The sequence below is a fragment of the Neorhizobium sp. T7_12 genome (assembly GCF_002968535.1).
Taxonomy (GTDB): Bacteria; Pseudomonadota; Alphaproteobacteria; order Rhizobiales; family Rhizobiaceae; genus Neorhizobium; species Neorhizobium tomejilense.
Window position 1 is genome coordinate 1121195 of sequence record NZ_PVBK01000001.1, and the last position, 56243, is coordinate 1177437.

Annotated in this window: 55 protein-coding genes (2 of these 55 running past the window's edge); 28 read left to right on the forward strand and 27 right to left on the reverse strand. The window is 61.3% G+C overall.

Annotated features, from left to right (window positions below; translation table 11 throughout):
• From C5J26_RS05520 to C5J26_RS05545, 6 genes are all read left to right on the forward strand, one after another.
• Window positions 1-136, forward strand: the final stretch of a protein-coding gene (locus tag C5J26_RS05520; RefSeq protein ID WP_105400819.1) for an NAD(P)-dependent oxidoreductase. It extends 758 nt beyond the left edge of the window; only the last 136 of its 894 coding nucleotides appear in the window; its start codon lies off the left edge, out of view; it ends in the stop codon at window positions 134-136.
• Between the two features lie 99 nt (window positions 137-235).
• Window positions 236-1030 (forward strand): thymidylate synthase, encoded by a 795-nt coding sequence (locus C5J26_RS05525; RefSeq protein ID WP_105400820.1) that lies wholly within the window; start codon window positions 236-238, stop codon window positions 1028-1030.
• Window positions 1027-1557, forward strand: coding sequence for a dihydrofolate reductase (locus C5J26_RS05530; protein WP_105400821.1), 531 nt, complete (start codon window positions 1027-1029; stop codon window positions 1555-1557). Before C5J26_RS05525 ends, C5J26_RS05530 begins: the two co-directional genes overlap by 4 nt.
• Window positions 1558-1698: 141 nt before the next feature.
• Window positions 1699-2796 carry an FtsH protease activity modulator HflK gene (gene hflK, locus C5J26_RS05535; protein ID WP_105400980.1) on the forward strand — a complete coding sequence of 366 codons (1098 nt, stop codon included), beginning with the start codon at window positions 1699-1701 and terminating at the stop codon, window positions 2794-2796.
• Entirely contained in the window at window positions 2793-3743 is a 951-nt protein-coding gene (hflC, locus tag C5J26_RS05540) for a protease modulator HflC (protein ID WP_105400822.1), read from the forward strand. The genes hflK and hflC overlap by 4 nt, the downstream gene beginning before the upstream one ends.
• Window positions 3744-3965: 222 nt before the next feature.
• Window positions 3966-5609, forward strand: coding sequence for a Do family serine endopeptidase (locus C5J26_RS05545; protein ID WP_105400823.1), 1644 nt, complete (start codon window positions 3966-3968; stop codon window positions 5607-5609).
• A gap of 16 nt (window positions 5610-5625) precedes the next feature.
• Here the strand turns inward: C5J26_RS05545 and C5J26_RS05550 are convergent, their stop codons facing one another.
• The 4 genes from C5J26_RS05550 to serB form a co-directional block, all read right to left on the reverse strand.
• Entirely contained in the window at window positions 5626-6207 is a 582-nt protein-coding gene (locus C5J26_RS05550; RefSeq protein ID WP_105400981.1) for a GNAT family N-acetyltransferase, read from the reverse strand.
• Between the two features lie 24 nt (window positions 6208-6231).
• A complete protein-coding gene (locus C5J26_RS05555) occupies window positions 6232-6543 on the reverse strand; it encodes a helix-turn-helix domain-containing protein (protein ID WP_105400824.1) in 312 nt (103 codons plus the stop codon).
• Window positions 6540-6851, reverse strand: a complete 312-nt coding sequence (locus C5J26_RS05560; protein ID WP_245441086.1) for a type II toxin-antitoxin system RelE/ParE family toxin — start codon at window positions 6849-6851, stop codon at window positions 6540-6542. The genes C5J26_RS05555 and C5J26_RS05560 overlap by 4 nt, the downstream gene beginning before the upstream one ends.
• Window positions 6852-6943: 92 nt before the next feature.
• Window positions 6944-7834 carry a phosphoserine phosphatase SerB gene (gene serB, locus C5J26_RS05565; RefSeq protein ID WP_105400826.1) on the reverse strand — a complete coding sequence of 297 codons (891 nt, stop codon included), beginning with the start codon at window positions 7832-7834 and terminating at the stop codon, window positions 6944-6946.
• On the opposite strand from serB, the gene miaA reads away from it, so the two are divergent.
• Window positions 7835-8725, forward strand: a complete 891-nt coding sequence (gene miaA / locus C5J26_RS05570) for a tRNA (adenosine(37)-N6)-dimethylallyltransferase MiaA (RefSeq protein ID WP_105400982.1) — start codon at window positions 7835-7837, stop codon at window positions 8723-8725.
• 7 nt (window positions 8726-8732) lie between these two features.
• Here the strand turns inward: miaA and C5J26_RS05575 are convergent, their stop codons facing one another.
• The gene (locus C5J26_RS05575; protein WP_105400827.1) at window positions 8733-10850 is read right to left on the reverse strand and encodes an ATP-binding protein; all 2118 of its coding nucleotides are present in this window, start codon (window positions 10848-10850) and stop codon (window positions 8733-8735) included.
• Window positions 10851-11285: 435 nt separating this feature from the next.
• Between C5J26_RS05575 and C5J26_RS05580 the strand changes: the two genes are divergently transcribed.
• Both C5J26_RS05580 and ilvN read left to right on the forward strand, forming a co-directional pair.
• Window positions 11286-13073, forward strand: a complete 1788-nt coding sequence (locus tag C5J26_RS05580; protein WP_105400983.1) for an acetolactate synthase 3 large subunit — start codon at window positions 11286-11288, stop codon at window positions 13071-13073.
• A 50-nt stretch (window positions 13074-13123) separates the two neighbouring features.
• On the forward strand, window positions 13124-13696 hold the full coding sequence (gene ilvN, locus C5J26_RS05585; protein WP_024164177.1) for an acetolactate synthase small subunit: 573 nt from the start codon (window positions 13124-13126) through the stop codon (window positions 13694-13696).
• Between the two features lie 73 nt (window positions 13697-13769).
• On the opposite strand, the gene C5J26_RS05590 is transcribed toward ilvN, so the two are convergent.
• Complete coding sequence (locus C5J26_RS05590) at window positions 13770-14612, reverse strand: aldo/keto reductase (protein WP_105400828.1); 843 nt, start codon at window positions 14610-14612, stop codon at window positions 13770-13772.
• 174 nt (window positions 14613-14786) lie between these two features.
• Here C5J26_RS05590 and C5J26_RS05595 point away from each other — a divergent pair, with 174 nt between their 5' ends.
• Genes C5J26_RS05595 through C5J26_RS05610 form a run of 4 tightly spaced genes read left to right on the forward strand, consistent with a single transcriptional unit; the run spans window position 14787 to window position 17065 of the window.
• On the forward strand, window positions 14787-15380 hold the full coding sequence (locus tag C5J26_RS05595) for a LysE family translocator (RefSeq protein WP_046633637.1): 594 nt from the start codon (window positions 14787-14789) through the stop codon (window positions 15378-15380).
• A gap of 11 nt (window positions 15381-15391) precedes the next feature.
• Window positions 15392-16051: a nitrile hydratase subunit alpha gene (nthA, locus tag C5J26_RS05600; RefSeq protein WP_105400829.1), complete on the forward strand. Its 660-nt coding sequence runs from the start codon at window positions 15392-15394 to the stop codon at window positions 16049-16051.
• Window positions 16048-16707, forward strand: a complete 660-nt coding sequence (nthB, locus tag C5J26_RS05605; protein WP_105400830.1) for a nitrile hydratase subunit beta — start codon at window positions 16048-16050, stop codon at window positions 16705-16707. The genes nthA and nthB overlap by 4 nt, the downstream gene beginning before the upstream one ends.
• Window positions 16694-17065, forward strand: coding sequence for a nitrile hydratase accessory protein (locus C5J26_RS05610; RefSeq protein ID WP_105400831.1), 372 nt, complete (start codon window positions 16694-16696; stop codon window positions 17063-17065). The genes nthB and C5J26_RS05610 overlap by 14 nt, the downstream gene beginning before the upstream one ends.
• A gap of 3 nt (window positions 17066-17068) precedes the next feature.
• On the opposite strand, the gene C5J26_RS05615 is transcribed toward C5J26_RS05610, so the two are convergent.
• From C5J26_RS05615 to C5J26_RS05625, 3 genes are read right to left on the reverse strand one after another with little or no spacing between them, the layout of a single operon-like run.
• Window positions 17069-17854, reverse strand: a complete 786-nt coding sequence (locus tag C5J26_RS05615; RefSeq protein WP_105400832.1) for an anti-sigma factor — start codon at window positions 17852-17854, stop codon at window positions 17069-17071.
• Entirely contained in the window at window positions 17851-18411 is a 561-nt protein-coding gene (locus tag C5J26_RS05620; RefSeq protein ID WP_105400833.1) for an RNA polymerase sigma factor, read from the reverse strand. Before C5J26_RS05620 ends, C5J26_RS05615 begins: the two co-directional genes overlap by 4 nt.
• Entirely contained in the window at window positions 18395-18772 is a 378-nt protein-coding gene (locus C5J26_RS05625) for a hypothetical protein (protein WP_105400834.1), read from the reverse strand. The genes C5J26_RS05620 and C5J26_RS05625 overlap by 17 nt, the downstream gene beginning before the upstream one ends.
• A 149-nt stretch (window positions 18773-18921) precedes the next feature.
• Here C5J26_RS05625 and C5J26_RS05630 point away from each other — a divergent pair, with 149 nt between their 5' ends.
• The 4 genes from C5J26_RS05630 (at window position 18922) to C5J26_RS05645 (ending at window position 22629) form a co-directional block, all read left to right on the forward strand.
• Window positions 18922-19287, forward strand: coding sequence for a helix-turn-helix transcriptional regulator (locus C5J26_RS05630; protein WP_105400835.1), 366 nt, complete (start codon window positions 18922-18924; stop codon window positions 19285-19287).
• A complete protein-coding gene (locus C5J26_RS05635; RefSeq protein WP_105400836.1) occupies window positions 19284-19760 on the forward strand; it encodes an SRPBCC family protein in 477 nt (158 codons plus the stop codon). Before C5J26_RS05630 ends, C5J26_RS05635 begins: the two co-directional genes overlap by 4 nt.
• A gap of 156 nt (window positions 19761-19916) precedes the next feature.
• Window positions 19917-21341, forward strand: a complete 1425-nt coding sequence (locus C5J26_RS05640) for a hypothetical protein (RefSeq protein WP_105400837.1) — start codon at window positions 19917-19919, stop codon at window positions 21339-21341.
• Between the two features lie 163 nt (window positions 21342-21504).
• Window positions 21505-22629: an ATP-dependent RecD-like DNA helicase gene (locus tag C5J26_RS05645; RefSeq protein ID WP_046633654.1), complete on the forward strand. Its 1125-nt coding sequence runs from the start codon at window positions 21505-21507 to the stop codon at window positions 22627-22629.
• A gap of 9 nt (window positions 22630-22638) precedes the next feature.
• Here C5J26_RS05645 and C5J26_RS05650 read toward each other — a convergent pair whose 3' ends face one another.
• Entirely contained in the window at window positions 22639-23328 is a 690-nt protein-coding gene (locus tag C5J26_RS05650) for a MerR family transcriptional regulator (protein ID WP_105400838.1), read from the reverse strand.
• Window positions 23329-23668: 340 nt separating this feature from the next.
• Between C5J26_RS05650 and C5J26_RS05655 the strand changes: the two genes are divergently transcribed.
• Window positions 23669-24421 carry a pyridoxine 5'-phosphate synthase gene (locus tag C5J26_RS05655; protein WP_105400839.1) on the forward strand — a complete coding sequence of 251 codons (753 nt, stop codon included), beginning with the start codon at window positions 23669-23671 and terminating at the stop codon, window positions 24419-24421.
• Here the strand turns inward: C5J26_RS05655 and C5J26_RS05660 are convergent.
• The 3 genes from C5J26_RS05660 to C5J26_RS05670 all read right to left on the reverse strand — a co-directional run bounded on the left by C5J26_RS05660 (window position 24418) and on the right by C5J26_RS05670 (window position 27107).
• The gene (locus C5J26_RS05660) at window positions 24418-25368 is read right to left on the reverse strand and encodes a helix-turn-helix domain-containing GNAT family N-acetyltransferase (protein ID WP_105400984.1); all 951 of its coding nucleotides are present in this window, start codon (window positions 25366-25368) and stop codon (window positions 24418-24420) included. The two genes, C5J26_RS05655 and C5J26_RS05660, sit on opposite strands and share 4 nt — an antisense overlap.
• A 59-nt stretch (window positions 25369-25427) precedes the next feature.
• Window positions 25428-26144 (reverse strand): aspartate/glutamate racemase family protein, encoded by a 717-nt coding sequence (locus tag C5J26_RS05665; RefSeq protein WP_105400840.1) that lies wholly within the window; start codon window positions 26142-26144, stop codon window positions 25428-25430.
• Between the two features lie 78 nt (window positions 26145-26222).
• Window positions 26223-27107 (reverse strand): SDR family oxidoreductase, encoded by an 885-nt coding sequence (locus tag C5J26_RS05670; RefSeq protein WP_105400841.1) that lies wholly within the window; start codon window positions 27105-27107, stop codon window positions 26223-26225.
• A gap of 146 nt (window positions 27108-27253) precedes the next feature.
• On the opposite strand from C5J26_RS05670, the gene C5J26_RS05675 reads away from it, so the two are divergent.
• The 4 genes from C5J26_RS05675 (at window position 27254) to C5J26_RS05690 (ending at window position 32003) form a co-directional block, all read left to right on the forward strand.
• Window positions 27254-27664: a helix-turn-helix domain-containing protein gene (locus C5J26_RS05675; RefSeq protein ID WP_046633662.1), complete on the forward strand. Its 411-nt coding sequence runs from the start codon at window positions 27254-27256 to the stop codon at window positions 27662-27664.
• A 243-nt stretch (window positions 27665-27907) separates the two neighbouring features.
• Window positions 27908-29269 (forward strand): bifunctional UDP-N-acetylglucosamine diphosphorylase/glucosamine-1-phosphate N-acetyltransferase GlmU, encoded by a 1362-nt coding sequence (gene glmU, locus C5J26_RS05680; RefSeq protein ID WP_105400842.1) that lies wholly within the window; start codon window positions 27908-27910, stop codon window positions 29267-29269.
• A 120-nt stretch (window positions 29270-29389) separates the two neighbouring features.
• Entirely contained in the window at window positions 29390-31216 is a 1827-nt protein-coding gene (gene glmS, locus C5J26_RS05685) for a glutamine--fructose-6-phosphate transaminase (isomerizing) (protein ID WP_105400843.1), read from the forward strand.
• Window positions 31217-31307: 91 nt separating this feature from the next.
• Window positions 31308-32003 (forward strand): DUF502 domain-containing protein, encoded by a 696-nt coding sequence (locus C5J26_RS05690; protein ID WP_046633667.1) that lies wholly within the window; start codon window positions 31308-31310, stop codon window positions 32001-32003.
• Here C5J26_RS05690 and recG read toward each other — a convergent pair.
• Window positions 32000-34105 carry an ATP-dependent DNA helicase RecG gene (gene recG / locus C5J26_RS05695; protein WP_105400985.1) on the reverse strand — a complete coding sequence of 702 codons (2106 nt, stop codon included), beginning with the start codon at window positions 34103-34105 and terminating at the stop codon, window positions 32000-32002. The genes C5J26_RS05690 and recG overlap by 4 nt on opposite strands.
• Window positions 34106-34195: 90 nt before the next feature.
• On the opposite strand from recG, the gene C5J26_RS05700 reads away from it, so the two are divergent.
• Window positions 34196-34525 carry a succinate dehydrogenase assembly factor 2 gene (locus tag C5J26_RS05700; protein ID WP_105400844.1) on the forward strand — a complete coding sequence of 110 codons (330 nt, stop codon included), beginning with the start codon at window positions 34196-34198 and terminating at the stop codon, window positions 34523-34525.
• Between the two features lie 11 nt (window positions 34526-34536).
• Window positions 34537-38043: a transcription-repair coupling factor gene (gene mfd, locus C5J26_RS05705; protein ID WP_105400986.1), complete on the forward strand. Its 3507-nt coding sequence runs from the start codon at window positions 34537-34539 to the stop codon at window positions 38041-38043.
• On the opposite strand, the gene C5J26_RS05710 is transcribed toward mfd, so the two are convergent.
• Genes C5J26_RS05710 through C5J26_RS05720 form a run of 3 tightly spaced genes read right to left on the reverse strand, consistent with a single transcriptional unit; the run spans window position 38044 to window position 41512 of the window.
• The gene (locus tag C5J26_RS05710) at window positions 38044-38982 is read right to left on the reverse strand and encodes a DMT family transporter (RefSeq protein ID WP_105400845.1); all 939 of its coding nucleotides are present in this window, start codon (window positions 38980-38982) and stop codon (window positions 38044-38046) included.
• A gap of 15 nt (window positions 38983-38997) precedes the next feature.
• Window positions 38998-39669, reverse strand: a complete 672-nt coding sequence (locus C5J26_RS05715) for a DsbA family oxidoreductase (RefSeq protein WP_105400846.1) — start codon at window positions 39667-39669, stop codon at window positions 38998-39000.
• 37 nt (window positions 39670-39706) lie between these two features.
• A complete protein-coding gene (locus C5J26_RS05720; RefSeq protein ID WP_105400987.1) occupies window positions 39707-41512 on the reverse strand; it encodes an extracellular solute-binding protein in 1806 nt (601 codons plus the stop codon).
• Between the two features lie 285 nt (window positions 41513-41797).
• Between C5J26_RS05720 and C5J26_RS05725 the strand changes: the two genes are divergently transcribed.
• Entirely contained in the window at window positions 41798-42445 is a 648-nt protein-coding gene (locus C5J26_RS05725) for an invasion associated locus B family protein (protein WP_037087005.1), read from the forward strand.
• Between the two features lie 114 nt (window positions 42446-42559).
• Here C5J26_RS05725 and hspQ read toward each other — a convergent pair whose 3' ends face one another.
• The 4 genes from hspQ to C5J26_RS05745 all read right to left on the reverse strand — a co-directional run bounded on the left by hspQ (window position 42560) and on the right by C5J26_RS05745 (window position 45836).
• A complete protein-coding gene (hspQ, locus tag C5J26_RS05730) occupies window positions 42560-42889 on the reverse strand; it encodes a heat shock protein HspQ (RefSeq protein WP_046667651.1) in 330 nt (109 codons plus the stop codon).
• A 94-nt stretch (window positions 42890-42983) separates the two neighbouring features.
• Entirely contained in the window at window positions 42984-43907 is a 924-nt protein-coding gene (locus tag C5J26_RS05735) for a DMT family transporter (protein ID WP_105400847.1), read from the reverse strand.
• Between the two features lie 112 nt (window positions 43908-44019).
• The gene (gene glnA / locus C5J26_RS05740) at window positions 44020-45429 is read right to left on the reverse strand and encodes a type I glutamate--ammonia ligase (protein WP_037087011.1); all 1410 of its coding nucleotides are present in this window, start codon (window positions 45427-45429) and stop codon (window positions 44020-44022) included.
• 68 nt (window positions 45430-45497) lie between these two features.
• The gene (locus tag C5J26_RS05745; RefSeq protein ID WP_007753933.1) at window positions 45498-45836 is read right to left on the reverse strand and encodes a P-II family nitrogen regulator; all 339 of its coding nucleotides are present in this window, start codon (window positions 45834-45836) and stop codon (window positions 45498-45500) included.
• 343 nt (window positions 45837-46179) lie between these two features.
• On the opposite strand from C5J26_RS05745, the gene C5J26_RS05750 reads away from it, so the two are divergent.
• A complete protein-coding gene (locus C5J26_RS05750) occupies window positions 46180-47661 on the forward strand; it encodes an NAD(P)H-hydrate dehydratase (RefSeq protein WP_105400848.1) in 1482 nt (493 codons plus the stop codon).
• Here C5J26_RS05750 and C5J26_RS05755 read toward each other — a convergent pair.
• From C5J26_RS05755 to uvrA, 4 genes are all read right to left on the reverse strand, one after another.
• Window positions 47658-48470, reverse strand: a complete 813-nt coding sequence (locus tag C5J26_RS05755) for a DUF72 domain-containing protein (protein WP_105400849.1) — start codon at window positions 48468-48470, stop codon at window positions 47658-47660. The genes C5J26_RS05750 and C5J26_RS05755 overlap by 4 nt on opposite strands.
• 21 nt (window positions 48471-48491) lie before the next feature.
• On the reverse strand, window positions 48492-48944 hold the full coding sequence (locus C5J26_RS05760) for a TIR domain-containing protein (RefSeq protein WP_206051156.1): 453 nt from the start codon (window positions 48942-48944) through the stop codon (window positions 48492-48494).
• Window positions 48945-49086: 142 nt separating this feature from the next.
• Window positions 49087-49608 (reverse strand): hypothetical protein, encoded by a 522-nt coding sequence (locus C5J26_RS05765; protein ID WP_105400851.1) that lies wholly within the window; start codon window positions 49606-49608, stop codon window positions 49087-49089.
• A 4-nt stretch (window positions 49609-49612) separates the two neighbouring features.
• Complete coding sequence (gene uvrA / locus C5J26_RS05770; protein ID WP_105400988.1) at window positions 49613-52534, reverse strand: excinuclease ABC subunit UvrA; 2922 nt, start codon at window positions 52532-52534, stop codon at window positions 49613-49615.
• A 247-nt stretch (window positions 52535-52781) separates the two neighbouring features.
• Here uvrA and C5J26_RS05775 point away from each other — a divergent pair, with 247 nt between their 5' ends.
• On the forward strand, window positions 52782-53345 hold the full coding sequence (locus C5J26_RS05775; RefSeq protein WP_105400989.1) for a single-stranded DNA-binding protein: 564 nt from the start codon (window positions 52782-52784) through the stop codon (window positions 53343-53345).
• A gap of 49 nt (window positions 53346-53394) precedes the next feature.
• Here C5J26_RS05775 and C5J26_RS05780 read toward each other — a convergent pair whose 3' ends face one another.
• Both C5J26_RS05780 and C5J26_RS05785 read right to left on the reverse strand, forming a co-directional pair.
• The gene (locus tag C5J26_RS05780; protein WP_105400990.1) at window positions 53395-54543 is read right to left on the reverse strand and encodes an HPP family protein; all 1149 of its coding nucleotides are present in this window, start codon (window positions 54541-54543) and stop codon (window positions 53395-53397) included.
• A gap of 105 nt (window positions 54544-54648) precedes the next feature.
• Window positions 54649-55278 (reverse strand): MarC family protein, encoded by a 630-nt coding sequence (locus C5J26_RS05785; RefSeq protein ID WP_038542993.1) that lies wholly within the window; start codon window positions 55276-55278, stop codon window positions 54649-54651.
• 227 nt (window positions 55279-55505) lie between these two features.
• On the opposite strand from C5J26_RS05785, the gene gyrA reads away from it, so the two are divergent.
• On the forward strand, window positions 55506-56243 hold the beginning of the coding sequence (gene gyrA, locus C5J26_RS05790; RefSeq protein ID WP_105400852.1) for a DNA gyrase subunit A. Its footprint extends 2079 nt past the window's final position; only the first 738 of its 2817 coding nucleotides appear in the window; the start codon lies at window positions 55506-55508; its stop codon lies off the right edge, out of view.

The following is a 56243-nucleotide window of genomic DNA, read 5'->3' on the forward strand; positions in this document are numbered from 1 at the left end:
CCTCGAGCGCTGGGCGCCCGGCACGCCCATCGTCGGTGAGATCGGTGAATTCGAGGCTCCGATCAGCAACCGCAAGATCAGGGAGGTCCTGGGTTTCGCCGAGAGCCACGATTGGCGTAAATACGTCACCAGGTGATTGGCGCCGCTAAAACGGGGGAAAGCCATCAAACGAGATTGGTCGGACCGAGCTATGCTACTATATGATTCCATGACGATGGAATCGGCGGCCTGACCCATGAAACAATATCTCGATCTTCTCCGGCATGTGATGGAAACCGGCACCGACCGGGGCGACCGGACCGGCAAGGGCACCCGCTCGGTATTCGGCTATCAGATGCGCTTCGACCTCGCGGAAGGTTTTCCGGTCCTGACGACCAAGAAGCTGCATCTGAGATCGATCATCCACGAGCTCCTGTGGTTCCTGAAGGGCGATACGAACGTCGGCTATCTGAAGGAAAACGGCGTCTCCATCTGGGATGAATGGGCCGACGAGAAGGGCGAGCTTGGCCCCGTCTACGGCTATCAGTGGCGCTCCTGGCCCGCCCCCGACGGCAGCCACGTCGACCAGATTTCCCAATTGATCGAGGGCCTGAAGGTCAACCCCAATTCGCGCCGGCATATCGTGTCGGCCTGGAACGTCGGCCAGCTCGACGACATGGCGCTGCCAGCCTGCCATTGCCTGTTCCAGTTCTACGTCGCCGACGGCAAGCTTTCCTGCCAGCTCTACCAGCGCTCCGCCGACGTCTTTCTCGGCGTGCCGTTCAACATTGCGTCCTACGCGCTGCTGACGATGATGGTTGCCCAGGTGACGGGGCTAAAGCCCGGCGACTTCGTCCACACGCTCGGCGATACGCATATCTACTCGGATCACTTCGAGCAGGCGAAGCTGCAGCTGACCCGTACCCCGAAAACGCTGCCCACCATGCGCATCAATCCTGCGGTAAAGGACATCTTCTCCTTCCGCTTCGAGGATTTCGCCCTGGAAGGATATGAGGCCGATCCGCATATCAAGGCGGCGGTGGCGGTGTGAGCAAGCCCCGTCTCGTCATCATCGCCGCCGTCTCGCGGAACGGCGTCATCGGCCGCGATGGCGACATGCCCTGGAGACTTTCGACCGATCTGAAGCGCTTCAAGGCGCTGACCTTGGGCAAACCGGTGATCGTCGGGCGCAAGACCTTCGACAGTTTCGGCGGCAGACCTCTCCCGGGCCGGCCGCATGTGGTCGTCACGCGCAACCCGGATTTCCACTACGAGGGCGTCGATGTGGCCGCATCCCTCGACGAGGCACTCAAGATTGCCGGCCGCAGGGCCGAGGAGGCCGGAGCCGACGAGATCTTCGTGCTGGGCGGCGGCGAGATTTACGCCCAGGCGATCAGGATAGCAGACATGCTGCGCGTTACCCATGTCGAAACCGACATTTCGGACGGCGATACGGTCTTTCCTGCCATCGATGCGGCGGTGTTCGAGAAGATCGATGAGGTTGCCGTTCCGGTGGGCGAGAAGGACAGTTATCCGACCCGTTTCGCCACTTATGCCCGCCGAACCGCGACAAACTGAAACATTTCGTGACCGTTGAACGGGAAGTTATTGAACCTGCGTTGAAAGCAGGTCGGCGCATCCCTATAACGGGGCAATAGCCAGACGGCTGCCGCACGGCAGGGTCGCGGTTTGGGAGCGAATACGAACAAAGAGGTTTTGATGCCCTGGAGCAATCAGAATGGTGGCGGCGGCGGTCCTTGGGGCGGCGGTGGCGGTAATAATCAAGGGCCCTGGGGACAGGGACCGAACCGCCCACGCGGCGGCGGGGGCAGCGGCGGTCCGCCCGACCTCGAAGACATCATAAGGCGCAGCCAGGACCGGCTGCGCAGCGTAATGCCCGGCGGCTTCAACGGCGGCGCCTTCGCGATCGTTCTCATCGTGATTATTGCCTTCCTCGCCTTCCAGTCCGTCTATACGGTCCAGCCGGACGAGCGCGGGGTCGAACTGCGTTTCGGCCGCCCGAAGGACGAAATCTCCATGCCGGGCCTGCATTTCCATTTCTGGCCGTTCGAATCCGTCGAGATCGTCAAGGTCACCGAACAGCAGCAGAATATCGGCGCGGCTCGGGGCTCAAGCTCCAATGCCGGCTGGATGCTGACCGGCGACCAGAACATCGTCAATGTTCAGTTCTCGGTTCTATTCACCGTGACCGATCCGAAGGCCTATCTCTTCAATCTTGAAGGCCCGGCTTCGACGCTGCAGCAGGTTTCCGAAAGTGCCATGCGCGAAGTCGTCGGCCGCCGTCCGGCGCAGGACATCTTCCGCGACAACCGCGAAGGCATCTCGACGGAAGTGCGCAGCATCATCCAGGGCACGATGGATACCTACGGCTCCGGCCTTTCCATCAATGCCGTACCGATCGAGGATGCGGCGCCGCCGCGTGAAGTGGCCGACGCCTTCGAAGAAGTGCAGCGTGCGGAACAGGACGAGGATCGTTTCGTCGAAGAGGCGAACCAGTACGCCAACCAGAAGCTCGGCCAGGCCCGCGGCCAGGCAGCCCAGGTCCGCGAAGAGGCATCCGCCTACAAGGACAAGGTCGTCAACGAAGCGCAGGGCGAGGCGCAGCGCTTCGTCTCCATCTACAACGAATATGCCAACGCGCCTGAAGTGACGCGCCGGCGCATCTTCCTCGAAACCATGGAAACGGTGCTGAAGAACTCCCGCAAGATCATTCTGGACAACAAGGACGGCGTGGTTCCCTATCTGCCGCTCAACGAGATGATCAAGCCGCAGACGAACCAGGGAGGCACACGATGAACTCCAATCGACTCCCCGCATTCCTGATCGGCCTCGCCGTTCTTCTCATCCTCATCTATTCGTCGGTCTTCGTGGTCAACGAACGCGAACAGGCGATCGTCGTCCGCTTCGGCGAAATCCAGGACGTCAAGCGCGAGCCGGGCATCTATTTCAAGCTGCCCTTCGCATTCATGGACGCCGATCGCGTCCAGTATGTCGAGGACCGGGCATTGCGCTTCGATCTCGACAATATCCGCGTCCAGGTGCGCGGCGGTGCCTTCTATGAAGTCGACGCTTTTGTCGTCTACTCGATCACCGGCCCGCGCCTTTTCCGGGAAACGGTGTCGGGCGACCGCGAATCGGCCGAATCGCGCCTTCGCACCCGCCTCGATGCGGCCTTGCGCCGGGTCTACGGTCTGCGCAATTTCGACGCGGCGCTTTCCAATGAGCGTTCTTCGATGATGCAGGAGGTTCGCGCCGACCTGAGTGCTGCGGCGGAAACCCTCGGGCTCGCGATCCGCGACGTTCGTATCCGCCGCACCGACCTCACCCAGGAAGTGTCGCAGCAGACCTTCCAGCGCATGAAGGCGGAACGTCTTGCCGAAGCTGAACTGATCCGCGCTCGTGGTAACGAACAGGGCCAGCGCCGGCGGGCGATCGCCGACCGCCAGGTCGTCGAATTCGTCTCCGAAGCACAGAGGGATTCGGAAATCATGCGCGGTCAGGGCGATGCCGAACGCAACAAGATCTTCGGCGAGGCCTTCCAGCGCGATCCGGCCTTCTTCGAGTTCTACCGCACCATGCGGGCCTATGTGGCTGCACTTGCCGACAACGGCACGACCTTGGTGCTGTCGCCGGATTCGGAGTTTTTCCGGTTCTTCAACTCGTCCGCAGGTCAGGCACTTGCGCCGATCCAGCCTCCGGCTCGACCGGCACCGCCTGCCGCGCCCGCAGCGCCGGCGAACTGATCTGGCAAGTTTGGGGCGGCGCAAAGCCGCCCCTTTCATGACAAGACCATCCACAGGCGTGACGGGTAGAGGGCGCAGTCCTCACGAAAAGGTAATTTCCACAGTCGTCATTCCGCCTTATGCTCTGCCGAAACTCCGCCCGATTCAAAGGTTCCTATAGCCTGCCCGGGTGGAGACCGCTCTTCCGGGGTGATGCGGACAACCCAACAGCGAGGACGCCAGATGGCCCATTCGGTTCGATCGACCTTCAAGCGCACCGTCACGCTTGCGGCAACTTTTGCCCTGCTGGCGGCACCCTTGCAGGCGATTGCCCAGACCCCGGTCCCTGCCGCCCCGGGGCAGAACGCCAATCCGCCGGCCGGTTCTCCGGGCGTCATGCTGCCGGCTCCGCCGACACCGTCTCCGACCATCAATCCGCCCCCGGCTCCGGGGCCGATGGCAGGCGGCGGCCCGGGCTCGATCGCCGATCTCGCCGAGGGCCTGCTCGATGCCGTCGTCAACATCTCCACCTCCCAGAGCGTCAAGGACCAGGGGGCCGGCCCGCAGCCCCAGATCCAGGAAGGCTCACCGTTCCAGGAGTTTTTCGAGGACTTCTTCGATGGCCAGGGCAACCAGAACGGCAACCAGAAGGTTTCTTCGCTCGGCTCCGGCTTCGTGATCGATCCCTCCGGCTACGTGGTCACCAACAACCACGTCATCGAAGGCGCCGACGACATTGAGGTGATTTTCCCGAACGGCTCGAAGCTCAAGGCCAAGCTGGTCGGCACCGACACCAAGACCGACCTGTCGGTCCTGAAGGTCGAGCCCAAGGCGCCGCTCAAGGCCGTGCGCTTCGGCGATTCCCGCCGCATGCGGATCGGCGACTGGGTGATGGCGATCGGCAACCCCTTCGGCCTCGGCGGATCCGTGACACTGGGCATCATTTCGGCCCGCGGCCGCAACATCAATGCCGGTCCCTATGACAACTTCATCCAGACGGATGCGGCGATCAACAAGGGCAATTCCGGTGGGCCGCTGTTCAACATGCGCGGCGAGGTGATCGGCATCAATACCGCGATCATTTCACCGTCCGGCGGTTCGATCGGCATCGGTTTCGCCGTACCGACGGAGCTCGCCGAAAATGTCGTGCACCAGCTGACCGAATTCGGCGAGACGCGTCGCGGCTGGCTCGGCGTGCGCATCCAGCCGGTCACCGACGACGTGGCGGCAAGCCTCGGCCTCGACCGGGCGCGCGGCGCGCTGGTATCCGGCGTGGTCAACGGCGGGCCGATCAAGAACGGCGAGATCAAGGCGGGCGACGTGGTCCTCACCTTCGACGGCCAGTCCGTCAACGAGATGCGCGACCTGCCGCGCATCGTTGCGGAAAGCCCGGTCAACAAGGAAGTCGACGTGGTGATCCTGCGCGACGGCAAGCAGCAGACCGTCAAGGTGACGCTCGGCCGCCTGGAGGATAGCGCCGATCCGGAGGAGGAAGACGACCAGCCGGCCCTGCCGGAAGGCCAGGGCGAGAACAAGACGCCGGACAACAAAGCGCCCGGAGACCAGAAGGGCGAACTCAGCCAGGATCCGGCCGCAGCCTTCGGCATGACGCTTGCCGTGCTCGACGAGGACCGTCGCAAGAGTTTCAGCATTGTCGAAAGCGTCGAGGGGGTCCTGATCACTGCCGTCGCGCCGAATTCGCCGGCAGCCCAGAAGGGGTTGAAGGTCGGCGAGGTCGTGGTCGAGGTGGCGCAGGATTTCGTCGAAAGCCCGGCCGACGTCGTCAAGCGGATCTCGGTCCTGAAGTCCGAGGGCCGGCGCAACGCGCATGTGATGGTCTCGGATCCTTCCGGAAACCTGCGCTTCGTAGCGCTGCCGCTGGAGTAAGCCCAGGGCGAGGCGGTCAGCGGGCGCGCCCCGCGGCCGCCCTCTGGCGCTGCCACTCATCGCGGGTGATCGCATAGACTACATGCGGTTTCAGATGCGGATGCGTATCCGGCACCCGCGGATGGTCGAAATCCATGCCGGTGATGCGATGCAGGCCGAGCCGCTTCATGACCGCGGTCGATCGCTTGTTTTCGCCGACTGCGAAGGAAACGACCGCATCGAGGTGCTTTTCGTCGAAGGCGAAGTCGAGCAGCGCGCGAGCTGCCTCCGTGACATAACCGTTGCCCCAGAATCGGGTCGCCAGCCGCCAGCCGATTTCCACCGTCTCGACCGGAAAGATATCCGGCATGTTGGCGAGCGACAGGCCGCAGAAACCCATGGGCTCCTGGGTTTCCTTCAGTTCCAGCGCGTAAAAGCCGAGCCCGGTTTCGGTGATGGCATCGTTAAGTTTTGCGAGAAAGGTGTCGGCCTCCTCGTGGGTACGGCGGAACGGGAAAAATTCCATCACCTTCGGATCGGAATTGATCTCGCGAAAGAGGTCGCGATCGCTGTCGATCCAGCTTCTAAGGCGCAGGCGTTCGGTTTCGAGGATGATGATGGGACGATGCACGGTCAACCTGCTCTATGATGCTCTGGAAGAGGATTTCGGCTTCTGGAAGCTGATGCGGAGTTTTGTGCCAGTTGCATCGGCGAACCTTTGCAGGGTGCGGGTCGAGGGCATGGAACGACCACTCTCCAGCCGGGCGATGGCGGCCTGAGTCGTCCCCATGGCCTTGGCGACGTCTTCCTGCGTCATGGAGGCCTGGGCGCGTGCCTTGATCAGGGCCTCTGCCAGGGCAAACTCCTCTTCGAGGGCATCATAGGCCGCGACGAATTCGGGGTCCTCGAACCATTCCTTGGCTGCCTCGCTTACAAGCAGGCTCTTCTTGTTCATCTCACATCCTTTGCCCGTCTCAGCGCAATCTCGATTTCGCGTCTGGGCGTTTTCTGGGTCTTCTTCTGGAAGACGTGCAAGACCACGATCCGCTGGCCTGAAGCCGTTACATAAGCTGCCCGGGCTATTCCGTCGCGGCCGCGCATTCGCATTTCCCAGATCGGTCCCTCAAGGTGCTTCACATAGGGCTCGTGCACCTTGGCGGGTCCTTCCAGCTCGATCAGCTTTACGATGCGGAGGAAACTGGCAATAATATCGGTAGGAAACGCCTCCAGCTCGATCCTGACGCGATCGTTCAGAAATTCCATTTTCCAATGCATTGAATATACCATTTTTGCAATGATTTTTCAATGCATATGATGCGATGCGAGTTGCACTTCGTCAATCGCGTAGGTTGTGTTCAGGAAAGGATAAAATCCGTCTTGCGATAACCCTGGATATAGAGGAGGGCGGTCAGATCGCCGTTGTCGATGCGCATCCTGGCCTGGGCGGCAACGGTGGGCTTGGCGTGCAGCGCGACGCCGGAACCGGCGATGTCGAGCATGCCGAGATCGTTGGCGCCGTCGCCGACGGCGATCGTGTCTTCCGGGGAGATGCCGAGCTTTTCCGCGATGGCAAGGAGCGCGTCCACCTTGGCCTGTTTGCCGAGGATGGGTTCGGCGACCTCGCCGGTGAGGAAGCCATCGTTTTCGAGGAGGATGTTGGCGCGGTTCTCGTCGAAGCCGAGGGTCGCGGCGATGCGGCTGGTGAAGACGGTAAAGCCACCCGACACGAGCGCGGCGTAATGGCCTTTGGCCTTCATGGTGGCGATCAGTTCCGGCCCACCTGACGTCAGCGTAATGCGCTTGGCGATGACGTCGTCGACGACCGTGATCGGCAGGCCTTTCAGAAGCGCGACGCGCTCGCGAAGCGCGGGTTCGAAGGCGATCTCGCCGTTCATGGCGCGGGCCGTGATCGTCGCGACCTTGTCCTTCAGCCCCACGACATCGGCAAGCTCGTCGATGCATTCCTGGCCGATCATGGTCGAATCCATGTCGGCGATCAGGAATTTCTTGCGCCGCGTGTCCGCATCCTGAATGACGAGATCGATCGGGACGCTGCTGATGACAACCCTCAGATCGGCCTCGGCCGCCTCGATATCGCAGCCGTCGCGCAAGGCGATATCGCAGGCGATACCATCCGCCAGCCAGTAGAGGCCGGAGGCTTTCACTGCCTCCGCCGCTTGTTCTCCGAGTTGTTGCGTGAGAACGGGGTTTGACGGATGGGCAATGAGCGTGGCAACGAAAGCCATATGAGCGACCTTATCGACAATTTTGATGCGATCCTGATAACCGGGCCGACGGCCAGCGGCAAGTCGGCGCTTGCATTGCGCCTGGCGCGCGAGAAAAACGGCGTGGTGATCAATGCCGACAGCATGCAGGTCTACGACACGCTGCGGGTCCTGACGGCGCGACCGGCCGAGGACGAGATGGAGGGTGTGCCGCACCTGCTCTACGGGCATGTGCCGGCGACGAGGGCCTATTCCACCGGTGAGTGGCTGCGCGACGTGGCAGCGCTTTTGCCGGAACTGAAGCGCGAGGGTAGGCTGCCTATCTTTGTCGGCGGTACGGGGCTTTATTTCAAGGCGCTGACCGGCGGCCTGTCCGATATGCCGGAAATCTCGCAGGATATTCGCTGTGAGGTGCGCCTGCGTCTCAAGGAGGAAGGACCGGAGGCGCTGCATGCGGAGCTTTCGGCACGCGATGCGACGGTAGCGGCGAGCCTCGAGCCGAAGGACGGGCAGCGGATCGTGAGAGCGCTGGAGATTCTGGCGGAGACCGGTCGCTCGATCGCCGAGTTTCAGGGCAGGCAGGGGCCGATGGTGATCGATCCCTCGAGGGCGAAGAAGCTTGTCGTTTTGCCGGACAGAAAGCTCCTGCACGAACGGATCGATCGCCGTTTCGAGACGATGCTGGAGACCGGGGCGGTGGATGAGGTGAGGGCGCTGCTGGCGCTCGATCCTGCACCCGACCTGCCCGTCATGAAGGCGATCGGCGTTGTGCAGGTCGCCGAGATGCTGAAAGGCCGCATGAGCCGGGAAGAGGTTATCGAACGCGGCGCGGCATTGACCCGCCAATATGCCAAACGGCAGATGACCTGGTTTCGCAACCAGATGGACGAGCGTTGGGAGCGTCTGGCCTGAGGCCGGCTCAGTCCTTATCGTAAAGGCTGCTCAGCGGTTTCTTCAGCAGGCTTTCGCGCAGCGATCCTTCGCGCCGGAGCAGCGGGTTCGGGCGTGGGGCGCCTTCGGGCGCCGGCGGGCGCTGGAATGTCGGAGGCGTGGGCTGGTAGGGCGGTGGCTCAGGCGGACGGTCGCGGCGCAGTTCTGCGAAACGGTCGGGGCGGGGCGCCGAGGGTTGTTCGGGTACCGCCGCGCGCGGCAGCATTTCCGGCCGGTAGGGTTCCAGTTGCGGGTTGCCTGCCATGGGCGGTGTCGGGTTGATCGTCACATGGCCGGTCGAGCGGATCTCCCGGTTCCAGCGATCGAGTTCGGCATCACCTGCCGGCGGGAAATCATCGTCCGTGTCCTCCTCGGCCCCGGAAGCGCCTTCCGCGAAAGGCGCCGTCGCCGTCGAGTAGCTTTGCTGGAAGGCGGAAATATCGGGGCCGCTGACGGCGCGCATACGGGCGATCACGGTGCGCAGATCGACCGTATCTGGCGTATCCTCCGTGCCTTTGTCGGCGACGCCATTGGCCTTGGGCAGGTATTTTTCCTCGACGCGGGCAAACCGCATGCGCATCGGCACGGAAATCGCCTCGCCGAAGGCGATCGCCTCGCCATTGCCGATCGACGACAGAAAGCTGGTCGTCGAGATCGACGAATTCGGGATTGCCGACTTGATGATTTCCTGGTCGCGGTCGTTGGACAGTCGCATCGCGAACACGGTCGAACACTGCGACAGGATCGTCTGGTCGAGTTCGCCGGGGCGCTGGGTGATGACGCCGAGCGAGACGCCGTATTTGCGGCCCTCCTTGGCGATCCGCGAGATGGCCTGCCTTGTCGGGAAGAAACCGAGTTCCCGGTCGGCCGGCACGTAACGGTGCGCTTCTTCGCAGACGACGAGCATGTGGATGGCGCCATTGCTCCAGAGCGCCAGTTCAAACGCCATGCGGCAGAGGACCGAGGCGATGGAATTGACGACTTCAGAGGGAATGCCGGCGAGCTGGAAGGTCGAGATCGGCCGGTCCCCGCCGGGAATGCGGAAGATATAGGCGATCGTCTCCATGATCGTGTCGTTGATCGTATTGTTGGAGAACATGAAATGGTAGCGCGGGTCGTTGATCGCCGACAGGATGCGCATCTTGAGCGACCGCAGGAAGGGCTTTTCGCCGCGGCCTTCCAGGCGGCCGATACGTTCGTCGATCAGCGCCAGCAGGTCCGCCATGCGGTAGGGGACCGGCGTATCGGCGGTGACCGAGCTTTTTTCCGTCGAGCGGCGCATCAGCGAGGTTTCGTTGCCGCGGAAGGCGCGTTTCGCCTCCGGGATCAGGTCGCGCAGGATGTCGAGTTCTTCCGCCACGGCCGGGCGGCCGCGGAAAACCACTTCTGAAAATTCTTCAAGCCGCATCAGCCAGAAGGGCAGGTCGAGCGTCTCGGTATCGATGACGACCGCGTGCTCGGGAAAGGCAGCGGCAAATTCGTTGTGCGGATCGAGAATGAGGACGCGCAGCTTCGGATCGGTCTCGATCGCCTTGTGGAGGAGCAGGGAAACGGCGGTCGATTTGCCGACGCCGGTCGAGCCGACGATGGCGAAGTGTTTCGACAGCATCGACGGGATATGGATCGTCGCGTCGATGGTTTCGTCCTGGGTCAGCTTGCCGACCACGCAGGTCTCGTTTTTGCCGGTATCATAAATGCGGGAGAGATCGGCGGCACGAATGCGGTGCGCGACGGCGCCGAGATAGGGATAACAGGAAATGCCGCCGGTGAATTCGTCGCGGCCATTGAGCCCCTTGCGCACCTCGCCGAGCAGTTCGGCCTCGATGTGAAAGCCGGTGTTGCCGTTTTCGCTCCATTCCTTGCCGCCGGTCTGCATTGCGTAGGCAAGCGCCACGACACGGTTTTCGCCGACGCTGATTGAGATCAGCCGGCCAACAGACCACAGTTCGGTAAGATCGGTCTCGCCATGTTCGGCAACGGCGGAAATGGTGGCGTGCGAGCCGGTGCAGGCGACGACACGTCCAAGCATGCGGTTGCCGGGCTTCTGGACGTCGCGACGATCCTGCTCTCCTGCAGACGCGGAACGGTGCAGATCGTTGTTCAACAAACTCAGGCCCCTATCATTGGGGGGTGGCGGAACGGGTCACGGTTCGTCCGTCGGGTCGCTACCCTCCAAACAGGAGGACTATATTGTGCCGGCCTTAACAACTCGTGTAGGAAAGCGCGCGGCCGAATGCGCGGAAACGGAGCAGCAAAATCAGGCCGATGAGGATTTTTGGTGCAGGCCCACGTTGACGAACGACATTTATCTGGCTAACACTTCGCGCCATGAAGATCTCGATCGCTCTTATTGTGGTGGGAACGCGCATGGGCAGGACGGTGTAACCGTCCGGCGACAGCCACCCATGCGCGGAAAGACAGGCTCCTCCAAGGGGCCTTTTTTTATGCCTTCAATCCGGCTCGGAGGAGCCGCCGGTAAAAATCCAGCAGCGAATGGACCAAGACAATGACGGATACGAACAACCAGGGGCCGGGCAACCAGATGCCAGATAATCAGATGCCAGATAACCGGATGACTGGTGCGGAGATCGTCCTGAAGGCTCTGAAGGACAATGGTGTCGAGCATATCTTCGGATATCCGGGCGGCGCCGTCCTGCCGATCTATGACGAGATCTTCCAGCAGGATGACATTCAGCACATTCTGGTCCGCCACGAGCAAGGCGCCGGCCACGCGGCCGAAGGTTATGCCCGCTCCACCGGCAAGGTCGGGGTCATGCTGGTGACCTCCGGTCCAGGCGCCACCAATGCCGTCACCCCGCTCCAGGATGCGCTGATGGATTCGGTGCCGCTGGTCTGCCTGTCGGGCCAGGTCCCGACGACGCTGATCGGCTCGGACGCCTTCCAGGAATGCGACACCGTCGGCATCACCCGGCCCTGCACCAAGCACAACTGGCTGGTCAAGGACGTCAACGAACTGGCCGGCATCATCCACGAAGCCTTCCGCATCGCCCAGACCGGGCGGCCGGGGCCGGTCGTCGTCGACATCCCGAAGGACATCCAGTTCGCGACCGGCACCTATACGCCGAAGCCGGAGATCGCCCAGAACACCAGCTATCAGCCGCGCACCCAGGGCGACATCAACGCCATTCAAGCGGCTATCGAGCTGATGGCCTCGGCGCGCCAGCCGATCCTCTACACCGGCGGCGGCGTCGTCAATTCCGGCCCGCACGCCTCGCGCCTGCTGCGCGAGCTGGTCGAGCTCAGCGATTTCCCGATCACCTCGACCCTGATGGGGCTCGGCACCTATCCGGCGTCGGGCAAGAACTGGCTCGGCATGCTCGGCATGCACGGTTCCTACGAGGCGAACATGGCGATGCACGACTGCGACGTCATGGTCTGTATCGGCGCCCGTTTTGACGACCGCATTACCGGCCGCCTCAACGCGTTCTCACCGAATTCGCGCAAGGTCCATATCGATATCGACCCGTCCTCGATCAACAAGAACGTGCATGTCGACATCCCGATCCTCGGCGACGTCGGCAGCGTTCTCGAAGACATGGTCCGCCTGTGGCGCGCGCTGCCGAAAAAGCCGGCCAAGGCGCAGACCGAGGAATGGTGGAGCCAGATCAACCGCTGGCGGGCTCGCAAGAGTTTTTCCTACAAGCATTCCAACGACGTCATCATGCCGCAATACGCGCTGCAGCGCCTTTTCGAGGCGACCAGGGGGCATGACACCTACATCACAACGGAAGTCGGCCAGCACCAGATGTGGGCGGCACAGTTCATCGAGTTCGAAGAGCCGAACCGCTGGATGACTTCGGGTGGTCTCGGTACGATGGGCTACGGTCTGCCGGCCGCGATCGGCGTTCAGGTCGCCCATCCGGACGCTCTCGTCATCGACGTCGCCGGCGACGCCTCGATCCAGATGTGCATCCAGGAAATGTCCTGCGCCATCCAGCATAACCTGCCGGTCAAGATCTTCATCCTGAACAACCAGTATATGGGCATGGTCCGCCAGTGGCAGCAGCTGCTGCACGGCAACCGTCTGTCGAATTCCTATACGGAGGCGATGCCGGACTTCGTCAAGCTTGCGGAAGCCTATGGCGCCGTCGGCATCTACTGCGACGATCCGAAGGAACTCGACGACAAGATCGAGGAGATGATCGCGGTCAAGAAGCCGGTGATCTTCGATTGCCGCGTCGCCAATCTCGCCAACTGCTTCCCGATGATCCCTTCGGGCAAGGCACATAACGAGATGCTGTTGCCGGACGAAGCCACCGACGAAGCGGTTGCCAATGCCATCGATGCCAAGGGTCGCCAGCTCGTCTGAGACGGGCGGCACATCCTTCAACAAAATTCTGAGGAAATGGACCCAAGACCATGAATGCGCATCAGCAACCGACCGGATCCGCCTATTTCATCGCGCCTGAGACGGCGAAAGCCGAAAGCCATACGCTTTCGGTTCTCGTCGCCAACGAACCGGGCGTACTCGCACGGGTTATCGGCCTGTTTTCCGGCCGCGGCTACAATATCGAGAGCCTGACGGTTTCGGAAACGGAACACGAAGCTCACCTATCCCGCATTACCATCGTCACGCGCGGCACGCCGACGGTGCTCGAACAGATCAAGGCGCAGCTCGAACGCATCGTGCCGGTGCACCGGGTCGTCGACCTGACGGTTCGCGCCCATGCGCTTGGCCAGGAGCGGCCGATCGAGCGCGAGGTGGCGCTGGTCAAGGTTGTCGGCCAGGGCGACCGCCGCGCCGAGACGCTGCGGCTCGCGGATGCCTTCCACGCCAAGGTCGTCGATGCGACGGTCGAGCATTTCATCCTGGAGATCACCGGGAAATCCTCGAAGATCGACCAGTTCGTGGCGATCATGAAGCCACTAGGCCTGGTCGAGGTGTGCCGCACCGGGATCGCGGCGATGAACCGCGGTCCGCAGGGGATGTAACGGGTCGGGCGGAGATCGATGTCTTGCAGGCGATCGACACGCTTATGGCGAAGCGCCGAACGTCCGATCTCGGCTAGATCATCTCCAATGGCGCCTTGCGCGATGGTGGCGGGAAGGCGGCGTCGAGGGCTGTCCAGTCCGCCTCGCTGAGATCCAGATCGACCGCCTCGGCGTTTTCCGCGATGCGGTCCGGATTGGCGGATTTCGGTATGGCGATGACGCCGTCGCGTTCCAAGAGGAAGGCAAGCGCCACCTGCGCCGGCGTCGCCTGATAAGCTTTGGCGATGCGGATCAGTTCGCCGTTTCTGGCAAGCCGGCCCTGTTCGATCGGCGAATAGGCCATGACCGGGATGCCGCGCTCCTGGCACCAGGGCAGAAGATCGTATTCGATGCCGCGGCGGGAGAGATTGTAGAGGACCTGGTTGGCGGCGCAGTTTTGGCCATCCGGCACCTCCATCAGTTCCTGCATGTCGTCGATATCGAAATTGGAGACGCCCCAGGCGCCGATCTTGCCGGCCCGGCGCAGCTCCTCGAAGCCGGCGACGGTTTCGGTCAGCGGATGTTCGCCGCGCCAATGCAGGAGATAGAGGTCGAGCCGATCGGTCTTCAGGCGGTCGAGGCTGCGTTCGCAGGCCTCGACGACACCCTTGCGGCTGGCATTCCAGGGATAGACCTTGCTGACCAGAAACACCTGTTCCCGCTGGCCGGCGATCGCTTGGGCGGTGATTTTTTCGGCGCCGCCCTCGCCATACATTTCCGCCGTGTCGATCAGCGTCAGGCCGAGATCAAGGCCGCGCTTCAGGCTCTCGATCTCCACCGCGGCCTTGCGGCTGTCCTCGCCCATCTGCCAGGTGCCGAGGCCGAGAGCCGGAACCGAAATGCCGGTGGGCAGGGTGACTGTCGGAATATCGGACATCAGGGACCTCGGTCTGTCGCTTCTGGAGACGTATATCCTACTCAGATATGGCTTCGATTGAAGCTGCCAAGTTCCGCTTGAAGATCTTCTCCAACGATCCTATCACCGGAAGGCGGGCCATCCGCGAAACGAGATGGTCGAGACAAGCGGGACGGATTGGCGCTAGGAGAAAATATGTCGCTGGAAACCTTTCTGGCCCTCGTCCTGTTCGCCTTCACCACCTCGATCACGCCGGGGCCGAACAACATGATGCTGTTCGCGTCGGGCGTGAACTTCGGCTTTGCGCGGACAATTCCCCATATGCTCGGCATCGGTGCCGGTTTTCTGTCGCTGTTGATCGCGGTCGGTCTTGGCCTCGGCGCACTGCTGCATTCGGTGCCGGTCGTCTACACAGGACTGAAATTCGCAGGCGGCGCCTATCTGCTCTGGGTCGCCTGGAAGATAGGCACGTCACGCAGCCTGTCGGACGGCAAGACCGGTGCGCAGCCGATGACATTTATTGGCGCGGCGGCCTTCCAATGGGTCAATCCGAAGGCTTGGGTCATGGCAGTCACCGCCATGGCGACCTATACGAACCCGGAATATTATCTACCGACCGTGATGCTCGTGGGTCTGGCATTTGCCGCGGTCAACGTGCCGAGCGTTTCGACCTGGGCCGGCTTCGGTTCGGCGTTGCGCGAATGGCTGTCGGTGCCGGCGCGGCTGAAATGGTTCAACATCACCATGGCGCTCTTGCTTGTCGCAAGCCTCTGGCCGATGTTGAAATGAGGGAGACAAGCATGTCTACACATCATCACCACGATCACCATCACGACCACGGGCATGACCACCAGCACGGCCATGACCACGATCACGACAACCGCTACAGCGACATGCAGGCGCGCGTAAAAGCGCTTGAAACGGTGCTGACCGAAAAGGGGCTGATCGATCCGAAGGCGATCGATGCGATCGTCGACACCTATGAGACGAAGATCGGCCCGCGCAACGGTGCCAGGGTGGTCGCCAAGGCCTGGAGCGATCCGGATTTCGCCGAATGGCTGAGAACCGATGCGACCGCGGCGATTGCAAGCCTTGGGTTTACCGGCCGGCAGGGCGAACACATGCGGGCGGTGTTCAACACGCCGGACACCCATAACCTCGTCGTCTGCACGCTGTGCTCCTGTTACCCGTGGGCGGTACTCGGGCTGCCGCCGGTCTGGTACAAGGCGCCGGCCTATCGCTCGCGCGCTGTCATCGATCCGCGAGGCGTGCTTGCCGAATTCGGCCTGGTCCTGCCCGAGACCAAGAAGATTCGTGTCTGGGATTCGACCGCCGAACTGCGCTATCTGGTGATCCCCGAAAGGCCCGAAGGCACAGAAGGTCTCGGTGAGGAGGCGCTTGCCGACCTCGTCAGCCGCGACGCGATGATCGGCACGGCGATTGCGGGGCCGCGGCCATGAACGGGCCTCATGATCTCGGCGGCCAGATGGGCTTCGGGCCGGTGGCGCCGGAAAAGGACGAGCCGTATTTTCATGCCGAGTGGGAGAAGCGGGCGCTGGGGCTGACGCTGTCCGGCGGCGCTCTCGGTGGCTGGACGATCGATGAAAGCCGGCATGCACGCGAAAATATTCCGCCGGCGGCGTATCTGGGCGCGAGCTATTACGAAATCTGGATCCGGGCGCTCGAAGTGCTGCTCGAACGCCATGGTTTTGCGGCGCGGGCGGAAATCGATGCGGGCCGCAAGCAGATGGAGCCGGCGACGCCAAAACGCATCCTGAAGGCGGAGATGGTGGCGGGCGCCCTTGCCAAGGGCGGACCGTGCGACCGGCCCGTCGAGACGGAACCACAGTTCCAACCGGGCGACCGGGTGCGGACCCGCAATTTCAATCCGGAGACACATACGCGGCTGCCGCGTTACGCCCGCGCCAAGACCGGTGTCGTCGAGGCCGTGCAGGGCTCCTTTGTGTTTCCCGACGACAATGCGCATGGCAAGGGCGAGAACCCGCAATGGGTCTATACGGTGGTGTTCGACGGGCCAGAAATCTGGGGCGAGGGCGCCGACCCGACGCTGACGGTCTCGATCGATGCCTGGGAGAGCTATCTTGAGCGCATGTGAGGTCCCCTCGGCATTGGTGCAGTCACCCGGGTTGCCGAAGTCACCTGAGGGTGATCCGGTGTTTCCGGAGCCCTGGGCGGCGGAAGCCTTCGCGATGACCGTGCATCTGCACGAGCGCGGCCTGTTCAGCTGGAGCGAATGGGCCGAAGCGCTTTCAGGCGAGGTCCACAGGTCTGGCAGAGCGGATGACGGCAGCGATTATTTCGACTGCTGGGTGGCGGCTCTCTCCGGCCTGCTGGTCGGCAAGGGTGTCGCGGACGGCGAGACGATCCTCAAGCTTCAACAGAGCTGGCAGCGGGCGGCCGAGGCGACGCCGCATGGTCGGCCGATCGAGCTTGCCAACGATCCGCTGCGCTGAAGATCAACTCGGAAACTGCCGGTAACATTCCTCGGCGACCCGGCGTAGCAGGTCGCGGGAGATTTCGCCGGTGACTGCGTATCCGAGCTCGCCGTCGATCCAGTAGAAGGTCTCGACGGTGCTGGCGGAGGCGAACCGAAAACTGGTCGTGCGGTTTTCCTTGTTGCGGCCGACGAGCACGGTCAGCCGCTGGCCCGTCTGGTCCTCGTACATGAACAGCGCGCCGGGCCTGCCGCCGACCGGCAGGAGGCGGCCGCCGACCAGCTTGAAACCTTGTCCCTGCAGGTTCGGAACCTTGAGATTGGCGATCGACAGTCGCTTGCCAAGCCAGTTGGCGAGATGCGTCTCCTCGTTGGCGAAGACTTCGACCGGATGGCGCACTTCGCTTGCATAAACGAGGAAGGCGTTGCGGGCTTCCCGCGGCAGGACTTCGGTAGCGGCAAGCTGGATATCCGGGCGTTCGAACAGCAGCGGGCCATAATGGCCTCCGAGTGCGCCTGCTGCGAAGACTACGACCGCGGCGGCTGCCAGCGCGAAGCGGCGGGACGGCCGGGTGCTGGTGCGCGCCAGACCGCCCGTGAGAAGCTGGATATCGGTGGGTTTCGATCTTTCATGACCGGCGAAGGCGGCGCGCAACTCGTCGTTCTGCTCCTGCCAGTCGGCCACCATCTGTGCGGCGTCCGGGTTTTCGGCCAGAAAATCCTGCACGCGAGTGCGGTCGGCCTCGTCCAGGAAGCCGTCGGCATAGGCGTGCAGTTCCGCTTCGGTTACGGATCTGGCTTCGGTCATCGTGGTCTCCGCAATGGTATGACGTTTTCCTCCCGCATTTTTTCCCGCAAGGCCTGGCGCGCCCGCGACAGGCGCGACATCACCGTGCCGACCGGAATCTCCAGCATTTCGGCGACTTCCTGATAGGCGTAACCTTCGACGACGACCAGCATCAGCACCGCGCGCGCCTCCTTCGGCAGCGTCTCCAGCGCCTGGACGAGCCGGTTCTTTTCCAAGGGATCGTCGGCACCCGTGCTTGCAACCAGGCTCTCCGCCTCCTCTATGCCGACCGACGGGCGTCGCGCGATCGACCGCCGCGCGTTGAGGTGAAGATTGGTCATGATCCTGTAGGCCCAGGACTTGAAATTCGCGCCGCGCCACTGGCCGCGGCTGACCAGCGCCTTTTCGACGCAATCCTGCAACAGGTCCTCGCTCTCCGTGTCCGAGCGCGTCAGGCTGCGCGAATAGCGCCTGAGCGAGGGCAGGAGGGCGAGGATCTGCGCCTCGAAGGAAAGCGGCGCGGGAGCCTGTGCCTCACGCGCCGTTCCGGAAGTGGATTGATCAGGGTTTTGCGACATCCCAAACGCCGTTCACGCCGTCACCGGTGGTGTCGCCTTCCTTGGTGTCCTTGACCCAGTAATAGAGCGGCATGCCATCCTTCGCCCACTGCTTGGCCCCGTCCTTGCGGGTCACGATGGAGTATGCACCATCGGCCTTCGCATCGGAAGCGGCCATGACCGGCGGCCAGTTGGTGGCGCACTTGTCGTAGCAGTTGGAAGTGCCTGGCTTGTCGTTCTTGAAGGTGTAGAGCGTCATGCCCTTTTCGCCGACGAGGACTTCGCCCTTGGTCGAGGTCTTGACGGTCTTGAACGGGCCGGCGGCAAAGGCGACCGAGGTCAGCGCTGCGAGCGCGAAAGGCACGAGAATGAAGGTCTTCATGGATCGTCTCCCTGGTTGATGGCGGCCTCACGTCGGCCACCGAAGTCAAGACACCGGGAGCGGCGGATTTATTCCGTCGACGCCGAAGATTTTTCGAGAAAACAACACTTAGCTATTGAGGTAAGTGTTTCGATTTGATACTTAGCCTTATGGAAAACTATTCAAGCGAACTCGACGGCCTGTTCCAGGCGCTTGCAGATCCGACCCGCCGGGCGGTTCTGTTGCGGCTCGGTCACGGTTCGGCCAGCATCAGCGATCTCGCGGAGCCGTTCGACATGGCGCTGCCCTCGTTCATGAAACATGTGCGTTTCCTGGAGGAGAGCGGCCTGATCCGGACGCAGAAACAGGGCCGGGTGCGGACATGCACGCTGGAGCGGGCACGGTTCGCGATGCTGGAGAACTGGCTTTCCGAACAGCGGGCGATCTGGGAAGCCCGTACCGACAGGCTGGAGCAATTGGTTCTGGCGAAACAGGAATTCCTTCGGCATGAACAGAAACGGGAGACAGACAGATGACGCAGACGTTCAATTCGGATCTCGACCTCACCATTTCGCGGTTGATCAAGGCGCCGCGCTCGGCTGTGTGGAATGCCTGGACGGACAAGGCGAGTTTCGAGCAGTGGTGGATCCCGGCGCCGGCGCTTTGCAGGGTCGCGGCGATGGACATTCGCCCGGGCGGGGCTTTCGAAACGCAGATGAGCGAGAACGGCGGCGATTTCGGTCCGCATCTCAGTGCCTGCTTTCTGGCCGCCGACGACCAGGAGAGGATCGTCTTCACCAATGCGCTGACCGGCGGCTGGCGGCCGGCGGAACAGCCGTTTATGACAGCGATCATCACCTTCAAGGATCATCCGCAGGGCACGGAATATCTGGCGCATGTCATGCACAAGAGCCCGGAGGACCGCAAGATGCATCACGAGCTGGGCTTTTTCGACGGTTGGGGCACGGTGATCGAGCAGCTGGCGAAGCTGGTCGAGCGGCGGCAGTAGAAGGCATTGAGTATAGCGAGCCGGCGCCGTGATCTAATTTTAGCTCTACTTATCAGCACATTTTAACAGCAGACATCTTTTGATTGATTTTTTGTGAGGTTGCCCGTAATCGTATGTGCAGCATTCAGCTTAGATGTTCCAGATCATGAGGGACAGATGCCGTATGATGCTCTGGTGGTATTACCCACCGTAATATTCTCGATGATGATCCCGCTTACGATGATGCTGATCAGGCAGACTGTTAAATTGCATCGTCAGGAGATCATCATGGACCTTGCCGCAGTATTTGATCTTCCCGCAGCTGGAGGGAGGGCAAAGGCAAGGCTTATTCCTTCGTTTGAATTTGTTAAATTCAAATATTTCCTTGCCGGCGAAAACGAGAACGAGCGTCGTTCGCCGCAGGATTTTGGTCTATGGGCGTGGCTGATTGGAATAGCGCCTTTCGTTTTGATTGCCGGCGGCATCTCATGGTTTAGCTTTGGCGTTTTGCTCCGCTCTTCGTTTTCCGAGCCCCTTGCCGCGCTTATCGGAAACCTTGCCGATCCGCAGCCTTGGGTTTTAGCCACGATCAGCGCCTTTCTCGGAGCATATCTCGCCAACATGAGGCACCTTTACCGGGCGATTAACAATTTCGACTTGAGTCCAGCTCTTTTCGTCTCAAGTGCAATCGACATCGCAAGCGGTGTAGCGCTTTCAATTCTTATGGCCGTAGGTTTCAATGATCTTTTTTCCATCAATGAACTAGCGGATGGCGCGCTTGTTTTGCTGGCATTCGCGATTGGTTTTCTTCCGTCCGCGACAATTCGAGATATCATGAACAAAAGTAGGCTTTCGTCTTTCAAGAGAGAAAACGCGGAGATATATAAAAGCTTTTCCTCCACTCCCGTGGAGATTATCGATGGTATCAATACGGGTATCCGCGATAGACTTGAGGACTACCATATAACGTCTGTTCAGAATCTAGCCGCCGCAAACCCACTTATGCTTTTCGTGGAGGCGCCTTACGGGGTTTACCAGATCATGGATTGGGTCGCTCAAGCCCAACTCTGCAGTACTGTCGGGCCGTCTGCTATCGTTCGTCTGTGGGGGCTGGGCATACGAACGCTATTCGATTTGGAAAGATTAGCGTTGGACCCGCGCTGCTACAATAAGGAGCTTCTGCTGGCGGTTGGTGAAGTAATGTTAGGCTCAGCCAAGGCGCAACCTGAGCGCCCTGTCTTTACGGAAGAATCCTTCAAAGCGAATATTCAACTCCGTCTAGATGACCCGCATGTGCACAGGTTAAGACAAATTTATATGCAAGTTGGTGAACGTATAGGTCGACAGCATTCACGGTTTAACGGAACGGAACCCCTTAGGGTTATTACGTCTGCATCGTTGGAATTCGTGTACCCTCATACACTGCGCGACAAGAACGCAGAATTGGGCGGATTCCGTGTAGGCGACAAAATCGGGATTCAGGGCGGAGCAAACAGCACAAAAGTCCTAACGGTGAACACGGTGAGTTCGTCCGAGCTGCATGTTGACGAGCCCGTAAGTGCCAGTTCGGGCGAGCTCGTTTCTGTGATACGTTTTTCCTAGCTAATTTCCCGCTCAACCTTCTTAACTCATGAGGCGCTAGCCCTCCATAGGGCTGCGAAGAGCTTCGGAAGGCGGCTTAGAGCGTCAGTCACCTAACCCGTTTTGATTCATCTTTCGTTCTTTTTCGGTTGCGCTTAGCTGCAGAATCCTGCCAAGTCCTGCCATGCAATTTGCACCGCAACAGGACGAGGCCCTCAAGGCCGTTTCACAATGGCTGAAAGAGGGCCGCGGCCAGGTCTTCCGGCTGTTCGGTTATGCGGGCACCGGCAAGACCACGCTCGCCAAACATTTCGCCGAAAATGTCGATGGCGAGGTGCTGTTTGCGGCCTTCACGGGCAAGGCGGCGCAGGTTCTTCGTTCCCGCGGGGCGCGCAACGCGAAAACCATCCACTCGCTGATCTACAGGCCGCGCGGCGAGGAAGCGGTCGAGGACGATGCCGGCAAGACCTCGATCGCGCCGATGTTCTCGATCAACCGCCAGAGCCCGGTCGCCAAGGCGGCGCTGATCATCATCGACGAATGCTCGATGGTGGACGAGGCGCTCGGCAAGGACCTGATGAGCTTCGGCACGCCGATCTTGGTGCTCGGCGATCCCGGCCAGCTGCCGCCGGTGACCGGCGGCGGGTTCTTCACCGAACAGGAGCCGGATTACCTGCTGACGGATATCCACCGCCAGGCGCGCGACAACCCGATCATCCAGCTCGCGATGAACGTGCGCGAGGGCAAGGAGATCATGTATGGCGACTACGGAACCGCCAAGGTGATCTCTCGCAACGAGGTGACGCAGCCTTTGGTGATGGAGGCGGACCAGGTTCTGGTCGGCACCAACAAGACCCGCAAGCGCTACAATCAGCGGCTCCGGGAACTGAAAGGTTTTACGGCCGACTATCCGCAATCCGGCGACAAGCTGGTCTGCCTGCGCAACGACCCGGCCAAGGGGCTGCTCAACGGTTCGCTCTGGCAGGTGATGAGCTCGTCGCGCGAGACGGTCAAGCCCGGCATCAACCTGATGATCCGGCCGGAAGACGACGACATGGATCGCGGTGCGGCCAAGATCAAGCTTCTGAAACAGGCATTTGAAGAACAGGAAGGCGAAATCCCCTGGACGACCCGCAAGCGCTACGACGAGTTCGACTACGGCTACGCGCTGACCGTCCACAAGGCGCAGGGGTCGCAGTGGAACAACGTCGTTCTGTTTGATGAAAGCTGGGCGTTTCGCGATAGCCGGGAGCGCTGGCTTTATACCGCGATCACGCGCGCGGCCGAGACCCTGACGATCGTCCGCTAAAGAAGCCGATCAGTTCGGCACGAAACCGAGCAGCATTGCCTTGGCGACGGCCTGAAAACGGTTGGTGGCCTGGAATTTCTGGATGATGTCATCCTCCATCCGGCGCAGGTCCTCGAATTCGAGATTGAGCGCGCGGGCAAGCCTTGGCGCCGAATAACCTTCGGCCATCAGCCCCAGGCACCGTTTCTCTATGTCGCTCAGGACCAGAGACATGGGCTTCGGGGTGGCAAGCGCCTGGTTTTCCTCCTCGGCCACCAGCAGGCTTTCGATCTGCTGCATCTGCCGGCGGATATTGGAGATGTCGGACGTGAGCTCCCGTTTGCGCCGCGCCAGCATGTCGTGGAACATCTCGTCCGCTTCCGCTTCCGAGGTCGCGCCGGCAAGCTCTTCCATCAGTTCCTGGATGACCGCAACCGGAATGCCGATCTCGCGGCAGGCATTGATGACCGCCATGCGGTGGATCTGAACCCTGTCATAGACCCGCATGCTGCCGGAGCGGCGGGCGGTGATCAGGCCCTTTTCCTCGTAGAAGTGAAGAGTGCGATGGGTGACGCCGAAGAGGTCCGCCATTTCGGCGATCGCCACTGGCTGGGTGGGCATTTCAAAAGAGAGTGAAACCTGGGGGAGATAAGGGAGTTTGTGGGCCGCTCCCGCAAGGGGCGCACTGTCGGTCCTGGCTTGCATGATATCGCTCTGCATCGAGTTCCCTTGCGCCTGAGTTTGGCGTCGTGGTCATATATGCACCTACAGGTTGCGACTTTGCGCCGAACCTTCTGGATGGAACCTCGGTACTGAAAATGCGGACCCGATTAAAATCAATGGCAGAATTCGCTGTTCAAACCGTATTCCGCCGCCTTTTGGCCTGCTCAGCGAACTCTGTTAGATATACGTTACTTAAAATTTTAGGAAATGGTAGCCCCGGTTGCCTCGTGAATTCTCGTCCATCAAAACTCTTTATAGGTGCATTTTCCCAAACCTGGTGGCATTGCGAAGGCGCATGGCCTAAAAGCGGATCAACCTTTCAAAACCGGGTATTGCCATGCCGACCAAGCTTTCCGTGAACCTCAATGCCGTCGCCATGCTGCGCAACCGCCGCGATCTTCCCTGGCCGAGCGTCGAGGGGCTGGGGCGCATTGCGCTCCAAGCGGGTGCAGCCGGCCTGACGGTGCATCCGCGCCCCGACCAGCGCCATATCCGCTTCACCGACTTGCCGGTTCTTCGGGCGCTGATCGACGACGAGTTTCCAGCGGCCGAATTCAATATCGAGGGATATCCGAGCGAGGATTTCCTGGCGCTCTGCGAAGCGACCCAGCCGGAGCAGGTGACGCTGGTGCCGGACGATCCGACCCAGGCGACCTCCGACCATGGGTTCGATTTCCGTGCCACGCACGAGATGCTGAAGCCGATCGTGGCGCGGCTCAAGAAGGGCGGCATGCGGGTGTCGCTGTTTGCCGATGGCGACGGCGATGTCGAGGCGGTAAAGCTTGCAAGGGCGACGGGCGCCGACCGCATCGAGCTCTATACCGGTCCTTATGGCGGCTGTTTCGACAATCCGGAGCGCGGCGCTGAAATCCTTGAAAAACTCGGGCTGACGGCGGATGCGGCGCTTGCCGAAGGGCTCGGCGTCAATGGCGGCCACGACCTGACCGTTGCCAACCTGCCGGCATTGGTGAAGCGCATCCCCAAGCTCGCCGAGGTGTCGATCGGGCATGGGCTGACGGCGGATGCGCTCGAATACGGCATGGCGGAAACCGTGCGCCGCTTTCGCCGCGCCTGCGGCCAGGCTGTCTAGTTCGACGACGAAAGCTTCGCTTCGCAGAGGTCCAGCACCCAGGTCTGGCCGTTGCATTCCGGCCCGAACAGGTTGTGCTTTTCCTCCGCGACGAGCTTGAAGCCCGTGGTCTCGTAGATGCGGATCGCGGCCGTCAGGCAGTCGTTGGTCCAGAGCGACAGCGTCTTATAACCGGCGAGCGTCGAGAACTTGATGCATTGCTCGACCAGCGTCCGGCCGAGACCGAGGCCACGGGCGGCGGGGTCGAGATAGAGGAGGCGCAGCTTGGCTGTATCGCCGCCGCCGTCGGCCAGAACCACCGAACCGACACGTTTGCCGTCGCGTTCGGCGATCCAGCAGCGCTCGCGTTCGGGGTTGAAGTTGGCGATGAACTTGCCGGCGACCTCGGCGACCAGTCCTTCGAACTTGTCGTTCCACCCGTATTCCCGCGCATAAGCGACCGCCTGGGCTTCGATGAGCCAGCCCATGTCGCCGATCCGGTGCGAACGGATGACGACCGGTGGGGAGGGGGCGGCCGATTGCGGATCGAGAATGGTGCGGATCGCCCGCATAGAGCCGATCAGCTTTTCACGGCCCACCTCGTCCACCTCACTGAGATCATTGGCGATCTGCTGGCGGGAGCGTTCGCCGAGCGTCTCGTATTCGGCTTGTCCCTTATCGGTGACAACGAGGATCTGGCTACGTTTGTCCTCGGGATCCGGTTCGCTGTCGATGAAGCCCGCCTCGCGGAATTTCTTCAGCAGCCGGCTGAGATAGGCGGGATCGAGGCCGAGATCGCGGTTGAGTTCGGTCGCGGACACCCGTTTGCGGGCGCCTATCTCGTACAGGATGCGCGCCTCGGTCAGCGTATAGTCGGTATCGAGATAGCCCTTGGCGAGAACGCCGAGCTTGTTTGTGTAGAAACGGTTGAAGGCGCGGACGGCGTCGAGAACGGCAGGATCGGTCATCGGCAGGATCTCCTCTTCGAAGATTCTGTCCAATATTTACTTGACTGAGTCAAGCAAACTTACGCCGCGGCGCGTTTCACCGGCGACAGGCCGAGTGCGAAATCGACTGCGGCCCTGGCGTGGATGGCGGTGGAATCGACGCCAGAAAGCGGCAGGCTGGAGGGGTCGAGGAGGAGGCAGATTTCCGTGCAGCCGAGGATGATGCTGTCGGCGCCTTCAGCCTTCGCCTTTTCGATCATGGCGATGGCCCGCGTGCGGGAGGTGTCTAGAACCGTGCCGGCACAGAGTTCGTTGAAGATGATGTCATGGATATCGGTGCGATCGTCCGCGTCCGGCACCATCACATCGACGCCGAGCATCTTCATGCGCTCGATATAGAAACCGTGCTCCATCGTGTAGCGGGTCGCCAGCAGGAGCGGGCGGTTCAGCCCTTTCGACGTCAATACCCTGGCGGTCTCGTCGATGACATGGATGAGCGGCACGTCGACCGCGGCCTGCACGTCCGGCGCGACGATGTGCATGGTGTTGGTGCAGATCAGCACGCATTCGGCGCCGGCCGCTTTTAGCCCGCGGGCGCTCCCGGCAAGGTGCTCGGCCGCCAGATCCCAGCGGCTGGCCTTCTGCATGTCGACGATTTCGGCAAAATTGACGGAATGGAGCAGGAGATCGGCCGACGCGAAACCACCGAGGCGTTCGCGCACCATCTCGTTGATCAGCCGATAATACACAGCCGTGCTTTCGAAACTCATCCCGCCAATCAAGCCGATCTTGCGCATTTTTTCTCCAAACGAGATGGAATTTGGTAACTCCATCTCATTATCGCGAAATGCGGAGAGCCGCAATCCGGCGGGATGCTAGGCGGCGAGAGCGGCCTTCTGGGTCTCGAAATAGGCGGCGAGCGTCTGCGGCTTCTGGCCGGTCAGCGTCTCATAGTCGCTCGTCACCTGTTCGAAATTGCCAGCACGGATATTGGCATCCGCCGAGACCAGCATAGTTGCGACGAAGGCGGGCAGGCCGGCGCCGGTAAGGCCCTGGGTCAGCTGCTCGTCGGTGACATCAACGACATCCAGCGGCTTGCCGGCAGCGGCGGATGCGCGGGCGGCGATTTCTGCGGCCGTCAGGGATTCCGAACCGGTGAGTGCGAGGGTGCGGCTGCCGGCCGGCGGATTGGCAAGGGCTGCGGCTGCGGCACGGGCGCAGTCGTCGCGGCTGATCGTGGTGATCTTGCCCGTACCCACGGACGTGTACCATTTGCCGACCTGAAGATTGTGCGGCATGCTCATCAGATAATTGTCGTGGTACCAGGAATTGCGCAGGATCGTGTAGGCGACGCCGCTCGCCTTGATGGCCTCTTCGGTGCCGAGATGATCCGGCGCGAACGTGACCAGCGACTTGTCCGGGTTGGGCATGGACGTATAGACGACGTGCTTCACGCCGGCCTTCTTGGCGGCGGAGACGGCGTTCCTGTGCTGCGTGATGCGCTTGCCGGGCGTTGCCAGTTCGTCGGTGGAGATGATCAGCACGCGGTCGACGCCGGTGAATGCCTTCACGAGCCCGGCTTCGTCGTCGAAATCAGCCGTGCGGGTTTCCAGGCCGCTGGCGGCAAGGTCGGCGAGCTTGTTCGGATCACGGCTGGCAGCGACGATGTCGGCGGCGGCAACCTTGGATGTCTCCATCAGGTGACGCAGGACTGCGCGGCCCAGATGGCCGGCGGCGCCGGTGACGAGAAGTTTGGTCATGCGGTTTCTTTCCTGGCAATGGCCGGCCTGAAGGCGCGGCGAAGGATGTTGGTCTCAAAAAGAGACTAGCGCTAGAATAAGAATTGACTTCGATCTGTAAAGGAGGCAGTTTCGAGGGAGATCGTTACTTCAAGGGAACCAACTCCATGGCCCTCAATGCAAGCCGCAAGCCGGTCCTGGACGGCAAGGAATGTGATATGTCCGGGTGGGACATGGGTAACTGCCCGGTCCGGGACGTCCTCGACCGGATCGCCGGCAAATGGTCGACGCTGCTTCTCGGGGCCTTGGCGCGCCAGCCTTACCGCTTCGGCGAGCTTCGCCGGCTGGTACCGGATATTTCGCAGCGGATGCTGACGCAGACACTGCGCGACCTGCAGCGCGACGGTTATATCGAACGCGAAGTGTTTCCGACCAAGCCGCCGAGCGTCGAATACCGGATGACCGATCTCGGCCGCTCGCTCTTTGAGCCGCTTTCCAAGGTGCTGCTATGGGCGGAAGCCAATCATCCGTCAGTCAAGGCCGCGCGCGTGAAATACGACGAGAGCGAACTGGCTTGATGTAAAAAGGCTGCGGTATGGCAGCCCGATATTCCCCAATACGACCCGGCAACAACCAAACCTGACCGAGACCATCCTCCCGGCGTATCCTGTAAAACGGTCGCATCTGTTCCAATGGCTCGGTCAAATTCCAGCGCAGGCGGTTGGGCCACCTTTTTGTTGCGGCCAGACATAAGGCGTTTATCGCACTTCAATCATCTTGCTGTTATGAAGCGGCAAAATGCCTGAGAAGGAGAAACCCTTATGAGCCGTTCCTGCCTTGCCGTCATCCTCGCCGCCGGCGACAGCACGCGCATGAAATCGTCGATGTCGAAAGTGCTGCATCCGATCGCCGGCCGGCCGATGATTGCTCATGTCATGGCGGCGGTGGCATCGAGCGGCGTGACTGAGGCGGCTCTGGTGGTCGGCCGTGATGCGGACGGGGTTGCCAAGGCCGGCGCGGTCGATGGTGTTACGGTTGAGGCCTTCCTGCAGACCGAGCGCCGCGGCACAGGCCATGCGGTCCTGGCGGCGAAACAAGCCATCGCCCGCGGTTACGACGACATCCTGGTCGCCTATGGCGACGTCCCGCTGGTCACCTCGGCTCCCTTCGCCGAGGCGCGGGAAAAGCTGGCCGCCGGAGCCGATGTCGTGGTGATCGGTTTTCACACCGACAAGCCGACCGGCTATGGCCGGCTGCTGGTGGAAAACGGCGTGCTGATCGCCATCCGCGAGGAGAAGGATGCGACGGAGGACGAGCGCAAGGTCACCTGGTGCAATAGCGGACTGATGGCGATTAACGGCCGCAAGGCGCTGTCGCTTCTGGAGGGCATCACCAATCAAAACGCGAAGGGCGAATATTACCTGACCGATCTCGTCGAGATCGTCCGTGCCGCCGGCGGCAAGGTCGTGGCGGTCGATGCGCCGGAAACGGAGGTTGCCGGCTGCAACAACCGGGCCGAACTGGCCGTGCTCGAAAAGCTCTGGCAGGAACGCCGGCGCCATGAGTTGATGATCTCGGGCGTCAGCATGATCGCGCCGGAAACCGTCTTCCTGTCCTATGATACGGAGATCGGCCAGGATGCGCTGATCGAGCCGAACGTCGTTTTCGGCCCGGGCGTCAGGATCGACAGCGGGGCGGTGATCCACGCCTTTTCCCATATCGAGGGTGCGCATGTGAGCGGCGGCGCGACGGTCGGACCTTTCGCGCGGCTCCGCCCCGGCGCTGATCTTTCCGCAGGCTCCAAGGTCGGCAATTTCTGCGAGGTCAAGAATGCCAGGATCGACGAGGGGGCCAAGGTCAACCACCTGACCTATATCGGCGACGCATTCGTCGGCGCCCATTCCAATATCGGCGCCGGCACGATCACCTGCAACTATGACGGCGTCAACAAGCACGAGACGCGGATCGGCGCCAATGCCTTTGTCGGATCGAACTCGTCGCTCGTCGCACCCGTCTCGATCGGCGACGGCGCCTATGTCGCCTCGGGAAGTGTCATCACCGAAAATGTCCCGGCCGATGCGCTGGCGCTTGGCCGTGCCCGCCAGGAAGTGAAGCCGGAGCGCGCGAAAATCCTCCGGGAGCGGGCGCTCGCGCTCAAGGCCGCCCGCAAGGCGCAAAAGTAGCGCGGCTATTAACATTTGCGCGTTACTTTCCGACATCGAAAGTGACCGGCGGGCCGATTGCGCAAAACCAGCAATCGGCTAGGAGTTCGCGCGGGTTCCACGAAGCGGAGAGGGTCGTTCATGTGCGGAATTGTCGGGATCGTCGGAAATTCGCCGGTGGCGGCGCGTCTGGTCGATGCGTTGCGAAGGCTCGAATACCGCGGTTATGATTCCGCCGGCGTGGCGACCATCCACGAGGGGCGCATGGATCGCCGCCGCGCCGAAGGAAAACTCTTCAATCTCGAAAAGAGGCTCGACGCCGAGCCACTGCCCGGCACGATCGGCATCGCCCACACACGCTGGGCGACCCACGGCGTCCCAAACGAGACCAATGCCCATCCGCATTTCGTCGATGGGGTCGCCGTTGTCCACAACGGCATCATCGAGAACTTCTCCGAGCTGAAGGACGAGCTGCTGGCCGAAGGGGCGGTCTTCGAAAGCCAGACCGACACGGAAGTCGTGGCACACCTGCTCGCCAAATACACCCGCCAGGGCCTTGATCATCGCGCTGCCATGCTGGCGACGCTGAACCGCGTTGCCGGCGCCTATGCGCTGGTGGTGATGTTCGAGGACGACCCGGGCACGATCATGGCCGCCCGGTTCGGACCGCCGCTTGCGATCGGCCACGGCCGCGGCGAAATGTTCCTGGGGTCGGATGCGATCGCGCTGTCGCCGTTCACCAATGAAATCACCTATCTGGTGGACGGCGACTGCGCCGTCATGACCCACAAGGGCGCCGAGATCATCGATTACGACGGCAAACCGGTGACGCGGCAGAGCCAGATTTCCCAGGCATCGGCCTTCATGGTCGACAAGGGCAACCACCGCCATTTCATGGAAAAGGAAATCTACGAGCAGCCGGAGATCATCTCCCATGCGCTCAGCCACTATATCGATTTCGCCGCCCATACGGTGAAGGCGAACGATACGGCGATCGACTTCGGCAAGGTCTCGGGCCTGGCGATCGCCGCCTGTGGCACGGCCTATCTGTCCGGCCTGATCGGCAAATACTGGTTCGAGCGTTATGCGCGCCTGCCGGTCGAAATCGACGTCGCCTCGGAATTCCGCTACCGCGAACTGCCGCTGTCGCCGTCCCAGGCGGCGCTGTTCATTTCCCAGTCGGGCGAAACCGCCGATACGCTCGCGTCGCTGCGATACTGCAAGGACAACGGCCTCAAGATCGGCGCGGTGGTCAACGTCAGGGAATCGACCATAGCCCGCGAATCGGACGCCATCTTCCCGATCCTTGCCGGCCCGGAAATCGGCGTTGCCTCCACCAAGGCCTTCACCTGCCAGCTTGCGGTCCTCGCCGCTCTCGCGATCGGCGCCGGCCGTGCCCGCGGCACGGTGACGGCGGGCGACGAGAAGGCGATGGTAAAGCACCTCGCCGAAATGCCGCGGATCATGAGCCGGGTGCTGAACGACATCCAGCCGCAGATCGAGTCGCTGTCGCGCGAGCTGTCGCGCTTCAAGGACGTGCTCTATCTCGGCCGCGGCACCAGTTTTCCGCTTGCCATGGAAGGCGCGCTGAAGCTCAAGGAGATCTCCTACATCCATGCGGAAGGTTATGCCGCAGGCGAACTGAAGCATGGCCCGATCGCGCTGATCGACGAGCATATGCCGGTGATCGTCATCGCGCCGCATGACCGCTTCTTCGAAAAGACCGTTTCCAACATGCAGGAAGTGGCGGCGCGCGGCGGCAAGATCATCTTCATCACCGACGAGAAGGGGGCGGCGGCGTCCAAGCTTCCCACCATGGCGACGATCGCGTTGCCGAATGTCGACGAGATCATCGCGCCGATGATCTTCTCGCTGCCGATCCAGCTTCTTGCCTATCATACGGCGGTGTTCATGGGGACCGATGTCGATCAGCCGCGCAATCTGGCAAAATCCGTCACGGTGGAGTGATATCCGCCGGCTTTTCCTTGCATCGCAACATCGCATCCGGCATTGTCGCATCAATGATTGCGGCAATGCTTAGGGTATGCAGGGAAACAGAATGAGCGACAGTCCAGAGCGAATATCGCTGGCCGGCCGTCTCAGGAACAACTTCCTAACCGGCCTGATCATCTGCGCGCCGCTTGCCATCACCATCTGGCTCACCTTCACCTTCATCGACTGGGCGGATAGCTGGGTCACGCCCTATATTCCGCAGCGCTACGACCCCCAATATTACTTCAACATCACCATTCCCGGCACCGGCCTGCTGATCGCGGTGGTGCTCATCACCATCATCGGCTTTCTCGGCAAGAACCTGATCGGCCGCTCGATCGTCAAGTTCGGCGAATCGATCCTGCACAGGATGCCGCTGATCCGCAGCATTTATAAGAGCATCAAACAGATCTTCGAGACGGTGCTGAAGGAACAGTCGACCTCCTTCAAGAGATGCGGGCTGATCGAGTTTCCGAGCCCCGGCATGTGGGCGCTGGTCTTCATTTCCGGCGACGCGCAGGGAGAGATCGCGGCGAAGCTCAATGCGGACGGTGAGGAAATGGTCGGCGTCTTCCTGCCGCCGACACCGGTTCCGACAGCCGGTTTCCTGATGTTCGTGCCGAAGAGCAAGATCATCATGCTCGACATGACGCCGGAAGAAGGTGCCAAACTGCTGATATCGGGCGGCCTCATCGCACCGGACTACAAGCCCGTCCCCGGCGCGCCGACCGCCGTCCTGCCGGCCCCGAAAATGCAGGCCTAGCCGGCTCTCAGGAACCGGATCGCCTCGTCGCGGCGGTGCAGATAAAGCAGCACGCGCATGTTCTGGCCTCGCTCGCTGGTGAGTTCCGGATCCCGCTCCAACAGATAGGCCGCATCCTTGCGGGCGATTTCCAGCAGGTCCGCATGCGCTTCCAGGCTGGCGATCCGGAAACCGGGCGTGCCGGACTGGCGGGTGCCGAGCAGCTCGCCTTCGCCGCGCAGTTTCAGATCCTCCTCGGCGATCAGAAAACCGTCCTCGCTATCGCGCAGGATCGAAAGCCGCGCCCGGCCGGTTTCACTGAGCGGCCCCTTGTAGAGCAGGATACAGGTCGAAGCCTCGTCGCCGCGCCCGACACGGCCGCGCAACTGGTGCAACTGGGCAAGCCCGAACCGCTCGGCATGTTCGATGACCATGATCGTCGCATCCGGCACGTCAACGCCGACTTCGACCACGGTGGTCGCGACCAGCAACCGGATTTCGCCGGTCTTGAAGGCGCTCATCACCGCGTCCTTCTCCGGCCCGCTCATCCGCCCGTGGATCAATCCGACATCACGGCCGAGTTCCCTGGCAAGAACCGCATAACGTTCCTCCGCCGACATCAGATCGGAGACATCCGACTCCTCGACGAGTGGGCAGATCCAATAGGCTTTTTTTCCTTCGCTGATCGCGCCGCGCAGCCGGGCGACAATGTCGCCGATCCGTTCGGTGGGGATGGTGACGGTCTGGATCGGCTTGCGGCCGGCCGGTTTTTCGGTGAGCTTCGAGACGTCCATATCTCCGAACGCGGCGAGCACCAGCGTGCGGGGAATGGGTGTCGCGGTCATCACCAGCATATGCGGGGAAATTCCCTTGGCCGTCAGGCGAAGGCGCTGATGCACGCCGAACCGGTGCTGTTCGTCCACCACCGCGAGCATCAGATTGTGATAGTTGATCGCATCCTGGAAGAGCGCGTGGGTGCCGACGATGATCTGCGCTTCGCCAGACGCAATCCGCTCGATGATCTGGTCGCGCTCACGCCCCTTGGTGCGGCCGGTCAGCACCTCGACCGCGACGCCCGCAGCACCTGCGAGCTTGGAGATCGTCGAATAATGCTGGCGGGCGAGGATTTCGGTTGGCGCCATCAGCACCGCCTGGCCGCCGGCCTCGACGGCCGCGGACATGGCGAGCAGCGCCACCAGCGTCTTGCCGGCCCCGACATCGCCCTGCAGCAGCCGTAGCATGCGGTCTTCGCCGGCCATGTCCTTGATGACATCTGCGACAGCCGACTTCTGGCTGGGTGTCAGCGAGAAGGGAAGGCCGGCGATGATCTTTGCGGCGAGATCGCCCTTGACGCGGATCGGCTGGCCCGGGACCTTGCGCACCCTCTGGCGCACCAGCGACAGGGACACCTGGCCGGCGAGGAACTCGTCATAGGCGAGCCGCCGGCGGGCAGGGGCCTGCGGATCGATATCCGCCGCATCGCGCGGATCGTGCAGCCCGCGAAAGGCCTCCGCCACCGAAGGAAAACCCTGGCGCAAGGCCAGCGCCGCATCGGCCCATTCCGGCAGTTCCGGCATGCGGGCCACGGCACCGTCGATCGCCTTGCGCAGCACTTTCGGCGTCAGGCCGGCCGTCATCGGGTATACCGGTTCCACCAGTGGCAGATTTTCAGCCTCGGAGGATTTGACGATGAAATCCGGGTGCACCATCGAGGGCCGGCCGTTGAACCAGTCCATCTTGCCGCTTACCATCACCATCTCGTCGATCGGCAGCGACTTTTCCAGCCAATTGCCTTTGGCCCGGAAGAAGGTGAGCGCCAGTTCGCCCGTATCGTCGTGCAGGAAGACGCGGTACGGCATGTTGGACTTGCCGGGCGGTGGCGGCTGATGGCGGTCGACCCGGCCTTCGATGGTGACAATGGCGCCCTGTGGCGAAAGCGCGATGCCCGGCCGGTTGCGCCGGTCGATCAGCGAGGAGGGAGCATGGAAGAGCAGATCCACGACGCGACAATCGTCCGGGTCCTCGCGGCCGGTGACGCGGGCGATCAGTTCGGCAAGCTTCGGCCCGACACCGGCAAGCGAGGCGACGGGCGAGAACAGCGGATCGAGTATGGCGGGACGCATGGCGCGCAAAATGCGATGGATTTTGCCCATTTGGCAAGGTGACGAGGGCGGAAAAGCGTCCTATATGAACGGCAAAACAAGGACACGGCCATGACAGGACTATCCCGCACCAGCGCGGATCTCGACCCGCGCCGCAGGCGCATCCTCTATCGCTGCTGGCATCGCGGCATCCGGGAAATGGACCTGGTTCTCGGGAGTTTTGCGGAATCCGAGATCGGCAAGCTCGGAGAAGCCGAACTCGACGAATTCGAAGCGATCATGGGCGAGGACGACCACGACCTGCATGCCTGGATCACCGGTGCTCAAATTTTGCCCGAGCACAGGAAGACGCCGCTTTTCGCGCGTGTCGCTGCCTATAACCCGGATTTCGATCCCGTCACCAAGGCTTCCCTGGAAGCAAGGCTCGGGCACAAGATATGAATTCTGGCCCGATGATTCCCGGATTCGACGCGAAGAAGATCGCCGCGGCGCAAACCCCGCTGACCATAGGCAACGTGCCGCCGGGCATGGAGCCGCTGATCCTTGCCGAGCTCGCCCGCGCCGGCCAGGCGGTCGCCTATGTCATGTCGGACGGCCAGCGCATGTTCGATCTGGAGCAGATGCTGACCTTCGTGGCGCCGGAAATCCCGGTCCTGACACTGCCGGCCTGGGACTGTCTTCCCTATGACCGCGTCTCGCCGAGCGCCGACGTTTCCGCCCGCAGACTGGCTGCGCTGTCGGGCCTCATCTCGCATGCCAAGAAGCCGCATGCGGCGATCGTGCTCGTCACCGTCAATGCCATGCTGCAGAAGATCGCTCCTGCCGAGATCATCGAAAGCCTGGCCTTCTCCGCCAAGCCGGGCAACCAGATCCGCATGGACGATATCGCGGCGCGACTGGAGCGCAACGGGTTCGAGCGCGTCGCGACGGTTCGTGAAGTCGGCGAATTTGCCGTGCGCGGCGGCATTCTCGATGTCTTCGTGCCGGGGACGGAAGAGCCGGTACGCCTCGATTTCTTCGGCGACACGCTGGAATCGATCCGCTCGTTTGACCCCGCCAGCCAGCGCACCACCGGCCAGGCGCGTGCCCTCGACCTCAATCCGATGAGCGAGGTGACGCTTACACCGGACACGATCAGCCGCTTCCGCAAGAACTATCTCTCCCTCTTCGGCGCCGCGACCCGCGACGACGCTCTCTATCAGGCAGTCTCGGAAGGCCGACGTTACCCTGGCATGGAACACTGGCTGCCGCTGTTCTACGACGGTCTCGAAACCGCCTTTGACTACTTCAAGGGTTTCCGGATCGTCACCGACCACACGGCGCGCGAAGCGGCCGGCGAGCGTTCGAAATTGGTGCTGGACTATTACGAGGCACGGCGCGACAGCGGCGCCCAGGGCAAGGGTGCGGCCGCCCAGGCGGCGCCCTACAAGCCGGTTTCACCAGGGCAGCTCTACCTCGAAAGCAAAGCCTTTGCCGCAGCGCTCGACGCTGCCAACGCGGTGCGCCTGACGCCGTTCAACGAGATGGATGCGGAAGGTCGCCGGGTGGTGACTCTGGATGCGCATGCCGGTCCGCGCTGGGCGAAAAACCAGACTGAGGAAAAGGACCGCGACGAACGCGTCAACGTCTTCGACCTTGTCGTCAAGCATATCGCCGACAAGCGCGCCGAGGGCGCCAAGGTTCTTGTCACCGGTTGGTCCGCCGGCTCGCTCGATCGGCTGCTGCAGGTGCTCGACGAGCGCGGGCTGAAGCGCATCAACCAGATCGACAAGCTTGCCGATCTCGACAAGCTGGAAAAAGGCGAGGCGGCTTCTGCGGTCCTCAGCCTTGAAGCCGGTTTCGAGACGGGCAATATCGTCGTCATCGGCGAACAGGACATTCTCGGCGACCGCATGGTTCGCCGCGGCAAGCGCCGCAAGCGCGGCGCCAATTTCCTGACCGAAGTCGCCGGCCTCGACGAAGGTTCGCTGGTCGTCCATGCCGAGCATGGCATCGGCAAATTCGTCGGCCTGGTGACGATCGAGGCCGCCGGCGCCCCGCGCGCCTGCCTCGAACTCCACTATGCCGACCAGGCAAAACTCTTCCTGCCGGTCGAGAATATCGATCTTCTGTCGCGCTATGGCTCGGATGCGGCGGAAGCCCAGCTCGACAGGCTCGGCGGCGGCGCCTGGCAGGCCCGCAAGGCGAAGCTCAAGAAACGCCTGCTCGACATGGCGGACGCGCTGATCCGCATTGCCGCCACCCGCATCACCCGCCGCGCGCCGGTTCTGACCACGCCGGAGGGACTCTACGACGAATTCGCCGCCCGCTTTCCCTACGATGAAACCGAGGACCAGGCGACGGCGATCGATTCCGTGCGCGACGATCTCGGCGCCGGCCGGCCGATGGACCGCCTCGTCTGCGGCGACGTCGGTTTCGGCAAGACGGAGGTGGCGCTGCGCGCTGCCTTCTTCGCGGCGATGAACGGCGCGCAGGTCGCGGTCGTCGTGCCGACCACGCTTCTCTCCCGCCAGCATTTCAAGACGTTTCGGGAGCGTTTTCGCGGTCTGCCGATCAAGGTCGAGCAGGCCTCGCGGCTGGTGCCCGCCAAGGAACTCGCCCAGACCAAGAAGGACATTGCCGACGGCAAGGTCGATATCGTCGTTGGTACCCATGCGCTGCTTGGCGCCGGCATCCAGTTCGCCAATCTCGGCCTGCTGATCATCGACGAGGAACAGCATTTCGGCGTCAAGCACAAGGAACGGCTGAAGGAGCTGAAGAGCGACGTGCATGTCCTGACGCTTTCGGCAACGCCTATCCCGCGCACGCTGCAGCTCGCCATGACGGGTGTACGCGAACTGTCGCTGATCACCACGCCGCCGGTCGACCGCATGGCGGTCCGCACCTTCATCTCGCCCTTCGATCCGCTGGTCATCCGCGAGACGCTGATGCGCGAACATTATCGCGGCGGCCAGAGTTTTTATGTCTGCCCACGTTTAGCAGACCTGCCGGAAATCCAGGCTTTCCTCCAGTCGGACGTGCCGGAACTGAAGGTCGCGGTTGCCCATGGCCAGATGGCGGCAGGCGAACTCGAAGACATCATGAATGCCTTCTACGACGGCAAATACGATGTGCTTCTGTCGACGACCATCGTCGAATCCGGCCTCGACGTGCCGACCGCCAATACGCTGATCGTCCACCGCGCCGACATGTTCGGCCTGGCGCAGCTCTATCAGCTCCGCGGTCGTGTCGGCCGTTCCAAGGTGCGCGCCTTCGCCCTCTTCACGCTACCGGTCAACAAGCAGCTGACGACCACCGCCGAGCGACGCCTGAAAGTGCTGCAATCGCTCGATACGCTCGGTGCCGGTTTCCAGCTCGCCAGCCATGACCTCGACATCCGCGGCGCCGGCAATCTGCTCGGCGAGGAACAGTCGGGCCATATCAAGGAAGTCGGCTTCGAGCTCTACCAGCAGATGCTGGAGGAAGCCGTGGCGGAGGTGAAGGGCGACGACGAGATCACCGATACCGGCTGGTCGCCGCAGATTTCCGTCGGCATCACGGTGATGATCCCGGAAAGCTACGTGCCCGACCTGCATCTGCGCATGGGCCTCTACCGCCGTCTCGGCGAAGTCACGGAACTGTCCGAGATCGACGGTTTCGGCGCGGAAATGGTCGATCGTTTCGGCCCGATGCCGGTCGAGGTGCAGAACCTGTTGAAGGTGGTCTACATCAAGTCTCTCTGCCGCAAGGCCAATGTCGAGAAGCTCGATGCCGGCCCGAAGGGCATCGTCGTCACCTTCCGCGACAAACAGTTCCCGAACCCCGCCAATCTTGTCGGTTATATCGCCAAGCAGGGGACGCTCGCCAAGATCCGCCCAGACCACAGCGTCTTCCTTACCCGTGATCTGCCGTCTCCCGAAAAGCGGCTGACAGCCGCCGCCCAGGTGATGACCCAGTTCGCCGAGTTGGCCAAATCGTGATTATGTGTCGGATTTGTTGTCGGGAACGGTAACGACGGCGGCTTGCTGATCCGTCGCGACGGACGCGGGCAGGCGCACGTCGCGTGCCCGCTCGCGGGCGAGCGTCAGGAGGCCGGAGCCGATGATCAGCATGATGCCGATCAACATCGGCAGGTCGACCCTGTCGCCGAAGACGAGATAGCCGAACAGGATGGCCCAGAGCATCTGGCTGTATTGGGTCGGCCCGATCACCGCGGCGGGCGCATAGTTGGCGGCATACATCAGCCAGACGGTGGCCAGTGCCGCCAGCAGGCCGTATCCGGCAAGCATGACCCATTGCGGAAGGGTCGGCCAGTGGAAGTCCGGGATCATCAGGATGCCGAGGATGACGAGAACGCCAAGGACCCCGGCGCCGTAAAGCGAGATGTGCTTCTCCGATGGCCCGACGGCGCGATAGACGATGATCGAGATCGCCCCGGAAATTCCGGCAAAAACCGCGCCGACATGCCCGATCGAAAGCTCGCGGAAACCGGGGCGCAAAATGATCAGAACGCCGACAAAGCCGATGATCACGGCGCTCCAGCGCCGGATGCCGACCGTCTCCTTGAGGAACAGCACCGACATGATCGTCACGAAGGACGGCAGCAGGAAGATCAGCGCGAAGGCTTCCGCCATCGACAGGTAGGTGAAGGCCGCAACACTGCCGATCGTCCCGACAGCCGCGGAGAAGAAGCGCAGGACCCATAGAGGCCGGTTGGTGCTTCGCACCACGTCGAGCCAGCTGTCGCCTGGTTTCATGAGATAGGGAAAACCGGCGAGCATGAAGACGGCGCCGAAAAAGCCCATTTCATAGGGCGTCAGCGCGCCCTCGATCATCTTGACGCTGGCATCGCTCCAGGAATAGGCGGCAAACGAGGCGAAGGCGAGAAGGACGCCTTTGAGGGTCTGGTCGGTACGCACGCGGTCGGTCCGTTCTCAGATCATGCCCTTGCGGGCTTCCGCCTTCAGCTTGGCGATTTCTCGCAGCGCATTGGCAAGCACATCCGGCGTCTGGGCACCGCTCACCGCATACTGCCCGTCGATGATGAAGAACGGCACGCCAGTCACGCCCATCTTCTGGGCGGCCTCGATCTCCCCAAGCACGGTGTCCTTGTCGGCGTCGCTTGCCAGAAGGTTCTCGATGACCTTGCGGTCCAGGCCTGATTTTTCGGCGATATCGGCGAGCACTGCGTGGTCGCCGACATTGCGGCCTTCCTCGAAATTCGCCTTGAACAGGGCGGTCGCGACCTTGTCCTGAATTTGGCGATCTTCGACGATCGCCCAATGCAGCAGGCGATGGGCATCGAGCGTGTTGGGGCCGATCTTGATCGCCTCGAAATTATACCTGATGCCGACCTCTTCGCCGAGTTTCGTCAGCATCTCGTGGGCGCGTCCGACGGCATCCCTGCCGCCGAGCTTGGCGGCAAGGTCGGCCTGATGGTCGACGCCCTCGGGCGGATGGTCCGGATTGAGCCGATAAGGGCGCCAGTTGATATCAACGCCGATCTCGTCCTGCACTTCGGCGACCGCCAGTTCCATCCGCGCCTTGCCGAGGTAACACCAAGGGCAGACGATATCCGAAACGATGTCGATGGTTACGCGCTCCATGGCGGCGTCCTTTCTTCGGTAACCGGAAGAGACCGGATTATTGCGCTCGCTTATCCCACCAGGTGTTGAGCTGGTAGCCATAGAGCGGGAGCTTTTCCGGATAACCGATATGCTTGCGACGCGCCACCCACTGATCGGGGATATGATAGAGCGGAACGAGATAGTGACCGGAAATCAGCATCCGGTCGTAAGCCCGCACCGCGGCCTCGAAATCCTCCTTGCTTCGAACGTTCAGCATGGTCTCGATCAGCTTGTCGAGATCGGGGTCCGCAGTGCCGGCAAAATTGAAGCTGCCGTCGCGATTGCGGGAATCCGATCCCCAGCGCCCGGCTTGTTCGATGCCGGGCGATAGGGACGCGGGATAGGATTTGACGATCATGTCATAGTCGAAATTGCCGGAACGGGCCTGATACTGCGCATCGTCGACGGTGCGGATCGACATGTCGACGCCGATCATTTTCAGCGTCCGCTGATAGGCGATCGCGAGCTTTTCCTGGTCCTGGGTCTGGGTCATGACCTCGAAGGTCAACGGCCTGCCCGAAGCGTCCGTCATCCTGCCGTTCTTGATCGCATAACCGCCCTTCCTGAGAAGATCGACCGCATCGCGCAACACCTTGCGGTCCGCGCCGGAAGCGTCGGTCTTCGGCAGATGATAACTGCCGTCGAGCACAACCGGTTCGATCCTGTTCTTGATGGGTCCGAGGATCTTGAGCTCCCGCTCGTCCGCCGGCTTGCCGAGCGAGGAGAGGGGCGAGTTCTGCCAGAAGCTCTCGGTGCGGGTATAGGCGCCCTCGAAGAGGTTCTTGTTGGCCCATTCGAAATCGAAGGCGAGCGATAGGCCGGCGCGCACGTTCACGTCGGCGAAGAGCGCTCTTCTCGTATTGAACACGAAACCGAGCATGCCGGTCGGCAGCTGCGGCTTGAACGCATCCTTGATCACGTCGCCGTTCTGGACCGCCGGGAAATCATAGGCCCGCGCCCAATGTGTCGGGCTGCCGTCGGGATAGATGTCGATCGCGCCCTTCTTGAAGGCCTCGAACAACGTGTTGTCCTGCAGGAAATATTCGACGCTGATCTGATCGTAATTGTCGAAACCCACCTTGGCCGGAATATCCTTGCCCCAGTAACCCGGATCCCGTTCATAAACGATGCGTTCTCCGGGCGAAATGGACTTGATCCGGTAAGGCCCGGAACCGACCGGCGGCTTTAGCGTCGACTGATCGAAGGTGGCCGGATCGGTTGCGTGTTTCGGCAGGATCGGGGTGCCGGTGGCGAGGATCAACGGAAATTCCCGGTCGGCCTTTTCGTTGAAGGTCAGACGGACGCCGTGCTCGCCGACCTTCTCCATTTTCGCGACGGGCGCCAATCGGGACGAGTATGGAATGCGGGCCTTGTCGCGCAACAGTTCGAACGAAAAGATCACATCATCCGGGGTAACCGGTTGGCCATCCGACCATTTCGCCTTCGGATTGAGATTGAACTGGATGAAGGTCCGGTCGTCATTCCATTCGACACTCTCGGCCAGCAGACCATAGAGCGTGAACGGCTCGTCGCTGGAACGGGTCATCAGCGATTCGAAGATAAGATTGCCGAAAGCCGGGTCCCAGATGCCGCGCGCCGAGGTGCGCATGCTTTTCAGGATGAACGGATTGAGGCTGTCGAACGTGCCGACGACGCCATAGGTTACACGCCCGCCCTTCTTCACGTCCGGGTTCACGTAAGGGAAATGTTTGTAGTCGGGGCCGAGCGCCGGACTGCCGTGCATGGCTATCCCGTGGACCGGTTCGGCAAGGGCCGGGGTGCCGATAAGAAGCGCGGCGATGAGGGGAAGAAAGCGTCGCATGGAACCCATGGCGGTGAAATCCTCGCTGATTCGCCTGCAAAATAGCGCATGCAATGAGGCCAACCAACCGCCGCGATATGCAAAAGAGTGATCGCCGACGTTAACTCCTTGTCAAAAAATACGAAAGAGGGACTGGATATCGATGTCCGCCCGATGTAACAGGTTGGCCACACGGGCGGGTCATTCAATTGCCTCATTTGACCGACAGGTCACAGGCAGTAGGACACCCCGAGGGAGTTGACGGCGTCTGCCGTACCCAGCGGATTTCAGGAGACGGATCTCGTTATGATGCTTAAGGCAACCCAAGTTCTGCGGACGGCGATGTCCGCTCTCGCTCTTTCGGCCGGCGCAGCAGCGCTGCCGGTCGCAGCCCTTGCACAGGATGCTCCGGCCGCGGCCGCTCCTGGTGCACCGCCGCTCGGCTGGTTCAAGACCTGCACCAAGCAAGACGACAGCGATCTCTGCGTCGTGCAGAACATCATTGCGGCCCAGAACGGCCAGCTCATCACCGCCGTCGGCCTGATCACGGTGGAAGGCAAGGTCAACCGCAAGATCATGCAGGTTTCGGTCCCGACCGCGCGCCTCGTGCCGCCCGGCATCGTCATGCAGATCGACGGCGGCAAGGGCCAGAAGCTCGATTACATCGTTTGCCTTCCGGACAAGTGCACCGCCGAAGTGCCGCTGACCGACGCCATGATCGCTAGCCTCAAGAAGGGCGGCGAGGTGGTCTTCACGTCGATCAACTTCCGCCGCGCTCCGAACCCGATCAAGGTTCCGCTCACCGGCTTCACCGGCGTATTCGACGGTCCGGCCATGCCGCAGGAACAGATCGCTCAAAGCCAGCGCAGCCTCGAAGAAGGCATGCAGCGCAAGGCGGAAGAGACCCGCAAGAAGCTGGAAGACGCCCAGAATTCTGCAAAGCAGGGTCAGTAAGTTCCAGTCGGAACCAAACAGCTTAAAGCCCGGCCAAGCGCCGGGCTTTCTGATTCCGGACATAAAAAAGCGCCGGCAGAATGCCGACGCCTTTCCGGGTCTTGCGAATTCGGGTTAGTGGGCCAGTATGATCTTGGGCTTCAACTGACCGGATGGGCCGCGATCGAAGATCTGGTAGACCTGCGGATTGCGCAGCGGGGCATCGTTTTCGTCATGTTCCAGGTTCTGTTCCGAGACATAGGCGACATACTCCGTCTCGTCATTCTCCGCGAGGAGATGATAGAAGGGCTGGTCCTTGTTCGGCCGGATTTCTGCGGGAATGGAATTCCACCATTCTTCCGTATTGGCGAATTCCGGATCCACATCGAACACGACGCCCCGGAACGGAAAGACCTTGTGGCGGACCACTTCTCCGATGGTAAATTTAGCGTGGCGTTGTTTCATGGTGCGATGTCCTTTCGCATCCTAATGTGGGAATAAAATTCTCCGACATCAAGAGATTAATGCAGACCGGCCCGCTTCGTTCCACGGGATAGACTTAAGACTTAGTCAGCCTCCGCGGCCGGGTCGTCGCCAGAACTATGCCGCCGAGCACCAGAACGATGCCGACCGCGTGATATCTTTCAAAAGTCTCACCGAGGAATATCACCGCCATGACGATAGAGACCGGCGGCATCATGTAAAGCGTCACTCCCGCCGTCGCCGGGCCAAATATCCTCACCGTATGCTGAAAGCAGTAGAACGCTGCAAGCGAGGCAAACAGGATGATGCCGGCAATCTTCGACCAGGCTGAAAACGTCCTCGGCAGCAGTCCGCCATGGAAGAGTTCCCAGAGCGCCGGGGGCAGCAGCAGGAGCGACCCGGAAAAGCCGATCAGCCCGAACAGCGTGAATGGCCGGATCGCCTGGGCTGCCGGGCGGCGCAGCAGGAGCGAATAGACCGCAAAGGAGATCGCCGCCACGAGCATGCCGAGGTCGCCGACATTGAAATTCATGTGCGCCAGGGCGCCGACGTCGCCCCGCAGCACGATCGCCGCCACGCCGGCGAATGCGACCGCCATGCCCAGAAGCTCGCGGCCGCCGATCCGGCGGCCGGAAAACTGCCATTCGAAAAGGATGATGAACAGCGACGAGGTCGTGTAGATCAGCGTCGCGTTCGATGCCGTCGTCAGTGTCAGCGCCCAATAGACGAAGCCGCCGCTGATGCCGATGCTCAGGAAACCCAGCCACAGCCAGAGCCAGGTATGCCGGCGCACAAAGGTCCAGGCTGCCGCCCAGTCGAGATACAGCAGCGGCATGATGATCAGCGTTGCTCCGGCCCAGCGGATGAAGGCGGTGATGAACGGCCCGATCTCGCCGATCACGCCGCGCCCGAAGATCAGGTTGCTGGAAAAGAACACGGGCACGAGCGCGAAGATCACCCAGTCGATCGGGCGCGGTTGTGGAGAGTTGGGGGAGGTCATCGGCACACCGGCAATGGAGGCGCAAGCCACAAGGCTCGGCGAAATGGAAAACGGCGGGCTTGCGGCCCGCCGTTCTTAACGCAGCCAAGCGCGGAAATCGCGCCCAGTCGGATCAGGCCGAATAGTACATGTCGAACTCGACCGGATGCGGCGTCATTTCGAAGCGCATGACTTCCACCATCTTGAGCTCGATATAGGCGTCGATCTGGTCGTCGTCGAAGACGCCGCCGGCGGTCAGGAACTTGCGGTCGCGATCGAGGTTTTCGAGGGCTTCGCGCAGGGAACCGCAGACGGTCGGGATCTTCTTCAGTTCCTTCGGCGGCAGGTCGTAGAGATCCTTGTCCATGGCCTTGCCGGGATGGATCTTGTTCTTGATGCCGTCGAGGCCGGCCATCAGCATGGCGGCAAAGGCAAGATAGGGGTTTGCCAGCGGATCCGGGAAGCGGACTTCGACGCGCTTCGACTTCGGTCCTGTGCCGAAGGGAATGCGGCACGAGGCCGAGCGGTTGCGAGCCGAGTAAGCGAGCAGAACCGGCGCTTCATAACCCGGGACGAGACGCTTGTAGGAATTCGTCGTCGGGTTGGTGAAGGCGTTGATCGCCTTGGCATGCTTGATGATGCCGCCGATATAGAAGAGGCAGCTCTCGGAAAGGCCGGCATATTCGTCGCCGGCGAAGGTCGGCTTGCCGTCCTTCCAGATCGACTGGTGCACGTGCATGCCTGAGCCGTTGTCGCCGAAGATCGGCTTCGGCATGAAGGTCGCGGTCTTGCCATAGGCATTGGCGACCTGGTGCACGACATACTTGTAGATCTGGATCTTGTCGGCGTTGCGCACCAGGGTGTCGAACTTGACGCCGAGCTCGTGCTGGGCGGAAGCCACTTCGTGGTGATGCTTTTCGACGACCACGCCCATTTCGGCGAGCACGGTCAGCATTTCGGAGCGCATGTCCTGCAGGCTGTCGACCGGCGGAACCGGGAAGTAGCCGCCCTTGACGCGCGGACGGTGGCCGAGATTGCCGGTCTCGTAGTCCGTGTCGTCGTTGGACGGCAGTTCGGACGAGTCGAGCTTGAAGCCTGTGTTGTAAGGGTCGGCCTTGTACTTGACGTCGTCGAACACGAAGAATTCCGGCTCCGGGCCGACAAATACCGTATCGCCGATACCGGATGCCTTCAGATAGGCTTCGGCCTTCTTGGCGGTGCCGCGCGGATCGCGGTTATAGGCTTCGCCGGAAATCGGATCGAGGATGTCGCAGAAGATGACCATGGTCGACTGGGCGAAGAACGGATCCATGTGGACCGTCGCCGGGTCGGGCATCAGCACCATGTCCGACTCGTTGATGGCCTTCCAGCCGCCGATCGAGGAACCGTCGAACATGACGCCATCGGCGAACATGTCCTCATCGACGCAGACGACGTCCATGGTGACATGCTGCAGCTTGCCCTTGGGGTCGGTAAAGCGCAGGTCCACGAACTTGACGTCGTTTTCCTTGATTTGTTTCATGATTTCGCTTGCGCTCGTCATATGGCCTCCTCGATGTACGATGACGATGAAACCCCGGCCTTTGGCCCTAGGGCGTTTATTGGGGGCGTTTAGATGGCGTCCACGCCCGTTTCACCGGTGCGGATGCGGATGACTTCCTCCACATTGGAAACGAATATCTTGCCGTCTCCAATCCGTCCAGTCTGTGCCGCATTGCGGATGGCTTCAATGACGGCATCCGCGTTCTCGTCCGCCAGGACGACCTCAACTTTGACCTTCGGCAGAAAATCGACGACGTACTCCGCGCCGCGATAGAGCTCGGTATGGCCTTTCTGGCGGCCAAAGCCCTTGGCTTCGGTCACTGTGATCCCCTGCAACCCGACCTCCTGAAGGGCTTCCTTCACTTCGTCGAGCTTGAAAGGCTTGATGATCGCTTCGATCTTTTTCATGAGAAACTATATCTCCGCTTCTCTCTTGAAGCAGGCCGTTACCCGCTCGCACATGCCAATGCAGTTATCGTGCCAAACTCAGACGATACTTTCAAAAAAATAATGCGGTTTTGCCCTAATTCCCTACAAAACAGCAGCTTCAGTGACAAAATTGCTTCCGTTTTTCTCACAATTGGTGCGTTGCGGCACAAGAATCGGAGTTTTTTGAAGTTTTCCCGTTATTTAAGCATTGTCGAATATGAAGCGGGTGAGGATTTAAAATTAGGCATTTGCACAATTTTTTGCCTATTTGAAGGGCGAGACGGCGCTTGTTTTCTGATCATCTTTCCGTTCAATTGCGCCTATGGATGCTTCGCTTGTCTCATTGCTTCTGACACCCGACGAGATGGCAGCGGCGGACGCCGCTTCCGCCCGATCCGGCATTCCGTCGTTCGATCTGATGGAGCGGGCAGGGCAGGCGGTTGCGGCGGCCGCACTCCGGCAATTTCCCGGCGCCTTGCGTTTTGTCGTGCTCTGCGGCCCCGGAAACAATGGCGGCGACGGATATGTGGCGGCCCGCGTGCTTGGCCAAGCCGGGGCTCCTGTTCGCGTCCACCATCTCGGCGACCCGCAGAAGCTGAAGGGCGATGCCAGGCAGGCGCGCGAGCTCTGCGACCTGCCGTCTGAACCGCTCCAGGCCTATCGGCCGGTGGCGGGCGACGTGGTGGTTGATGCGCTGTTCGGCGCCGGCCTGACGCGCGACGTGCCCGACATTGTCGCGGATGTGATCCGCTGGGTTGGCGAGGCGCGGATACCGGTTATCGCGGTCGACCTGCCTTCCGGTCTCTGCGGAAGGCGTGGCGTACCGCTCGGCGCCGCCTTCCAGGCCGCCCATACGGTCACCTTCATGACCCGCAAGCCGGGCCACCTGCTGCTGCCGGGAAGGTCACTCTGCGGCGACGTCCAGGTTTTCGATATCGGCATTCCGGCTCGCATTATCCGTGAGGTTGCCGGCGGGACGAAGGAAAACGGCCCCTCGCTTTGGCGCGAACTCCTGGCTGAACCGGGGAGCGAGACCCATAAATACCGCCGCGGACATCTGGCCGTGTTTTCCGGGGAGGCCGGCAAGACCGGAGCGGCTCGGCTTTCGGCGACGGCGGGCCTGAAGGCAGGGGCAGGGCTGGTGACCGTCGGTTCGCCGAGCGCCGCCATGCCGGTCAACGCAGCCTCGCTGACTGCGATCATGCTGCATCCGGTCGATACGGTGAAAGATCTGGAAAACTGGCTCGGTTCGGCAAAACTCGCCGCCTTCGTGCTCGGACCAGGATTTGGCATCGGCAAGAAGGCGAGGCAGTTCGCGCTGGCGCTGAAGGATCGCCCGCTGGTGCTCGACGCAGACGGGATCACCTCCTTCAAGGAAAAGCCTGCGGACCTGTTCGAGGCCTTTGCCGGCTGGGAGCCCCATCTGGTGCTGACGCCGCACGAGGGCGAATTCGCCCGCCTGTTTCCCGACATCGCCGCGGATGACAACCTGAGCAAGGTGGAAAAGGCGGTGAAGGCCGCGAACCGAGCCCACGCTGCCATTGTCTACAAGGGCGCCGATACGGTGATCGCCAGCCCCGACGGACGCGCCTATATCAATACCAACGGGCCGCCGTGGCTCGCGACTGCCGGTTCCGGCGACGTTCTGGCCGGCGTGATTGGCGCGTTACTCGCCCAAGGCATGCCCGCCTTCGAGGCAGCCGCGGCCGGCGTCTACCTGCATGGCGAAGCCGGCAAGCGGGCGGGCAGGGGCATGACGGCCGAAGATCTCGCCGTCCATGCCGGCATCTTCCTGGATCCCTAGCTTCGGCTTTCCAGGAGTTCGCGCATGGCCATCGCGCCATAGGGCGCGTTCACCTTGCCCTCGTGGATGAAGAAGGCGAAGACGTCGCGCGGCTCCTTCTTCGGCTTGTGTTTGTCATCGACCAGCGGCAGGTCGTCCGGCACGCTGCCTTCTGCCCAGGTTTCCAGCCTTTTCGCCCAGGCTTTCATATCCTCTTCTGCATAACAGGTCTTGATGTCGTCCGACCCCTTCTGCAGGCGCGCGTAGACGAAATCCGCCGTGACATCCGCGATCATCGGATAGTCGAAATGATCGGCACAGACGGGCGCGATGTTGTATTTCGAAAGCAGAGCGATGAATTCCGGCACCTTGAACGTGTCGTTGCGGACCTCAACCACATGGGTCAGCTTCAGCCCGTCCAGCTTGTTCGGCAGCAATTTCAGGAAGGCCTCGAAATCATCCGCTTCGAACTTCTTGGTCGGCGCGAACTGCCAGAGCAACGGCCCGAGATGGTCGCCAAGCTCGGTCAGGCCCTGGGTCAGGAATTTCTCAATCGATTCTCCCGCTTCGGCCAGGACCTTGCGGTTGGTGGTGAAGCGGCTCGCCTTCAGCGAAAAGATGAAGCCGTCCGGCACCTCCGATGCCCATTTGGCAAAGGTCTCGGGCTTTTGCGACCCGTAATAGGTGCCGTTGACCTCGATGACCTTCAGCTTGCTGGCCGCGTATTCGAGCTGTTTCTTTTTCGCCAGTTTTTCAGGATAGAATGTGCCTTCCCACGGCTCGAAGGTCCAGCCGCCGATGCCCGTGCGTATTGTGCCGGCTTTGGTCATGAATTCCCCCTCTAAGATCGATCATTTTTCAATCAAGGATTCTCGTTTCAGTACGTCCCTAATCTGCTCAAAGCAGGCAGCGATGTTTCCTTTCGGGAAGCGAATTTGCCCAAGACCAATGATATTTGAAAATTCTTCGCATCCATCCTCAAGAAGTACGATCGCCTTTCTCCATCCCAGGCGGCCCTGGAATAGGCCACATTCGTGAACAACGTTCTCGCGCGCACGGAAGGTGCCGTCATCACGGAGATCTTCTGCAGTCATAATAAGGAATGCAAACCCACATGAATCCAGCATATCTCGTAACCGCTCTTGCGTATTTAGACCGGCGGCTGAAATTCTATTGAACTCTTCGTACTCCAACCCAAGTTTATCTCGAACAAAGTCTTTTAAAATTCTCCATTGCTCTGACCGGCCGTGTCCAATGAAAATTCGATTTGAATTTATAACTGCAGAGAACGGTGCTGCCGTCAAAGTGACAATTCAATTATTCCTCGTAGGATTTTAGAAAGCTCTCTTGATTTTCGTAAATTCACATCAAAAGACTGGATCGCAGAAAAATATTGTACGTGAGCTGGTACAAAGCTACCTTTAGAAATCTCTTCTGAATCCCTCGTCATTCTTGGGGTTTCTTGGATTTGCTAGTGATATAGTCTGAGAATCTGAAAGGCGATATATCCTCATTAATTCGCTTCACATATCGCCCAACCGATCCAATGTTGGCAACTTCAAGTAACCCCAGTGCTTGGTCGCGGATATCTAAAAGATCAGAGGCAAGATCCTCCGCGTGACTATGGCATTCCTGAAGTATTCCTTCACCGATCTCGCCAAAAACAAACTTCTGTATTTCCGGCCTTGAATAGGTAATCCAGTTAGGATTGCGCGAGCCATTAAATCCCAGGACGAAGCCCCATTCCACGTCAAAACTACGGCCACCGGGAGGAGCTTCGAAATCTCGATAGTAGGTTGACGAGTGATCGCCGAACCACGACCGAGAATGTGCTGCTTCGAGCTGTTCTAATTTCGATTTATATAACTCAAGCCTTTCACCGCTCGTTGGCAGCAATTTTCTAGCCGCCAACTCTATGGCTCTGGCCTCGAAATCCTTGAGCCGTTCAAGCAATACAGCAATGTCCACAAGTCTACTCCGCCGCTTCGACCTTCTTGACCGGCCGCCGCTCCAGCAGTTCTTTCAGGAAATGGCCGGTATAGGACCGTTTTTCCTTGACGATCTGCTCGGGCGTGCCGGCCGCGATCACTTCGCCGCCGCCGGTGCCGCCTTCCGGGCCGATATCGATGATCCAGTCGGCCGTCTTGATGACCTCGAGATTGTGTTCGATAACCACCACGGAATTGCCCTGGTTCACCAGTTCCTGCAGCATTTCCAGAAGCTTGGCTACGTCGTGGAAATGCAGGCCGGTCGTAGGCTCGTCGAGGATGTAAAGCGTGCGCCCCGTCGAACGTTTCGACAACTCCTTGGCTAGCTTGACGCGCTGCGCCTCGCCACCCGAAAGCGTATTGGCCTGCTGGCCCACCTTGATATAGCCGAGGCCGACATCGAAAAGCGATTGCAGCTTGTCGCGCACCGCCGGCACCGCCGAGAAGAACTCGACGCCTTCCTCGACCGTCATGTCGAGCACGTCGGCGATCGACTTGCCCTTGAAGGTGACGTCGAGCGTCTCGCGATTGTAGCGCTTGCCGTGGCAGACGTCGCAGGTGACATAGACGTCTGGCAGGAAGTGCATCTCGATCTTGATGACGCCGTCGCCCTGGCAGGCTTCGCAGCGGCCGCCCTTGACGTTGAACGAGAAACGGCCCGGCTGGTAGCCGCGGGCCTTTGCCTCCGGCAAGCCGGCAAACCAGTCGCGGATCGGCGTGAAGGCGCCGGTATAGGTGGCGGGGTTTGAACGCGGCGTCCGACCGATCGGTGACTGGTCGATGTCGATCACCTTGTCGATATGTTCAAAACCGTCGATCCTGTCGTGCTCGGCCGGGATTTCGCGGGCGCCCATGACGCGGCGCGCGGCGGATTTGTAAAGCGTCTCGATCAGGAAGGTCGACTTGCCGCCGCCGGACACGCCTGTCACAGCGGTGAACACGCCGAGCGGAATGGCTGCCGTGACATTCTTGAGGTTGTTGCCGCGGGCGCCAAAAACCTTGATTTCCTTACCCTTTTTCGGCTTGCGGCGCTCGGCCGGTACCGGCACGCCGAGCTCGCCCGACAGATATTTGCCGGTCAGCGATTTCGGATTGGCCATCACCTCGTTGGGCGTGCCTTCGGCCACCACCTGTCCGCCATGGATGCCGGCTGCCGGGCCGATATCGACGACGTAGTCGGCACTCATGATCGCGTCTTCGTCATGCTCGACAACAATCACCGTATTGCCGATGTCGCGCAGGTGTTTCAGCGTGTCGAGCAGGCGGGCATTGTCGCGCTGGTGCAGGCCGATCGACGGTTCATCGAGCACGTAGAGCACGCCGGTCAGGCCGGACCCGATCTGCGAGGCAAGCCGGATGCGCTGGCTTTCGCCGCCGGAGAGCGTACCGGAATTGCGCGACAGGCTGAGATAATCGAGGCCGACATCGTTCAGGAACCGCAGGCGCTCGCGGATCTCTTTCAGAATGCGGACCGCGATTTCGTTCTGCTTGGCGTTCAACTGTTCCGGCAGCACCTCGAACCAGTCGCGCGCGATCCGGATCGACATCTCGGTGACCTGGCCGATATGCAGCTTGTTGATCTTTACGGCGAGTGCCTCCGGCTTCAGGCGATAGCCGTTGCAGGCCGGGCAGGGCGCCGCCGACATATACCGTTCGATCTCCTCGCGCGCCCAGGCGCTGTCGGTTTCCTTCCAGCGGCGCTCGAGGTTCGGCACGATGCCTTCGAAATTCTTGACCGTCTTGTAGGAGCGGGCGCCGTCGGCATAGTGGAATTCAATCTTTTCCTCGGTGCCTTCGAGGATGGCCCTCTGCGCCTCCGCAGAAAGCTCGTTCCAGCGGCTGGACAGCTTGAAATCGAAAACCTTGCCCAGTGCTTCGAGCGTCTGATTGTAATAAGGCGAGGTGGATTTCGCCCACGGCGCAATCGCGCCGTCGCGCAGCGTCCGGGCAGGCTCCGGCACGATCAGCGCTTCGTCCACCTTCTGCTGCGAGCCGAGCCCGTCGCAGGTGGGGCAGGCGCCAAAAGGATTGTTGAACGAAAACAGCCGCGGCTCGATTTCCGAAATCGTGAATCCGGAAACGGGGCAGGCGAACTTTTCAGAAAACAGCACCCGTTCGTGCGTCTCGTTGAGGGATTTGTTCGCGGATCCGCCGGCCGAAGTCTCTTCCGGCGGCAGCGGCTTGTCGGTGAACTCGGCGACCGCCAACCCGTCTGCCAGTTTCAGCGAGGTTTCAAGGCTGTCCGCCAGGCGCGCGGCAATATCGGAGCGGACCACGAGCCGGTCCACGACGATATCGATATCGTGCTTGTATTTCTTGTCGAGCGCCGGAACGTCGGCGATCTCGTAAAACTGGCCGTCGACCTTGACGCGCTGGAACCCCTTTTTCATCAGGTCGGCGAGTTCTTTTTTATACTCGCCTTTGCGCCCGCGGATCATCGGCGCGAGAATATAAAGACGCGTGCCTTCCTCGAAGGCGAGGATGCGGTCGACCATCTGGCTGACCGTCTGGCTTTCGATCGGCAGGCCCGTCGCCGGCGAATAGGGCACCCCGACGCGCGCAAAAAGCAGGCGCATATAGTCGTAAATTTCGGTGACAGTGCCGACCGTCGAGCGCGGATTGCGCGACGTCGTCTTCTGCTCGATCGAGATCGCCGGGGAAAGTCCGTCGATCTGGTCGACATCCGGCTTCTGCATCATTTCCAGAAACTGGCGCGCATAGGCCGAAAGACTTTCGACATAACGCCGCTGGCCTTCTGCGTAGATCGTGTCGAAGGCGAGCGACGACTTGCCGGAACCGGACAGGCCGGTCATGACGATCAGCGAATTGCGGGGCAAATCGAGATCGATCCCCTTCAAATTATGCTCGCGCGCACCACGTATGGAAATGCTCTTCAGTTCGCTCATCTTCATGCTCTCGGGAGGATCGAAGGCCCTTATGTAGTGATTGATCCACGACTGTCGAGACGAAACTGCTGCCATGCAACGCCGTTCCCGAGTCGGTTGACAGCACTATAGGAATAAAATAGAACAAATAAAGAACAAATTTGCCTGTGGATTAAAGATCGCAAAAGCCCAATGGCTGGGCCCGATGGGCTAGAGTGCCGCGATTGATTTTTGGTGCCGTTACCGGGCGGCAGATGAGGTGATGAATATGGCTGGTAGTGTGAACAAGGTAATCCTGGTGGGGAATGTGGGGGCTGATCCTGAAATCCGCCGGACGCAGGACGGCCGGCCGATCGCCAACCTTCGCATCGCCACGTCCGAAACCTGGCGCGATCGCAACAATGGCGAACGCCGCGAGAAGACCGAATGGCATACTGTCGTCGTCTTCAACGAAGGTCTCTGCAAGGTCGTCGAGCAATACGTGAAGAAGGGCGCCAAGCTCTATATCGAAGGCGCGCTGCAGACCCGCAAGTGGCAGGACCAGACCGGCAACGACCGCTATTCGACGGAAATCGTGCTTCAGGGCTTCAACTCGACGCTGACCATGCTGGATGGCCGCGGCGAGGGCGGCGGTGACCGTGCTGGTTTCGGCGGTGGCGGTGGCGGCGGCAATCGTGTCGGCAGCGATTTCGGCGGCAACGATTTTGGCGGCGGTGACGATTACGAGCGTCGGCCCGCTGCGGGCGGCGCGAGCCGCGGCGCTCCGTCCTCCGGCGGTCAGCCGGCCGGCGGCAATTTCTCGCGCGATCTCGACGACGACATCCCGTTCTGATCGGTCGGTCGGCATCGATTTATGAAACGGCAGCTGCCTGAATTATCGATCAGGCGGCCGCCTTGTCGGCGAGCATCGCGACCAGGACGTCCGTTTGCGAGAGAATGCCGACCAGTTTGTTGTTCTCCCGGGTTACCGGCAGGTAGTGCAGCCCCTCCTCGGCGAAGATGACGATAGCGTCCGCGATCGGCGTGGCCGGGCCAACCGTCCTGACCGGCGTCGTCATGATGTCCTTGACCGTGTCGTTCGGTGCGCTGGCGCCCGACAGAACGAGGCGCACACGTTGGGCAAAACCGATTTTCGGCCGGCCTCTCGTCCAGTTCGCCTTGTCGAGAAAATCTGTCTGGGTGACGATGCCAACCACTTCCGCCCTGTCGTTGGTGACCGGCAGGGCCTTGAAATGGTGGGCGCGCATCAGGTCGTGCGCCTCCTTCAGGGTATTGTCGGGTGCGACCGCCACCACATCGCGCGACATGATGCTGGCGCAATCGAGATGGCCGGCGCGCCGGCGATAGGAGCGCAGTTCCGTCCGCCGCAGGATGGTTTCGAGGTCGTCGCGGTCGATATCCAGGAATTCGTCGTATTCTTTCAGGACATCGTCGAGGTCGGCGGAGGTAAAGCCGATCCGCTGGATCGAGGCGGGATCGGTCGTGCCGTGATCGGCCGCCGTCGGCTTGGCCGCGTGCGGGTATCGACGTCCCGTCAGATTGTTGAAGGCCAGCGCGAGCAGCAGCAGGGCCAGCGAGTTGCCGGCGACGGGCCAGATCACGAAACCATATCCGAGTTGGTGGATGGCCGGCCCACCCAGCACCGCGGTCAACGCGATCGCCCCGCTCGGGGGATGCAGGCACCGAAGCGTCATCATCGAGGCGATGGCAACGGCGATTGCCACCGCCGAGGCCAGGAACGGATTGGTTATCAAAAGCGCGGCGGTCACGCCGACAAGGGCGGCGACGATATTGCCGCCAAGGATCGACCACGGCTGTGCGAGCGGGCTGGAAGGCACCGCAAACAACAGCACGGCCGAGGCCCCCATGGGGGCGACCAGCGCCGGAAGCGATGCATCTGCTTTCAAAGCCAGACTTCCCAGCAGTCCCGTCACCAGAATGCCCGCGAGCGCGCCAAGTGCGGCACGCAATCGTTCCTTGGGGCTGACGGGGGTGGCTTCCGGCAGGAGTCGGCGCAACATGCGGCGCATCATGGAGACCTTCGAGTGAGGTGAGATGAATCGCGTTTTAGCAGAAAATTCCGCTCTGTCGCCCAGGTCTTATCTAACGCTGGGTCCTACGCGAAGAGTGCGGGCCTAAAGATTGAAGGCCGACCGCACCCCGTCGACGACGAACTGAACGGAGAGCGCCGCGAGGATCACGCCGAGCAGACGGGTGAGGATCGCCCTTCCGGTGACCCCGAGGAAACGGTCGAGCCGTTCGGCGACCAGAAGCGTTGCGTAGACGAGCAGCATGATCAGCGCGATGACGCCGATGAAAAGCGCCCGATCGAGAACGCCGGGCAGGGTGCCGGAAAGCAGGACGGTAGCCGAGATCGCGCCCGGTCCGGCAATCAGCGGCAGCGCCAGCGGAAACACCGCGATATTGTGGATGTGGTCGATGGTGATCGCCGCCTGGGATGTCTTCTCCTTTCGCTCCTGGCGTTTCTCAAACACCATTTCAAACGAGATCCAGAAGAGCAGCAGGCCGCCGGCAATACGGAAGGCACCGATCGAAATGCCGAGCAGCCCGAGCACGCTCGAACCGAACAGCGCGAAGACGGCGAGGATGCCGAAGGCGATCAGCGATCCTCGAAAGGCGACCTGGCGGCGCTGGAGGGCGGTCATGCCGACGGTCAGGCCCAGAAAGACCGGCGCCAGACCGGGCGGGTCGAGTGTCACGAGCATCGTGGTCAGCGCATTGACCAGCATATCGGGGGTCGCCATATCCTCTCCCTGTCAGGCTGCAATCCTTGCAGTCGCATGCGAAGATTGTTAGGACAGGCCGGCAGCGAAAGAAAGCCCACCCCGTCAGCGTCGCGGCATGTTTCGACCTTGTTCAAAAGCCGTGTTAAAGCCGCAAAAGCTGTTCAAAACCATTGTGGAAATTGGCGCTCGGAACCGCTTTCCGCTATAAAAAAGAAACTGATTCCGAACAGAGATCGTGATCCGATTTGACTGAGCAAAGCACACCCGGCGGCGGAAAGCTGCCTCCAGGCATCGAACCCATTTCCATCATGGAAGAGATGCAGCGGTCCTACCTCGATTACGCCATGAGCGTCATCGTCAGCCGCGCCCTTCCTGACGTCCGCGACGGACTGAAGCCGGTCCACCGGCGCATCCTCTACGGCATGTCGGAACTCGGCATCGACTGGAACAAGAAATACGTCAAATGCGCCCGTGTAACCGGGGACGTGATGGGTAAATTCCATCCCCACGGCAACTCGGCGATCTATGACGCGCTGGCGCGTATGGCGCAGGACTGGTCGCTCCGCCTGCCGCTGATCGACGGCCAGGGCAATTTCGGCTCGATCGACGGCGATCCGCCGGCGGCCGAACGTTACACCGAATGCCGCCTCGAGAAAGCGGCCCACGCGCTGCTCGACGATCTCGACAAGGAAACCGTCGATTTCCGCGACAACTATGACGGCACGCTCTCCGAACCCGTCGTGGTGCCGGCGAAATTCCCGAACCTTCTGGTCAACGGCGCAGGCGGCATCGCCGTCGGCATGGCGACCAACATCCCGCCGCACAATCTGGTGGAAGTGATCAACGGCTGTATCGCCCTGATCGACAACCCGGCGATCGAGCTGCCGGAAATGATGGAGATCATTCCCGGTCCGGACTTTCCGACAGGCGCCCTGATCCTCGGGCGGGCCGGCATCCGTTCCGCCTACGAGACCGGCCGCGGC

What these genes read in the sequence shown, in the direction of transcription:
- C5J26_RS05525 (WP_105400820.1), top strand. Translation starts at nt 236, where the DNA reads ATGAAACAATATCTCGATCTTCTCCGGCATGTGATGGAAACCGGCACC.
- hflK (WP_105400980.1), top strand. Translation starts at nt 1,699, where the DNA reads ATGCCCTGGAGCAATCAGAATGGTGGCGGCGGCGGTCCTTGGGGCGGC.
- hflC (WP_105400822.1), top strand. Translation starts at nt 2,793, where the DNA reads ATGAACTCCAATCGACTCCCCGCATTCCTGATCGGCCTCGCCGTTCTT.
- C5J26_RS05545 (WP_105400823.1), top strand. Translation starts at nt 3,966, where the DNA reads ATGGCCCATTCGGTTCGATCGACCTTCAAGCGCACCGTCACGCTTGCG.
- C5J26_RS05555 (WP_105400824.1), bottom strand. Translation starts at nt 6,543, where the DNA reads ATGAACAAGAAGAGCCTGCTTGTAAGCGAGGCAGCCAAGGAATGGTTC.
- C5J26_RS05560 (WP_245441086.1), bottom strand. Translation starts at nt 6,851, where the DNA reads ATGGAATTTCTGAACGATCGCGTCAGGATCGAGCTGGAGGCGTTTCCT.
- serB (WP_105400826.1), bottom strand. Translation starts at nt 7,834, where the DNA reads ATGGCTTTCGTTGCCACGCTCATTGCCCATCCGTCAAACCCCGTTCTC.
- miaA (WP_105400982.1), top strand. Translation starts at nt 7,835, where the DNA reads ATGAGCGACCTTATCGACAATTTTGATGCGATCCTGATAACCGGGCCG.
- C5J26_RS05580 (WP_105400983.1), top strand. Translation starts at nt 11,286, where the DNA reads ATGCCAGATAATCAGATGCCAGATAACCGGATGACTGGTGCGGAGATC.
- ilvN (WP_024164177.1), top strand. Translation starts at nt 13,124, where the DNA reads ATGAATGCGCATCAGCAACCGACCGGATCCGCCTATTTCATCGCGCCT.
- C5J26_RS05590 (WP_105400828.1), bottom strand. Translation starts at nt 14,612, where the DNA reads ATGTCCGATATTCCGACAGTCACCCTGCCCACCGGCATTTCGGTTCCG.
- C5J26_RS05595 (WP_046633637.1), top strand. Translation starts at nt 14,787, where the DNA reads ATGTCGCTGGAAACCTTTCTGGCCCTCGTCCTGTTCGCCTTCACCACC.
- nthA (WP_105400829.1), top strand. Translation starts at nt 15,392, where the DNA reads ATGTCTACACATCATCACCACGATCACCATCACGACCACGGGCATGAC.
- nthB (WP_105400830.1), top strand. Translation starts at nt 16,048, where the DNA reads ATGAACGGGCCTCATGATCTCGGCGGCCAGATGGGCTTCGGGCCGGTG.
- C5J26_RS05615 (WP_105400832.1), bottom strand. Translation starts at nt 17,854, where the DNA reads ATGACCGAAGCCAGATCCGTAACCGAAGCGGAACTGCACGCCTATGCC.
- C5J26_RS05620 (WP_105400833.1), bottom strand. Translation starts at nt 18,411, where the DNA reads ATGTCGCAAAACCCTGATCAATCCACTTCCGGAACGGCGCGTGAGGCA.
- C5J26_RS05625 (WP_105400834.1), bottom strand. Translation starts at nt 18,772, where the DNA reads ATGAAGACCTTCATTCTCGTGCCTTTCGCGCTCGCAGCGCTGACCTCG.
- C5J26_RS05630 (WP_105400835.1), top strand. Translation starts at nt 18,922, where the DNA reads ATGGAAAACTATTCAAGCGAACTCGACGGCCTGTTCCAGGCGCTTGCA.
- C5J26_RS05635 (WP_105400836.1), top strand. Translation starts at nt 19,284, where the DNA reads ATGACGCAGACGTTCAATTCGGATCTCGACCTCACCATTTCGCGGTTG.
- C5J26_RS05640 (WP_105400837.1), top strand. Translation starts at nt 19,917, where the DNA reads ATGCCGTATGATGCTCTGGTGGTATTACCCACCGTAATATTCTCGATG.
- C5J26_RS05645 (WP_046633654.1), top strand. Translation starts at nt 21,505, where the DNA reads ATGCAATTTGCACCGCAACAGGACGAGGCCCTCAAGGCCGTTTCACAA.
- C5J26_RS05650 (WP_105400838.1), bottom strand. Translation starts at nt 23,328, where the DNA reads ATGCAGAGCGATATCATGCAAGCCAGGACCGACAGTGCGCCCCTTGCG.
- C5J26_RS05655 (WP_105400839.1), top strand. Translation starts at nt 23,669, where the DNA reads ATGCCGACCAAGCTTTCCGTGAACCTCAATGCCGTCGCCATGCTGCGC.
- C5J26_RS05660 (WP_105400984.1), bottom strand. Translation starts at nt 25,368, where the DNA reads ATGACCGATCCTGCCGTTCTCGACGCCGTCCGCGCCTTCAACCGTTTC.
- C5J26_RS05665 (WP_105400840.1), bottom strand. Translation starts at nt 26,144, where the DNA reads ATGCGCAAGATCGGCTTGATTGGCGGGATGAGTTTCGAAAGCACGGCT.
- C5J26_RS05670 (WP_105400841.1), bottom strand. Translation starts at nt 27,107, where the DNA reads ATGACCAAACTTCTCGTCACCGGCGCCGCCGGCCATCTGGGCCGCGCA.
- C5J26_RS05675 (WP_046633662.1), top strand. Translation starts at nt 27,254, where the DNA reads ATGGCCCTCAATGCAAGCCGCAAGCCGGTCCTGGACGGCAAGGAATGT.
- glmU (WP_105400842.1), top strand. Translation starts at nt 27,908, where the DNA reads ATGAGCCGTTCCTGCCTTGCCGTCATCCTCGCCGCCGGCGACAGCACG.
- glmS (WP_105400843.1), top strand. Translation starts at nt 29,390, where the DNA reads ATGTGCGGAATTGTCGGGATCGTCGGAAATTCGCCGGTGGCGGCGCGT.
- C5J26_RS05690 (WP_046633667.1), top strand. Translation starts at nt 31,308, where the DNA reads ATGAGCGACAGTCCAGAGCGAATATCGCTGGCCGGCCGTCTCAGGAAC.
- recG (WP_105400985.1), bottom strand. Translation starts at nt 34,105, where the DNA reads ATGCGTCCCGCCATACTCGATCCGCTGTTCTCGCCCGTCGCCTCGCTT.
- C5J26_RS05700 (WP_105400844.1), top strand. Translation starts at nt 34,196, where the DNA reads ATGACAGGACTATCCCGCACCAGCGCGGATCTCGACCCGCGCCGCAGG.
- mfd (WP_105400986.1), top strand. Translation starts at nt 34,537, where the DNA reads ATGATTCCCGGATTCGACGCGAAGAAGATCGCCGCGGCGCAAACCCCG.
- C5J26_RS05715 (WP_105400846.1), bottom strand. Translation starts at nt 39,669, where the DNA reads ATGGAGCGCGTAACCATCGACATCGTTTCGGATATCGTCTGCCCTTGG.
- C5J26_RS05720 (WP_105400987.1), bottom strand. Translation starts at nt 41,512, where the DNA reads ATGCGACGCTTTCTTCCCCTCATCGCCGCGCTTCTTATCGGCACCCCG.
- C5J26_RS05725 (WP_037087005.1), top strand. Translation starts at nt 41,798, where the DNA reads ATGATGCTTAAGGCAACCCAAGTTCTGCGGACGGCGATGTCCGCTCTC.
- hspQ (WP_046667651.1), bottom strand. Translation starts at nt 42,889, where the DNA reads ATGAAACAACGCCACGCTAAATTTACCATCGGAGAAGTGGTCCGCCAC.
- C5J26_RS05735 (WP_105400847.1), bottom strand. Translation starts at nt 43,907, where the DNA reads ATGACCTCCCCCAACTCTCCACAACCGCGCCCGATCGACTGGGTGATC.
- glnA (WP_037087011.1), bottom strand. Translation starts at nt 45,429, where the DNA reads ATGACGAGCGCAAGCGAAATCATGAAACAAATCAAGGAAAACGACGTC.
- C5J26_RS05745 (WP_007753933.1), bottom strand. Translation starts at nt 45,836, where the DNA reads ATGAAAAAGATCGAAGCGATCATCAAGCCTTTCAAGCTCGACGAAGTG.
- C5J26_RS05750 (WP_105400848.1), top strand. Translation starts at nt 46,180, where the DNA reads ATGGATGCTTCGCTTGTCTCATTGCTTCTGACACCCGACGAGATGGCA.
- C5J26_RS05755 (WP_105400849.1), bottom strand. Translation starts at nt 48,470, where the DNA reads ATGACCAAAGCCGGCACAATACGCACGGGCATCGGCGGCTGGACCTTC.
- uvrA (WP_105400988.1), bottom strand. Translation starts at nt 52,534, where the DNA reads ATGAGCGAACTGAAGAGCATTTCCATACGTGGTGCGCGCGAGCATAAT.
- C5J26_RS05775 (WP_105400989.1), top strand. Translation starts at nt 52,782, where the DNA reads ATGGCTGGTAGTGTGAACAAGGTAATCCTGGTGGGGAATGTGGGGGCT.
- C5J26_RS05780 (WP_105400990.1), bottom strand. Translation starts at nt 54,543, where the DNA reads ATGCGCCGCATGTTGCGCCGACTCCTGCCGGAAGCCACCCCCGTCAGC.
- C5J26_RS05785 (WP_038542993.1), bottom strand. Translation starts at nt 55,278, where the DNA reads ATGGCGACCCCCGATATGCTGGTCAATGCGCTGACCACGATGCTCGTG.